General features: G+C 30.4%; 40 protein-coding genes (1 of these 40 only partly in view). 11 read left to right on the top strand and 29 right to left on the bottom strand.

What is annotated here, in order from left to right; all coding sequences use genetic code 11:
* The 5 genes from QZU90_RS05940 to QZU90_RS05960 form a co-directional block, all read right to left on the bottom strand.
* Nucleotides 1–212: the 5' end (the start) of an amidohydrolase family protein gene (locus QZU90_RS05940; RefSeq protein ID WP_296856095.1), read on the bottom strand. The gene continues 1,117 nt to the left of window position 1, outside the view; the window shows 212 of its 1,329 coding nt (coding positions 1–212); it begins with the start codon at nucleotides 210–212; the stop codon falls past the left edge of the window.
* A gap of 206 nt (nucleotides 213–418) precedes the next feature.
* Nucleotides 419–4,333, bottom strand: a complete 3,915-nt coding sequence (locus tag QZU90_RS05945; RefSeq protein ID WP_295608420.1) for a lectin like domain-containing protein — start codon at nucleotides 4,331–4,333, stop codon at nucleotides 419–421.
* Nucleotides 4,334–4,481: 148 nt separating this feature from the next.
* Complete coding sequence (locus tag QZU90_RS05950; protein WP_295608422.1) at nucleotides 4,482–7,343, bottom strand: hypothetical protein; 2,862 nt, start codon at nucleotides 7,341–7,343, stop codon at nucleotides 4,482–4,484.
* A gap of 202 nt (nucleotides 7,344–7,545) precedes the next feature.
* Nucleotides 7,546–14,673 (bottom strand): right-handed parallel beta-helix repeat-containing protein, encoded by a 7,128-nt coding sequence (locus tag QZU90_RS05955; RefSeq protein ID WP_296856097.1) that lies wholly within the window; start codon nucleotides 14,671–14,673, stop codon nucleotides 7,546–7,548.
* Entirely contained in the window at nucleotides 14,651–15,937 is a 1,287-nt protein-coding gene (locus tag QZU90_RS05960; protein WP_296856099.1) for a hypothetical protein, read from the bottom strand. Before QZU90_RS05960 ends, QZU90_RS05955 begins: the two co-directional genes overlap by 23 nt.
* A gap of 880 nt (nucleotides 15,938–16,817) precedes the next feature.
* Between QZU90_RS05960 and QZU90_RS05965 the strand changes: the two genes are divergently transcribed.
* On the top strand, nucleotides 16,818–17,393 hold the full coding sequence (locus QZU90_RS05965; protein WP_296856101.1) for a carboxypeptidase-like regulatory domain-containing protein: 576 nt from the start codon (nucleotides 16,818–16,820) through the stop codon (nucleotides 17,391–17,393).
* Between the two features lie 33 nt (nucleotides 17,394–17,426).
* Here the strand turns inward: QZU90_RS05965 and QZU90_RS05970 are convergent, their stop codons facing one another.
* From QZU90_RS05970 to dcm, 9 genes are all read right to left on the bottom strand, one after another.
* Complete coding sequence (locus tag QZU90_RS05970; RefSeq protein WP_296856103.1) at nucleotides 17,427–18,308, bottom strand: hypothetical protein; 882 nt, start codon at nucleotides 18,306–18,308, stop codon at nucleotides 17,427–17,429.
* 187 nt (nucleotides 18,309–18,495) lie between these two features.
* On the bottom strand, nucleotides 18,496–18,645 hold the full coding sequence (locus tag QZU90_RS05975) for a hypothetical protein (RefSeq protein ID WP_296856105.1): 150 nt from the start codon (nucleotides 18,643–18,645) through the stop codon (nucleotides 18,496–18,498).
* An 810-nt stretch (nucleotides 18,646–19,455) separates the two neighbouring features.
* Nucleotides 19,456–19,878: a hypothetical protein gene (locus tag QZU90_RS05980; RefSeq protein ID WP_296856107.1), complete on the bottom strand. Its 423-nt coding sequence runs from the start codon at nucleotides 19,876–19,878 to the stop codon at nucleotides 19,456–19,458.
* A 13-nt stretch (nucleotides 19,879–19,891) separates the two neighbouring features.
* On the bottom strand, nucleotides 19,892–21,157 hold the full coding sequence (locus QZU90_RS05985) for a cobalamin-dependent protein (RefSeq protein ID WP_296856109.1): 1,266 nt from the start codon (nucleotides 21,155–21,157) through the stop codon (nucleotides 19,892–19,894).
* 1 nt (nucleotide 21,158) lies between these two features.
* Nucleotides 21,159–21,587: a hypothetical protein gene (locus QZU90_RS05990; RefSeq protein WP_296856111.1), complete on the bottom strand. Its 429-nt coding sequence runs from the start codon at nucleotides 21,585–21,587 to the stop codon at nucleotides 21,159–21,161.
* Nucleotides 21,587–23,545 carry an AAA family ATPase gene (locus QZU90_RS05995; RefSeq protein ID WP_296856113.1) on the bottom strand — a complete coding sequence of 653 codons (1,959 nt, stop codon included), beginning with the start codon at nucleotides 23,543–23,545 and terminating at the stop codon, nucleotides 21,587–21,589. The genes QZU90_RS05990 and QZU90_RS05995 overlap by 1 nt, the downstream gene beginning before the upstream one ends.
* Before the next feature lie 4 nt (nucleotides 23,546–23,549).
* Nucleotides 23,550–23,708, bottom strand: coding sequence for a hypothetical protein (locus QZU90_RS06000; protein ID WP_296856115.1), 159 nt, complete (start codon nucleotides 23,706–23,708; stop codon nucleotides 23,550–23,552).
* Between the two features lie 4 nt (nucleotides 23,709–23,712).
* Nucleotides 23,713–25,782 carry a DEAD/DEAH box helicase family protein gene (locus QZU90_RS06005; protein ID WP_296856116.1) on the bottom strand — a complete coding sequence of 690 codons (2,070 nt, stop codon included), beginning with the start codon at nucleotides 25,780–25,782 and terminating at the stop codon, nucleotides 23,713–23,715.
* Nucleotides 25,783–25,960: 178 nt separating this feature from the next.
* On the bottom strand, nucleotides 25,961–27,253 hold the full coding sequence (gene dcm, locus QZU90_RS06010) for a DNA (cytosine-5-)-methyltransferase (RefSeq protein WP_296856118.1): 1,293 nt from the start codon (nucleotides 27,251–27,253) through the stop codon (nucleotides 25,961–25,963).
* Between the two features lie 147 nt (nucleotides 27,254–27,400).
* Between dcm and QZU90_RS06015 the strand changes: the two genes are divergently transcribed.
* Nucleotides 27,401–28,753, top strand: a complete 1,353-nt coding sequence (locus tag QZU90_RS06015) for a Sau3AI family type II restriction endonuclease (protein ID WP_296856120.1) — start codon at nucleotides 27,401–27,403, stop codon at nucleotides 28,751–28,753.
* Nucleotides 28,754–28,771: 18 nt separating this feature from the next.
* Here the strand turns inward: QZU90_RS06015 and QZU90_RS06020 are convergent, their stop codons facing one another.
* The 4 genes from QZU90_RS06020 to QZU90_RS06035 all read right to left on the bottom strand — a co-directional run bounded on the left by QZU90_RS06020 (nucleotide 28,772) and on the right by QZU90_RS06035 (nucleotide 34,187).
* Complete coding sequence (locus QZU90_RS06020) at nucleotides 28,772–30,265, bottom strand: FRG domain-containing protein (protein WP_296856122.1); 1,494 nt, start codon at nucleotides 30,263–30,265, stop codon at nucleotides 28,772–28,774.
* A 152-nt stretch (nucleotides 30,266–30,417) separates the two neighbouring features.
* On the bottom strand, nucleotides 30,418–31,608 hold the full coding sequence (locus QZU90_RS06025; protein ID WP_296856124.1) for a hypothetical protein: 1,191 nt from the start codon (nucleotides 31,606–31,608) through the stop codon (nucleotides 30,418–30,420).
* 135 nt (nucleotides 31,609–31,743) lie between these two features.
* The gene (locus tag QZU90_RS06030; protein ID WP_296856126.1) at nucleotides 31,744–32,196 is read right to left on the bottom strand and encodes a DNA adenine methylase; all 453 of its coding nucleotides are present in this window, start codon (nucleotides 32,194–32,196) and stop codon (nucleotides 31,744–31,746) included.
* A gap of 164 nt (nucleotides 32,197–32,360) precedes the next feature.
* The gene (locus QZU90_RS06035; protein WP_296856128.1) at nucleotides 32,361–34,187 is read right to left on the bottom strand and encodes a hypothetical protein; all 1,827 of its coding nucleotides are present in this window, start codon (nucleotides 34,185–34,187) and stop codon (nucleotides 32,361–32,363) included.
* Between the two features lie 498 nt (nucleotides 34,188–34,685).
* Between QZU90_RS06035 and QZU90_RS06040 the strand changes: the two genes are divergently transcribed.
* The 3 genes from QZU90_RS06040 (at nucleotide 34,686) to QZU90_RS06050 (ending at nucleotide 37,240) form a co-directional block, all read left to right on the top strand.
* Complete coding sequence (locus QZU90_RS06040) at nucleotides 34,686–35,468, top strand: DUF6414 family protein (RefSeq protein WP_296856129.1); 783 nt, start codon at nucleotides 34,686–34,688, stop codon at nucleotides 35,466–35,468.
* A complete protein-coding gene (locus QZU90_RS06045) occupies nucleotides 35,458–36,585 on the top strand; it encodes an AAA family ATPase (protein WP_296856131.1) in 1,128 nt (375 codons plus the stop codon). The genes QZU90_RS06040 and QZU90_RS06045 overlap by 11 nt, the downstream gene beginning before the upstream one ends.
* Nucleotides 36,586–36,691: 106 nt before the next feature.
* Nucleotides 36,692–37,240 carry a hypothetical protein gene (locus tag QZU90_RS06050; protein WP_296856133.1) on the top strand — a complete coding sequence of 183 codons (549 nt, stop codon included), beginning with the start codon at nucleotides 36,692–36,694 and terminating at the stop codon, nucleotides 37,238–37,240.
* A gap of 133 nt (nucleotides 37,241–37,373) precedes the next feature.
* Here QZU90_RS06050 and QZU90_RS06055 read toward each other — a convergent pair whose 3' ends face one another.
* The 4 genes from QZU90_RS06055 to QZU90_RS06070 form a co-directional block, all read right to left on the bottom strand.
* Nucleotides 37,374–38,096, bottom strand: a complete 723-nt coding sequence (locus tag QZU90_RS06055; RefSeq protein ID WP_296856135.1) for a helix-turn-helix domain-containing protein — start codon at nucleotides 38,094–38,096, stop codon at nucleotides 37,374–37,376.
* A 40-nt stretch (nucleotides 38,097–38,136) separates the two neighbouring features.
* The gene (locus QZU90_RS06060; RefSeq protein WP_296856136.1) at nucleotides 38,137–39,030 is read right to left on the bottom strand and encodes an STM4504/CBY_0614 family protein; all 894 of its coding nucleotides are present in this window, start codon (nucleotides 39,028–39,030) and stop codon (nucleotides 38,137–38,139) included.
* 8 nt (nucleotides 39,031–39,038) lie between these two features.
* The gene (locus QZU90_RS06065; RefSeq protein ID WP_296856138.1) at nucleotides 39,039–40,436 is read right to left on the bottom strand and encodes an ATP-binding protein; all 1,398 of its coding nucleotides are present in this window, start codon (nucleotides 40,434–40,436) and stop codon (nucleotides 39,039–39,041) included.
* 565 nt (nucleotides 40,437–41,001) lie between these two features.
* Complete coding sequence (locus QZU90_RS06070) at nucleotides 41,002–41,328, bottom strand: hypothetical protein (RefSeq protein ID WP_296856140.1); 327 nt, start codon at nucleotides 41,326–41,328, stop codon at nucleotides 41,002–41,004.
* Between the two features lie 312 nt (nucleotides 41,329–41,640).
* Between QZU90_RS06070 and QZU90_RS06075 the strand changes: the two genes are divergently transcribed.
* Together QZU90_RS06075 and QZU90_RS06080 are read left to right on the top strand one after the other, a co-directional pair.
* The gene (locus QZU90_RS06075; RefSeq protein ID WP_296856142.1) at nucleotides 41,641–42,210 is read left to right on the top strand and encodes a lipopolysaccharide assembly protein LapB; all 570 of its coding nucleotides are present in this window, start codon (nucleotides 41,641–41,643) and stop codon (nucleotides 42,208–42,210) included.
* Between the two features lie 128 nt (nucleotides 42,211–42,338).
* Entirely contained in the window at nucleotides 42,339–43,391 is a 1,053-nt protein-coding gene (locus tag QZU90_RS06080) for a HEAT repeat domain-containing protein (protein ID WP_296856144.1), read from the top strand.
* A 48-nt stretch (nucleotides 43,392–43,439) separates the two neighbouring features.
* Here QZU90_RS06080 and QZU90_RS06085 read toward each other — a convergent pair whose 3' ends face one another.
* Nucleotides 43,440–43,646 carry a hypothetical protein gene (locus QZU90_RS06085; RefSeq protein ID WP_296856146.1) on the bottom strand — a complete coding sequence of 69 codons (207 nt, stop codon included), beginning with the start codon at nucleotides 43,644–43,646 and terminating at the stop codon, nucleotides 43,440–43,442.
* Between the two features lie 27 nt (nucleotides 43,647–43,673).
* On the opposite strand from QZU90_RS06085, the gene QZU90_RS06090 reads away from it, so the two are divergent.
* Together QZU90_RS06090 and QZU90_RS06095 are read left to right on the top strand one after the other, a co-directional pair.
* A complete protein-coding gene (locus QZU90_RS06090) occupies nucleotides 43,674–44,279 on the top strand; it encodes a zinc ribbon domain-containing protein (protein ID WP_296856147.1) in 606 nt (201 codons plus the stop codon).
* Between the two features lie 221 nt (nucleotides 44,280–44,500).
* Nucleotides 44,501–45,085, top strand: coding sequence for a hypothetical protein (locus QZU90_RS06095; RefSeq protein WP_296856149.1), 585 nt, complete (start codon nucleotides 44,501–44,503; stop codon nucleotides 45,083–45,085).
* 7 nt (nucleotides 45,086–45,092) lie between these two features.
* Here QZU90_RS06095 and QZU90_RS06100 read toward each other — a convergent pair whose 3' ends face one another.
* From QZU90_RS06100 to QZU90_RS06110, 3 genes are all read right to left on the bottom strand, one after another.
* Entirely contained in the window at nucleotides 45,093–47,057 is a 1,965-nt protein-coding gene (locus QZU90_RS06100) for a phage holin family protein (RefSeq protein WP_394350203.1), read from the bottom strand.
* A gap of 349 nt (nucleotides 47,058–47,406) precedes the next feature.
* A complete protein-coding gene (locus tag QZU90_RS06105; protein WP_296856154.1) occupies nucleotides 47,407–47,802 on the bottom strand; it encodes a hypothetical protein in 396 nt (131 codons plus the stop codon).
* 34 nt (nucleotides 47,803–47,836) lie between these two features.
* Entirely contained in the window at nucleotides 47,837–49,339 is a 1,503-nt protein-coding gene (locus tag QZU90_RS06110) for a hypothetical protein (RefSeq protein ID WP_296856156.1), read from the bottom strand.
* Nucleotides 49,340–49,547: 208 nt separating this feature from the next.
* Between QZU90_RS06110 and QZU90_RS06115 the strand changes: the two genes are divergently transcribed.
* On the top strand, nucleotides 49,548–49,985 hold the full coding sequence (locus QZU90_RS06115; RefSeq protein WP_296856157.1) for a very short patch repair endonuclease: 438 nt from the start codon (nucleotides 49,548–49,550) through the stop codon (nucleotides 49,983–49,985).
* A gap of 185 nt (nucleotides 49,986–50,170) precedes the next feature.
* On the opposite strand, the gene QZU90_RS06120 is transcribed toward QZU90_RS06115, so the two are convergent.
* The 3 genes from QZU90_RS06120 to QZU90_RS06130 all read right to left on the bottom strand — a co-directional run bounded on the left by QZU90_RS06120 (nucleotide 50,171) and on the right by QZU90_RS06130 (nucleotide 52,327).
* The gene (locus tag QZU90_RS06120; protein ID WP_296856176.1) at nucleotides 50,171–50,389 is read right to left on the bottom strand and encodes a hypothetical protein; all 219 of its coding nucleotides are present in this window, start codon (nucleotides 50,387–50,389) and stop codon (nucleotides 50,171–50,173) included.
* Nucleotides 50,331–51,305 (bottom strand): DNA cytosine methyltransferase, encoded by a 975-nt coding sequence (locus QZU90_RS06125; protein WP_296856159.1) that lies wholly within the window; start codon nucleotides 51,303–51,305, stop codon nucleotides 50,331–50,333. The genes QZU90_RS06120 and QZU90_RS06125 overlap by 59 nt, the downstream gene beginning before the upstream one ends.
* A gap of 68 nt (nucleotides 51,306–51,373) precedes the next feature.
* On the bottom strand, nucleotides 51,374–52,327 hold the full coding sequence (locus QZU90_RS06130) for a HaeIII family restriction endonuclease (RefSeq protein ID WP_296856161.1): 954 nt from the start codon (nucleotides 52,325–52,327) through the stop codon (nucleotides 51,374–51,376).
* Between the two features lie 243 nt (nucleotides 52,328–52,570).
* Here QZU90_RS06130 and QZU90_RS06135 point away from each other — a divergent pair, with 243 nt between their 5' ends.
* Nucleotides 52,571–53,443, top strand: a complete 873-nt coding sequence (locus tag QZU90_RS06135) for an NgoPII family restriction endonuclease (RefSeq protein WP_296856163.1) — start codon at nucleotides 52,571–52,573, stop codon at nucleotides 53,441–53,443.
* The last annotated feature ends 239 nt before the right edge of the window (nucleotides 53,444–53,682 follow it).

The following is a 53,682-nucleotide window of genomic DNA, read 5'->3' on the forward strand; positions in this document are numbered from 1 at the left end:
GAAATGTGAGTGTGAGTGTTGACAAGACCTGGCATCAATATCTTGTCTGTTGCATCAATTATCTTTTCTGCATTTGATTCGTCGATTGCGTTTCCTATTTCTGCAATCTTATCTTCAACTATCAATACATCCGCATTCTTTTCTTCAGTTTTTCCATTTCCCAATGGATTTATTATAGTTGCATTTTTGATTAATATATTTTGACTTTCCATTAAAACACCTTTTATCGAATAAAAGCAATAATTAGATTTTAATTTATTTTATTTTTTAAAATTTTTAATTAACATGATATTATTTATATCATATTATAAAAAAATATTTTCATTTTGTTAATGTCTAAAATTTAGTTTGAATTATTTTATATATTACGAATTAATGTTCATTTTAAAAAAATAAAATAAGATAAGTTTTAGCTATCTTATTTTATAACTACCTTGGAAGTCCTTTTACTTGCCTTATAATACTTGTCTCCAGCGAATTTTACAGTTACCTTATAGGTTTTCTTCTTGGAAAGCTTTATTTTAACTGTTGCAACACCTTTCTTATTAGTTTTTGCTGTGTACTTTTTCTTATTTATGATGAAAACAATCTTTCTGCCTTTGATTACTTTCTTTCCATTTTTCAAAGTTGCAGTTAGTTTCTTGACTTTTTTCTTAGCCTTGAAAGTCTTCTTAGGAACATACAATTTGGTAGCCTTCTTGACTATCTTCTTAGCTACAGTCCTTTTGATTGTTATCTTTTTAGTCAAGGAACTGTCTTTATAGTAATCGTCACCAAAGACTATCTTCACAATGTAATTTCCATTGCTCAATTTTGAAAGCCCAGTCAATTTGGCTTCACCGTTTGCGTTTGTGGTTGCAGTTTTTGTCAAGACAACCTTATCATTTAGGCTAACGATGAATTTAATTGCCTTATTTGGAAGTGCATTGTAGTTGTCATCTATCAAAACAACCTTGAATTCATCCCCTTTTATCAAGGTCTCTTCAACTATGATATGTGGACTGTTTCTTTTTGTCACATTTACGGTGAATGTTTCATTGGAAGATTTGTAATAGCTGTCTCCAATGAATGAAGCCATGAACATGTAATTTCCTTCCACAAGATTTAAGCTAAATTTAGCGGTTCCATTTTCATCCAAAAGCAATTTTGCAGGAGAGAAACTTAGATTGTTGTCACTTTCAATCAATGAAACTGTAATTTCCTTACCAACTACAGGATTGAGATTTTGATCCAGCAAAGTGATTATCACTCCTTCATTGGATTTGGACAATATTGCCTTATTTTCAATATCCTGGAACTTGGTGTTTCCTTCATAATACAAGTTCAAGACATTTGAATTTGTAATGTTGCTTGGCTTGAATCCTGCATAATCGAAACTGAATGCGATAGGGAGAACCGCTTTTGCCCGATTAAGGGATAAGCTTAACTTAAGCACACTGGACTCACCTTCACCTAAAGAGCCTAAATGCCATACCTTGGTATTCTGATTGAATGAACCCTTAATGATCTGGAAGCTTTTTATGATTATTGAATCATCAAGATCCATGCTGATGTTGAGGTCATTCACCAAGTCACCTTCATTTGATACTGTAATGACAAGGTCAATCAAGTCACCTACCTTGTAAGTGCTGCTGTTTGACTTTATGCTAAGGCAAATATCACTGACCCCTGAAGTGTAGGCCTTTAGACATACATTAGCTTCTTTCAAGTCATAGTCTTGAGCATATTGGTAGAACTTGATTACTTTCAAGCCGTCTTCATAAAGATTCTTGTAGTCCACAAGGTCAATCCAGTTTATTCCATCCATACTGATAAATGATTCATTAGGATTTGCGCTTGCTCCACTGCTATAGCCTTCCCTTTTTGATTCAATAGCTATCGGATAGCATGAATCGGGAGTGGTCAATTTTACGGCTATCTTGAATATATCGTTTTTGGCAAGCTCCACATATTCATCCAATTTGATTGTATGGTATCCTGCACCTTTTATGAGGCCCTCTTGAATATATTTGCTTATTCCATTTACAGTGATGTTTACTAGATATTCACTGTCTCCAAAGGTGTATAATCCAAATGCAGTCAATGGATTGTTGTTTTTAGCCAGGAATTGATTTGCAAGCCAAGCAGTATGGGAGTTGAATCCCAATGACTCAAATGTATTCCCAAGAATGTCATATTGGTAAATGTTCTTGTAGTTTGTAATGTTTTCTACATTTGCAATTGCCATAGCGGAGATTGTATCAAGACCGAATCCTGCAAATGCCTTGTCATAGTAGGATATGTACCAGTAGCCATCATATCCATGGTCTGTTCCCCAACTGTTCTTTATTATGAATGCCCCATCGCCAGGAGGGGTAATTGCAAAATTTTCCTTTTTGTAATTGTCATCCCAACCAATGAGAGTTACTGCATGATTAGAGGTATCAATGACATCATGATAATAGTCCGGTTCGTATTGGAATGAATCGTCTGCCTGCATTGAAGTGTACAATGCCCCATAAGTCATGATAGCATACTTGATTTGGTCCAAATCCTTATAGCTTAGACGCACCGGAATCAAGAGAACATCCTGCACATGCTTTGTAAGGTTCAGTTTGGTTGGAGAGCTTGTATCCCAATCGCTGAATGGATCATCACTCTCTTCTACAGGTCCGCTCCAGCGCAAGAGATATGCAAGGGACATGTATTGGTTTCCGCCGTCTTTCCAATCAGTACCATTCAATCCATAGAGACCCATCAGGTTTTTCATATTGTTTTCAGAGAGGTCATATGAAATGTTTTCATATTTCAATAGATAGGATTCAAGTGCTGCAATTGTTGTAAATGCCCAGCATGAGCCTGAACCTCCTTGGTTACGAATTGGAGTGACCAATCCATAATCCCTTAAGTCATATGATGAAGGAAGGTCAGTGAGCAATCCGTCATCAAATGCTTTTGAGACTATTATTTGATCTTCAAGGCAAAGCAATAGGTCATCTCGCACGGTTTTTACATAATTATTGTTGAAATTCACATTTGCCATGTTTACATTGCCATTCAAATTGAAGAAGGTTCCATTGTCATCGCTTATTCCATTTGCTTGATTGCTTGAGACTGTGACATTATGGATTTCAAGAAGATTTGCCTTGTTGGATATTGCAGAACCGAATGTGTAATCTCCATTGAGCATGTTGCCCTCTATTGTAGAGTTGATTATGAACACGTTGTGGCTTGCCCAATTGCAGATTCCTCCTCCCATGGAGTAGTTTGAATTGACTGTATTGTTTGCTATTGTTGTGTTGTAGACAACAAGGATTCCGCTGTAATCATATATGGCTCCTCCACTACCGTATGTTCCATTGACAGAGTTGTTTATGAAATTGGAATTCAATATTGTCATTTCACCCATATCATTGATGATTGCGCCTGCATAAGCGTCTGCACTTCCATTTGCTGTATTTCCTTCAAATATGGAATTGTAGATTCTGACGAATCCCTTGTCATTGTATATTGCTCCACCGCTTGCAGGATATGTTTTCTGAGCATAGTAATAGATATAATCCTTTACAGAGTTGTTCTTGAATGTGGTATATACAAAGTTTACAGCACTTTGGTTAATGTAAACCGCTCCTCCATAGTAGGAATTGCCTCTTGTGAATGTCAGGTTTACAAAGTTTACAAGAGGACTTACAGCAATATATGCGAGTGGAGGTGTGATGAAGAATATTCCATTGCCGTATCCGTTTCCTTCACCATCAATGATTGTATTCAATGCGCTTTGGCCAATCAGATTAAGATTTTTGCTTATTGTCATCCGTCCTGAAATGGTATATGTTCCATCTGCCAAAAAGATGTTTGATTTGGAGTTAGTGTCATTTATGAAATAATTATAAGCACTGGAAATTGTTTTGAATGGGTTTGATTGGGTTCCTAACTCCTCATCTCCATCATAACTTGAGTTTACGAAAATAGTGTTTGAATCGGATACGTTAAAGTCATATGTAAGCATTTCAGACTTTAGATTGATGTAATCTGAATAGTCTGTGTAGATGTCACCTTGACTCTGGGAATTGCTTTCATCAAGAATCTCATCATCAATACTTCCAAGACTATTCTCATTTGAATCAGAGCCTGAATTTGTTTCTGTATCATCATTTTCATCTATTTCAATTGAATGAAGTGTTTCATCATCAATTGAATCAGAATTTATCTCATTTAGTTCAGTGCTTGTTTGGTAATTAATTTCATTATTCTCATTTAGGATAATTGAATCATCTGCAGCTGCAAAGCTTGCAGGAATCATCAATAAAAGCATGATAATTAATGAAATTAAAATGCAGTGCTTAATTTCCATAATTTAACCCCAATCTTTCTTTAATTAATTTTTAAATTTTAATTTTCAATCCCAATATTCATAATTTATTAAATTAATTTTTAAATTTTAACTTTTCAATCTCAATATTCATAATTTATTAAATTAATTTTTAAAAAATTTCAAAATTCTATTTTATTACAACCTTTCCTTTTTTGCTGATTTTCTTAAATGTATTGTCTCCTGCAAATTTAACTGTAAACTTGTAGGTTTTCCTTTTGGATAACTTGACTTTCACTTTTGCAATCCCTTTCTTATTGGTTTTTGCAGTGTACTTTTTGCCATTTACAGTAAAAGTGAGCTTTTTACCCTTAATGGCCTTCTTATTTGTGGCCTTAAGGGTAGCATACAAGTATTTGATCTTTTTACTTCTCTTGTATGTTTTCTTAGGTATAGTCAATTTGACTTTCTGTGGATTGACCTTTACTTTCGCTACAGCAAAACTACCATTGTACTTTTCATCTCCAAGGAATGAAACTACAACAGGATAGGTTCCTTTCTTGCTTAGAGCGATTTTTACGCTTGCTACACCTTTAGCATTTGTAGTGCGTTTGTAGATCTTGCCATTGAATGAAATCAATACCGCTTTATTTGCTAAAAGATTTCCTTTGCTGTCCTTTAAGCTAATTGAAAATGCTTTTCCTGCTTTCTTGCCATTGATTTTGGTATTTACAGTAGTGGTTTTCATAGCTTTAGCTACAATGCTTGTAGCTACCATAACAGTTGACCCGCCACTAGAACCATTAATATTGATATTTCCACCTTGAGGGATATTGATTCCAGATTCCCCCTCAATTGAAGTGACATTGAATTTAAATTGCTTAAGTCCATCGAATGAAGAGACATTTTCTATATTGATTGGATTGCTGGTTGCCAAGATTCCCCTTTCAGAATTTATCATGAGCAAGTCAACGGTCTCTCCAACAACATTCTCATTAATCTTTTCTACAGCGATTCCACTGATATTGATAGCTGGAACCTCTATTTCCAATGGATTTGTAGAATTCTTAGCATTGACTAAAACTATAGTGTCTCCATTATCCACTATGAACTTGATGTTTGAAATTTCGAATGAATCCACATCAAAACTGTTTTTATCAACAACAAATATTGGATTTCCGCCTGCAGATTTGATTGCTGTTGCATTGTTTCCGATTATTGTCAAATTCTTGTTTATGATTATATTTGAGATGTTTTCACAATTGCAATTGCTTAAATCGATTATGTCGCCATCTTCTGCATTGTCAATGATTTTTTGAAGTTTTTCTGCACTTATATTAGATATGATTGAATTTGTATTGAATTCCAAGCTTTGATTGTCTATTCTTAAACTAATTAGATTTTCCTTTGAGGATGAGCTTAATAAGACACTGGCCATATTATTTTCCAATAATCCATTGGTTTGATTCAATTCTCCATTATTGCTTGCAATCTTAAATTCCTTTTCAAATGGATAATAATTGGCGTTTTCAATTAAGCTTCCATCATTATAATGGTTTAAGAGAACCTTGATGTCATAGTAATTTAATTTCTTATCGAAATTGGCTATATTATAATCATTTGCCAAATTTTCTTCAAGATTGTCCAATAGCTCTACAGACAAGCCCATAACAACCCATCTGTTAATGTTGATCTTATCCAACTTTTGAGGATTGTTTGTTCCCCACCAATTGTCTTCCAAATAGATTTTTCCGCCGTTTGGATAGTAAACTGTTGTATCCTTATAGATTGCCATGCCTTTCTCAGTATCCTTATTGTTGAAGATGAAAGAGTTGCTGATGTTCAAGTCAACATTTCTATCAAGAATAGCTCCTCCTCCACGTGTATTGATAGCGCTGTTGTTTACAAACTGGCTATTTCTAATGATGACATTTCCTACCCTGCCATCTGTTTTTCCAATGAGGTTAATTGCCCCGCCTCCATAATTTGAGACTGTTCCTGTAGCAACGTTCTTAATGAAACTGACATTGTTCATTGGGAAATTGCCCTCAGTGTTTTGCATAAAGATCGCTCCTCCAGAGAGTGCCTTGTTGCCTATGAATACTGTGTTTTCAATTGACTTGAATCCGTCAACATACTGCATATAGATAGCTCCACCACCGAAGGTGTTTCCTTTTGCAGTGTTGTTTATGAATTCACATCCGGAAATGTTCAAGCTTGGAGGATAGGATAAGCTAGTATAATAGCCGTCACAATAGATAACTCCACCGTTTCCTCCACTGTCTGTAGGAATGACCTGATTGTTTGTAAAACTTGAATTGGCTATATTCAAATTCCCTACAGAGTAGATTACTCCACCATTTCCATTCTTTACAATGCATCCTGAAACATCAAGGTTTTCTATGGTCAAATTGCCCATATTTGTAAATGCACCTCCAGATGCCCCTGTATTGACACCATCAATTATCTTCAGGTTTCTTATAGTCAAGTTGGAATTGTAAATGGAGAATATTCCACCTGTATATCCAACACCATCAAAGGTTGTCTTGTCGATTCCAGCGCCTTCTATGGTAAGATATGTGTCATCCAAGTCAATGCCAAAAACCACATATGATCCTTCGCCAACGGAAATCTTATGAGGTCCATTTTCAGACACTGCCAATTGAATAGCCCTTTCTATAGTATTGACTGGATTTTCTTGGGAACCGTCATTGTCATCATTTCCATCTTTGGAAACATATATTGAATCTGAACCTTCCTTAATCAAATCATCATTATTGGAACTTGAATCTGAACCCTCCTTAATCAAATCATCATTATTGGAACTTGAATCTGAAACTTCATTGGATTCAGACAAGCTTTCATCACTAATCATTTCAGAACTTGATTGGGAATCGTCAATAATCTCCAAATCAGAACTGGAACTTAAACTCAAATCAGCGCTGCTATCTTCAACGACATCTGACGAATCAGCTGCACTGACTGAATTGAATCCTAAAATTATCATGAAAAGAAGTGATAATAGGATTAAAAATTTCTTATCTAATTTCAAACTTACACCTCATTAAAGAATTTAACAATTTTCATATCTAATTAAATTTTAAAATTCAAGCATCATTCAATACTAAAATTTTAAAATTCAATCTTAATCATTTAATTAACTTGTCATACTCTCAAAATTACATGTTAAAAAAAATAAAATATAAGAATAGATAAAATAGCTTAAAAACCATTATCTATTCTTTTTCAATTGTTTATTTTATTTTGACTTTTCCTTTTTTGCTGATTTTCTTGAAGGTATTGTCTCCTAAGAATTTTACAGTGAACTTGTAAGTTTTCCTCTTGGATAACTTGACTTTCACTTTTGCAACACCTTTCTTATTGGTTTTTGCAGTGTATTTCTTCTTATTGATAATGAAGACAAGCTTTTTACCTTTAATGGCTTTCTTGTTAGTAGCCTTAAGGGTAGCGTACAAGTATTTGGTTTTCTTGCTTCTTTTGTATGTTTTCTTAGCTACAGTCAATTTGACCTTTTGTGGGTTGACTTTAACTTTAGCTACAACAAAGCTTCCGTTGTATTTTTCATCTCCAAGGAATGAAACTACAACTGGGTAAGTTCCTTTCTTAGTAAGTGCAATCTTAATGGTTGCAACACCTTTAGCATTGGTGGTGCGTTTGTAGATCTTGCCGTTGAAGGAAATCAATACTTGTTTTCCAGCTAAGACATTTCCTTTACTGTCTTTTAAGGTAATTGAGTAGTTCTTACCAGCTTTCTTACCGTTAATCTTGGTATTGACAGTAGTGGTTTTCATAGCTTTTGCTACAATGCTTGTAGCTACCTTAGGAGTTGTTCCTCCACTTGAGCCGTTGGTATTGATGTTTCCGCCTTGTGGAATGTTGATTCCATTTCCATCATTTAATCCTGCTATTTCAAAGTCAAATGCTTTAGCACCTTCTGGTAAATTATTGTCCTTGATGTTTATTGGGTTGGAAGGAGCAAGAACTGCCCTTTCTGATTCAAGTTCGAATAATGTAATTGAAGATGGCACTACATTTTCATTTGCAGGGCTTACAGTATTGTTTGTAAGCTCAATAGCTGGGTTTACAATGGATAAATCATCAGTTCCATTTGTAGAGGTAGCTTTTACAAGCACATCACCATTATTTGCAATGAATTCAACACCACTGATGCTTACATTGCTTACATTGGATGCAATGTTGAATACAGGGTTTCCATCACCAGCAGTTGCAATTGATACATTGTCAGCAACAATAGCAATGTCTTTAGTGATATTGATTCCTGAAATGTCAACAAATTCCATATTGCTTAAGTTCAATACTCCTCCTTCAGGAGTTTCATCAATGAGTTTTTGAAGGTCTTCTGAAGTTTTTGGAGCTTCCTTAACATTGACTTTTACAGTTGCGCTTGCAGGATTATAATTACTGTCTCCAGCAAAGCTGATTTCTGCATTATAGCTTCCTACAGGAACAGAGCTTAAGTCAATGCTTGCAATACCTGACTCATCAGTGATTCCAGTTAAGTTAATTTCATCATTGACCTTTACAGTGATTGTTTTTCCTGCTACAGGAGAACCTTCACTGGTCAAGCTAACATTCAAGACACCTTCACCAAAGTTGACAGTGATTTCATCCTCAAGAGATAAAATGGTATCCTTAGGAGTTAGAGCATTGAATTCAATGCCTACACTTGCATCAGAGGATTTCACGCTAATGCTGTTTTGACCTTCTGCTGCAGTGTAAGTGGATTGAGCCACTAAGCCAACGGTTTCTACAGCAGTCTTATCTAAACTGCCAGTTTCTGATGCGAAATCTACAGTTAATTCCTGTGCCAATTTGGTGTCAAGCTCTTTGATTTCATTAGTAGTGCTGTCAAGATAGTGGTTGAAGTCTACAGCAATAGGAACTTGAGCACCGGTTTGGACATTGGAAGTGTCTGCAACTACATTCATGATAATCCAATTTGATACATCCACTTCAGCGCAATCGATTTCATCATATCCGTAATCGTCTTCGTAGGTACCGGATCCTGTTAAGGATTTAGGATTGTCATTGGTTCCCCACCAGTTGTATTGGGCATTTACGACATTGTCTTCTCCATCGTTGAAGATGAGTTTGCCAGTAGTGTTGGTGAGTAAGATACAGTAGTTTACAGTTGCCTTGTTACCGTTGTAGATTGCATCACCATTATAACTAGTTCCAGCAGAGTTGTTTACAAACATGGATTTTGTGATGGTTGCATCTCCATGGAATCCTATGTAAATAGCTCCACCATCTCTGTATGCATTGTTGTTGATGAATACTGATTCGGTTACATCCAATTTGTTGGAAGCACGAATAGCTCCACCGTAGGATACAGTGTTAGTGTTGTTGATGAATTCAGAGCCTTTTACAGTGATGTTAGCATCAGAACTGCCTATTACAATACCTTGTCTTGCCTTGTTGTTATAGAATTTGGAATTTTCTATAATTACGTTAGCTTTGCCGCTTGAGACATATATGATACCATAATCGGAAGTGGATGCAGTAACTTCATTATCCTTGAATAGAGTGTTGTTTATGATAATGGTTGCATCGCCGGAAGTTTGGATTACATCTCCACCATTATGGCCGGAAACTTCACTGTCCTTAATAGTTAAGTTGCCGTAGGTAGTGATTAAGTCTCCAGCTCCAGGATTGTTTACAATAGTTACATTGTCCAATACTGTTTCTTTTGCAAAGGAGTATACAGCTGCGCCGTATCCATGGTTTGCACCAGTGAGAACCACATTGATAAGTGAGAATTTGCTTGCATCAGAACTTACATTGAATAATCTTCCTTGGCCTTCACCGTCAATTACAACATTGCCTTCACCGGTAATTGTTAAGTCTTTAGTGATTTGATATCCGTTACCTTTGTAGGTTCCTTCCTTAATTACGATTTGACCGGATCCGGTTTCAGCAGTTGCTATTTGAATAGCTTTTGCAATGCTTGCTACAGGAGCTTCTGCAGAACCGTTGTTTCTGTCAGATCCATCAGGAGAAACATAAACGATTCCAGTGTAAGGTTCAGGAATTTCTCCAACAAAGACTATGTCTTTAGTTGCTTGAGCGCATGTTGCAGTTACTTTTGCATTTGCATCACTTGCAGTGAATACTGCATTTCCACTTTCACCATTATTGATTGTTAAGGTTTCAGGAATTACAGTACCGTTTTCTGCAGCAAATGTTACAGTGTATGCTTCCTTAGGAATAACTCCACCAGCCAATTCTTCAATTTCACCAGCAGAGGTCATTACATGATTAAAGTCAACAGTTACTTTTACTTCGTCACCAGGAAGAACATCAGTAGCGTTTGCATCCACATTCATTATTACCCATTTGTCAATGGTAATGTTGGTACCGTTTACTAGACTTGTTGGATCATTGGTTCCCCACCAGTTGTTGTTTGCAATAGCAATACCTTGTCCATATATAGCATCATAACCAGTTGAAGTTTTAGTTTCAAGATTATGCTCATTTACAATGGAAGAATAAGAAACATATAAGGTAGCTTTGTCTACGAAAATAGCTGGTGCTTTACCTTCTGTTCCTTTATTGTTTTCTATAATGGAATTGGTAATGTTTAAAGTAGCTATAGGTTGGTTTGTAACTGATTCAATTTTTATAGCAGTACCTTGTGATTTAGCACTATTATTGACTAATATACAATTATTGATAGTAGCAGTACAATTATACAATTCTAAAACACCAGGACCATTAATTGCTGAGTTATCAGTGAAATTGGAATTTTCTATTGTAATCTTTTCAGCCATTAAGTATCCTGCACCACCATTGTTTGCAACGTTGTTTACAAAGTTAGAATTGTTGATTTTTAAGTTAAGACCGTTTTCATAAGCTGAGTAGGTAATGCCTAAAGCTCCACCCCAACTTCCACCATTGTTGTTGGTGAAAACGGAATTGTTAATAATCAAATTACCTTTGGTGTATTCTGTAAAGATAGCTCCTCCACGACTGCTTGCTACTAAATTATCAAATTTACAGTTATTAATGATTATATTTATTAATAACAAACCTGAGCGAGAACCGCTAGCTTTAATGGCTGAACCATATCTTCCACCATTGTTGTTTGCAAATGCTATGTTATCAAATGATACTACACTGCTTAGAACTGTGAAAATGCAATTTGATTCTAATCCAGTACCATCAATCACTACATTTCCTTCACCAGTGATGGACATTGCTCCAGTGCTATTGATTGTGATGTTGTTTTCATTATAGGTACCTTCCTTGATGATGATTTGACCGGATCCTGCTTGTGCAAGTTCAACTGCTTTTGCAATTGTTGCTACAGGAGCATCTTCTGCACCATTATTGGAATCAGAACCGTCTTTGGATACATAAATTATGCCTTCATAAGCATTGCTTACTACATTGACAGCTATAGGAACGGTTTGTGCTCCAGATTCGACATTCACAATGTCTTCTCCAGCAGCCACACCAGTGTATACAAACTTAGCTTGACCGTTTTCAGTGATAGCTTCAGCCTTATCCAAACTGCCAAGGGTAGCGGTAGCCTTTACATCCACTTCAGGAATGCTTTCAACCAATTCGCTTGTTGTGGTTCCATCAGTGTAATGATTGAAGTCGACAGTGATTTCCACTTCATCACCAAGGTTAATGCTCTCAGCAGTCAAGTTGCTGTTTACACCCATAATTACCCATTTTGATACATCAGGCATAGGGCAGTCTACATCTTCCTCTTCCCAATCGTCATAGTAGGAGTCAGCACCAACTAAGCTTACAGGACTGTTGTTGGTTCCCCACCAGTTATAATTAGCGTTAGGTGCGTTATCTTCGTTGGCATTGAATAGGAGAACTTTTGAACTGCCTTCTTTTGCTAAGATTACTGAGTAATTGATGGTTAATTTACCAGCTGAGGATATGGCATCCCCATTATAATCTGTTTGGTAATTTGCACAAGTGTTGTTTATGAATACAGATTTAGTGATATTTGCATCAGCATTTTTGCTAAGGAAAATTGCTCCACCTTCTCTACCTGCTTTGTTATTGGTGAATACGGAGTTTGCAATATTTACCTTGCCGTCTGAGTGGACCACTCCACCAGCACCAACAGTTGCTACATTATTGTCAAATAATGAATCCTTGATTACAAGATTATTGGTTCTGCTTGAATCATAGATTAAACCTTGTCTATCAATGTTATTGGTAAAGTTAGATGACTCAATTGTAACACTGGAAGTGCCTGTTGCAAATATAAAGCCCATAGTACCGCTATCAGTTAAGTTAGCATTGTTGTTGTCAAACACTGTATTGTTGATTATCAAGCTTGCGCTTGAAATGTAAATCATACCATCAGCACTGTGGTTAGCAATTACGGAATTGTCGATTTCCAAACTTCCGCCATTTGCATAAATAACAGATACTGAAGAGTATCCGCCAGTAGCCTGGTTTTCATATAAGGTTACATTGTCCAACAATATATTTGCACCAGTTGAGTAAATTACTGACCCATAGTTTCTGTTAGCCTTTGTAATGGCTATGTTCCTAAGGGTGAAGTTTTCTGTAGTGCTATTGACAGTGAAGATTCTAGCTTCATTGTTACCGTCAATGATCACATCACCGATACCGATAATTTCAAGATTTTTGATTATTTCAAAATTATTTTCAGTGTATGTGCCTGCATTGACGAATATCTTGCCTGTTCCAGCATCTCCAGTAGCTATTTCAATAGCTTTTGCAATAGTTGCTACAGGAGATTCTTCACTACCATCGTTTTCATCATTTCCATCTTTGGATACATAAACGTCATGAGGAGCAACTGGAGCATTCACTACAATAGCGATAGGTACATTTGCAGCACCGGATGCGATGTTTGCAGTGTCTTCACCAGCAGCTGCAGCAGTGTATGTAAAGCTTGCCTGATTGTTTTCAGTTATTGCTTCAGCCTTATCCAAACTGCCTGTAGTAGCACTTGCAGTTACCTTAAGTTCAGGAATGGAATCTGCCAATTCGCTTACGGTAGTTCCGTCAGTGTAATGTTTAAAGTCAACAGTTATAGGTACAGTATCGCCTATTTCAATGTTTCCTGCACTAGCAGGTTCCACATTCATGATAACCCAATTGTCTACACTAGCATCTGCCATTGCATCGTTAGGGTTGTCATTAGATCCCCACCAGTTGTAGTTTGCGTTAACTGTTTTGACATAATCGCTTGTAGCATTTATGAACTTTAATCCAATTGTTTCATTTACTGCCTTATTGTCATAAAATGCAGAGGATTTAATGTTAGTTATTCCTCTTTGAGCTTGTACCAAAGCATATACAGTATTATCAAAGATTGAAGTTTTTTCAATGCTTATTACAGCATTATCTCCAGCAGTTTGAATTATAGCATAACCATGGGTATCTGAACCAGTTCTAAGAATTGTGTTTCCATAAATATTTGAATTGTTAATATTTACGATACCATTGGATCTGATTACAGAATCAGCAACACCATATACATTTGTGATGTTTACATTGTTTAAAGTTAAGACAGCTGTTGGAACAGAAGCATAGTTATAAATTGCAGCAGAGAAATAAGAATATTCCCCAGTGATTCCTAAAGTTACACCATCAATGACACTGTCAATTACAGTTAATGGACCAGTTGAACTACCGGATAAGTAAATAGCACCCCAACCACCGGAAGAGGATACCTTAATGTCTTTAAAGGTAGTGTTTTTAATATTTGCAGAACCAGAGGAATAGAATTGTACGGTTCCTTTTGTGGAAATATTCTCAAATTTACAATCTGCAATGTCCAAATTACCATTACCACCAATTCTGATAGCAAGGGAGCTTCCTCCGGATGTGAAATCTTTCAATACAAGATTCTTGAATAAGAAGTTGGATGCACCAGATATTTTTGTAAACATGTATGCTGAACTAGCAGTGGTATTGCTTCTTATGATTACATTTCCTTTCTCTTGTCCAACAAAGTCTATAGACTTATCAGTAGGAAGGTTAATTATTCCTTCAGCGTATTCACCGTTTGCAATGTTGATTGTAAACTGCTCACCTTCAGCTGCATTTACGATAGCCACTGCTTTTGCAATGGTTTTGACTGCAGTGGATTCGCTTAATCCATCGTTTTCATCATTTCCATCCGGTTTTACATAAATGACATTTCCACTAGGAGCAGATCCGCCAATTACAGTGATTGGAATGGTAGTTGATACGCTTGCTGCAGTGACAGTTATAGTGTCAGCACCTTCTGCAATACCAGTGTAGGTAACTATAGCCTTGTTGTCTTGGTATAGAATTTCATTTGCTAAACTACCTTTGGTATCATCTGCATTAGTGAATTTTACTTGAGTCATCAGTAGCTACAGTGTCTGCACTTGCACTAGCGGACATGATTACCCAATTGGAAGCAGTTACATTGTCGAGCAATGCACTTGGGTTGTCATTGGTACCATAGAAGTTGTAGTTTGCATTTACAACTGCATTCTTATTGTTACCGATAGCATATTGGCCTTCAGCTAAGTCAAATGCATTGTATTCTACAGTTGTAGGAGCTGCTGAAATCCAAATTGCATATGCTGCAGCATTGTCATGGAATGCATTTCCAGTTATGATGCTGTTTCCTTGAGCGGATGTTTGAGAAATGTAAATTAATCCTTTACAGTTTGAAGCAGTGAAATCGTTATCCTCAAAACTGCAGTTAGACACTGTTAAAAGTCCTGCCTTATTCTCTATGATACCCATTGTGTTTCCACTGATATTATAGAATTTACAATTTGAAACAACCCCTGTTGCAGTAGCTGCATTTACATAAATCACAGACCTTAAATATGATCCATCAGGTATTGCAATATCATGGAAAACTGAATTCTTAACATCCACTACAGAGTTACCTAAAATTGCCAAATATGGTGCAGCACCAGAACTGGTACCAACAAGGCCATAGAATTCACAGCCATCTAATGTTGCTTTTGCATTATAAAACAATTTAATTGCACCATTACCATTTCCAGGAACTGCATCAGTCAATTTACAGTTGTTCATTAACAATACTCCTTCACCACCAATATTTATAATTGGGTTGTTTTGCTTTGTAGGAGCAGTGAAAATCAAATTGTTTAATGTGAATGTTTTAGCATCATCTCCACTATAGGTAAATACATTTGCAGTTCCAGTTCTTGTGATTGTAGTGCCATCAGCACCATTAAAGGTAATTGATTTATCCAAAGTAATTGAACTGGATTGCTCATATGTACCTGCACCAATATTTATTGTAGAACCATCACCAGCAAGTTCATAACCTTTGGCAATAGTTGCTACAGCGTTCTCTTCACTTAATCCATCATTAGAATCATCACCAGTTTTTGAAACGTAAATGGTTGATGCCCCGTCCTTTAATGGAGCGGGTTCTAAGGATTTATCATCGGAATCGTCCACACCCACCTGAATGGAATCAGATATAGAATCATCCGTTTCGAGACTAACCTCATTTATAGCATTATCGTCAATTGCAGCTACATCAGTTGCAATATCATCGCTTGCTGCAGAGACAGATGACACTGCCATACTTGCAACGCAGAATAACACTAGTAAAATAAGAAAAGTTCTTTTCATTTTCAAAGTTTCACCTCAATAAATGCGAAATAAGGAAATGACTAAGAAAAATAGGATTCGTGTTTTAAAATATATGAATAAAAAGACTTTGATTGCTTTAAAACATTCCTTGAAAGGATATAAGGGAATATCCTAAGGAGCATTCTTAAAACTTAGTTTTAAAAGATAAGGATTGGTTAAACAAATTTTAGCTTTTGAAAACATATATTTTTAGGAAAAATAATATTTGTAATTAATAAATTCAGTTCAATAGTTTTAATAAATTTTTTTAATTATATAGTTTTAGGGTAATTTTTAAATCCTAGATTTCTTAGCAGTGCCTTACATAAAGTATATTTGAAAAATAATCCAATGTACTTTATGTTTTATATATATAGTATTAATTATATATAAAATTTGTTAAATGAATTTTATAAATTATAAAATATACTGTATATTTTTAAGAAAAATATTCACTAAAAATTTAAATAAAAGTGGAAAAAAAGCTTATAAAAATAGACATTTGAAAAATTTTATCAAAGTTTTTTAAAGAGCAGCATAAAATGCTGCCCTTAACATGATTTGATAACTAAAGTGATATGTATTCTAATCTCAGATATTAGAAAATATCACAAGATATGATTTATAAAAAGTCATTTAAGTATTTTATGATTAATCGATTGATTAAAAATGGGAAAGAATGGAGAAATCTTCCTCAATAAATAGAAAAGAATAAAATAAAAAAAATCCCCTCTCACTAAAATAGAAAATAAAAAAATAAAAAAATCCACCTATAAAATAGAAAAGAATAAAATAAAAAAATCCACCTATAAAATAGAAAAGAATAAAATAAGAATAAAATAATAATATTAATTAACTAAAATCAAAAATTAATTTGGGGGTTAATATGAATACAAAAGATATCATATACATATGCGCTACAATAATCATTATTCTTGCAATTGGAATGTTTGTACTGTCCCATCCTTTTGGAAGTGCTGAAAAAACTGCAATTCTCACTATGGAAAGCAGCCAAAGCCTTACTGAAGGTGACAGCCTGATACTAAAGCTTTCAGATGAGAACAAAACTCCAATAGCAGGCCAAAGGATTGAGATAAACCTCACTCATGGAAGCAATGGAATCACTGAAAACTTCACTCTCAAGACAAATGAAAATGGAGAGTGCAGATTAGAAGACCTGATTGCAGACAACTTTACATTAAGCGCTAAGTATAATGGAAACAAGAACTACAAGCAAGCTACACTTAGCGGAAACATCTATGTGAAGAAGAAAGCAAGCGCAAGCAACAATGACAAATACAAAACAGACAATAAGGTGGATGATGTCATTGACGGCTGGGATCCAAAAGAGCATGAGGTTTCAAGAGAAGCCCTTGGTGATGGAACATATAGAATAACCTACGATGACGGATACTTTAGAATCGTGGATGAAGATGGAAACATCTTGACTTATGGGTACTGATTTCATTCAGTACTTTACTCTTTTTTTAAATAATTATTTTTCCTTTAAAGAATTTATCTCTTCTATTGACAGGCCAGTAAGTTCGGAAATTACATCAATATCCATACCTCTCATCAACATCCTTTTAGCTACTGAAATAATTCCATCTTTTCTACCTAATTCCACTCCTTCACCAATACCTATAGATTTGCCTTCTTTTCTTCCTTCTTCTATTAAATCTCCACTTGTTCTTTTAACAAAAGATAATAAATGACTTGACTCCATCATAATATCACCAAAATTTTTTAATTCCTCTTTATCTTTTATGAATTTATTCCCTAAAATCAATAGAATGGACTTTACTTGATCTTTAACAAAGTCAGATTCGAATCTTGCCTTATTCGTCAAATCTCCAACTTCAAACAACAATTCCTTTTCATTAAAGTCTGATTTCATGAAAACAATTGAAATCAATGAAACGATATCTTCACCATTAAAGGTTTCCTTGTTCCTTATTTTTGATTTTATACTATTTAAAGCTTTCAATCCGTCCCTATCCTTTAACGATATGATATAAATAGTAAACACATCATTATGATGCCATTTTTCTATTTTACGTCTTTTATCTTCGACTGTACTTATAATAAAGGTTTTTACTGGAAGTTTGAACTTTACAAATAAGGATGATGCATAATCAAATATCCTAATCTCATCCTCTTCGCTTAAGACAGTTGATTGGAATTCAACATTGATGATTTCATAATTTCTAGACAGGCCACAGTAATCCAATCTGCGATTCATGCAATTGGTGGCCATGAGCTCTGTAGGAAGTGGAACTATTATCTCCTCATCAATTCCAATCCCTTTTAAAAAATCATGCATTGCAAAATCAATCAGTATCTTAAAGGACTTATCTTCATGCTGACTTATTAACATGATTCACCTCTTTAACAGTGAAATAAACTCTATTAAAAGAAGTATATAAGTTTTTTCTAAAAAATAAGGTCAATATAAGAGTTAAATTGAAAAATAACAAGTTTAATAAAATATTTATAAAAAATAGTAAAAAATAATTGAGATATAATATTATAACAAGATTAAAACAATTTTTAAATTAAGAAATTTACCAGGATTCTAAATCCTTTAGAAACTCCTCTTTAGATAAAGCTTTCTTATCTGATTTGTCCATACGCTCTAAAGCACGATTGGTTCTATCAATAAAATCATTATCCTCTTTATTTTCATCGGTAGAGGAATTTTTTCTAATCTTCAATGTAAAATCTCCAGAATTAAAAAATAATTAAAAATAAAAAAGCAAATCAATAAAAGATAACCAACCCCTACAATATTAGCTTAAAGGAACTAACATTTTCTAATCAAAGAAAATCACCCTTATCAGATAACCTACTGATTCAACCCCCGATATAACAATTTTTGCATTAATGATCCAATAAAAGAGGAACCTTCAATCAAACCCCTTCAAGATAATCGATGTTCCAATTCCAAGACATTAATAATCATTATATGTTCCTAGAGAATCAGTCAAATCTCATCTAAGGATAACTGTAACCAACCCTTTTATTTTAATAATAGTAACTATTATTACAATTGATATTTTGTAAAAATTAGTATATTAAGTTTTTTATTTTGATTATAAATGCTTAATTGAGTTAAGAATTGATTTTAAGGGAGTTTTTAATCAATTTTAAAAAACGTGTTTGATATACAGGAAGAACAATTCTTCCCGCATATTTACATTTAATGAGGAAATTATGAATAAAAAGAAATTTGTACAATTGGATTCAATTGTACTTACTATTATTTATGTTAGACTCATTTATAAAGATTTTCGAGTGCAAGCACTTGCTTACATGGAAAAATAAGGTGTTTGGGGGTTGTAAAATTAGTTTGTAATATATAGAATAATTTTGATAGATAAGTGATAGATATATGATAGATATTTGATAGGTATTAGATAGATAATTGATAGATATTGTATAGATAAGTGATAGATAAGTGATAGATATCTAATAGAGATATGATATATATTAGATAGATATTGTATAGATATTTAATAGATAAGCTATTCTTCAAAATGATTATCAAGAAGATTATTTATATTTCTAAAATATTCCATGTCAATTGTTTTAGTAGTGTTTCCAAATCGGTCAAAGCCTACATCCTCCTTTATTAAATCATCTTTAGATATAGGCCTAGTTAAAAGATTAATAGAATGTTTATTGAAGATATAATACCCATTATAACCTTTTTCCATGGTATCAATTCTATCTTCCATTATTCCACTGGCTACAATGGAATTATTGTATTGGAATAAAATTAATGTACCTTCAGGATCTGCTACATTGTTTTTATAAAAATGAAATTTACCATCTGAAGGTAATTTGTTTGTAAAAAAGTTTTTCATAGCTTCCTCATCTTCAAAATCAAAATCATCTGAAGAAGTTGGTAATATTCTGATTTGTCTAACTCTTTTTTCAGGATACATATTATCAATTAAATTACATTAATTTTGTTTGTTTACTTATATAAGTTATTTCTGCAGGATTCCAAGCATCAGATAAATATTGTTTTACTTCTTCATAACTCATCTTACGATATTTCATAGAATCTTCTTTAGAAATTTTCTTTCGTTCTGCTTTATTAGAATGATATTTCATATCATGACGAATACAAATATTATGTCTTCTGACATTACGTCTAAATGCTCTAACTTCCTCATCTGTCCAATTATGATTAATATGATAATCCTTATTTGTTTGACCTTTACGTTTAGAAGGATTATAATTATCATCTAATCTATCTAAAGGACGATATCTACAATCAGAAACTTGAACTCCCCAATTATAACAATAAACCCTTTTTTCTTCCATTTCTTTATAATCTAATTCATAATTATAAATCATAAAAACGGATATTTCTTTAGGGTTATAACCTGCATCAACTAAAAGATCAATCTCTTTTTTACGTGCTTTATGGCCTTTAACTGAACCATCCCAAGCAATCTTTGGAGCCTTAAAATTAGCTTCTTTTAGTAATTTTGCTAAATGTGGTCTTTTTTTTAGAACTCGCCCATCAAAACCACTTTGAGACTCACAACTTGTTATAATTTTCTCTTTTCTGAGAGCAATTAATTCATGAAGTAGTTCCTCTACATCAGGGTTTGCTAACAAATTATTATCATAAAAAACTAATTTTTTCCTAATAATTTCATTACGAATAGATTTTTCACAACTAAAATCTGGTTCTATAATATATGTCCCACAAAAACCACATTTCCGTATGCAACCGCGGGAAGAATGAATGATTTGATAATCAATATCTTTCTCATCTTCACCAAGTAATGAATAATCAGGTTTAATATGTTCTGCTTCAGGAATTATTCCTTGTTGAACATAATCACATCCAGTATATTCTCTACATTTTTCAGGCATTAAAGAAGCAAATATCCCTCCTACGACAACATCAACATCAGGTAATAAATTTTTTGAATAATCTACCGCTTCTTTTACTTGTTTAGACCAATAGGTAAATACGGATGTAATCATTACTAAATCTGGATTAAAATTTAAAATTTCTTCTGAAAAATCTTCTCCTTTATTCAGCCTAACTAATTTAGTCTTAACATTGTTATTTTTTAAATATGCTCCTATTTTTAAAAGACCCACAGGCAGTAAATCACTATGATTACGACTTTTATGGGCTAAAGGGAAATTAGGATCTATTAAAAGAACCTTTTCAACATCATATTTATTTAAAAATTGCATATTATTCACTGTTTTTCAGTATTTTGTCAATGTCTTTTTTAACTAATCTTTCAAATTTTATTTGATAATTTTCATAAGAACTATCCTTTTCTAAATCCATGACTATTTGGATTCCTGAATTAGCATATTGTTCAGCTAAATTATAAATATCAGCTACTGAACCTATATCTTTAACATCTTTAAAATGTTTTATAGCAATGGCATAAAAGAGAGATTCTTCTTCTTCATTCATATAAGCTGATCTTGTTAAGTCAACAGGTTTTTTTAGTTCTGTAGGGCTTCCTAATTTAAAACCTAAACTTAAAGCTAATAAAAATTGCTCTTTATGACCTATTTTATTATTATCAGTCCCTAAAATTTTAGAAGTTTTATAGAAATCAACATATTCTTCACTAATATGAAGAATAAGTGGTGCATTATCATCAAACATTAATTATCCTCCTTATTAAAATATGTTTCTTCGATTATATTAGCTGACATTTCTTTTATATCTGAATAAAATTCATTGACTTGGAAAATACCGAACTTTTGAATTTCTTCATCATAAATTAAGTCCCTAACATCTTGAGAAAATTCATCAGGTGTTAAAATTAAAATAGTTTGTTTCTTTTTACTTATTTCTAAAAGGACATTTGTGAAATTTACTCTATGATCACCAGACACTCTGGCTAATGGAGTATCAATTAGTATAGGAGAATCAAAACCTGAAACTGAATGAATTCCTAAAGTAAATGCTAAAGCTAATAACTCCCTTTCTGCAGCACTTGCTGTACCAATACAATTTGCATTTGTTCTAGTATGAATTAATTCTACATTATATGTGTCATCAATAGTTACATCTGAAAAAGTATCTTTTTTCCAAATTAAATTGAAAAATTTATCTTTAGTGAAATCTCCGATTTGTTTTTTTGTAGATACCATAATATCATTTTTTGTTGTTGTTAACAACTCTAATGAATCAGCACATAACTGTTTTTTCTTTTTTATAATACTAGTTTTTTCATTATTTGATAAAATTTTATCTATTTCTTTGTTAATATCTTCAATGTCATTATTTAATTTTTCTATGTTATTGTCGGCAGCACCTGAAAGCAATAAATTTGAATCTCTTGAATTTTCTAGATTTTCTCTTTCTTCAAATTTATTCTTTATAGATTCATCTTTATATCCTGCATACTGTCCATTAACTATATTTAATTCTTTAGAATATCTTTCTAAATTTTCTTCTTGAATTTTAAGATTGTTATTTAAATCTTTTCGGCGTTTAGAATAGACCTCAATATTATTTTCATGCAATTTTAAAGGAGATTTTAAATCTAATAATAATTTAGACTGTTTGGTGGATAATGTGTATTCAGTAAGAGCATTATTAAGATAAGCTAATGATTCCTCATCTAAAGCCCTATTACAAAGTTTACAAACTCCTTCTTTAATAGACTCCCCTACAACATCTTCATCAATTTCAGGAGGTAATTGCTGAGATTTATTTTTTTCATCAATATCATCTAAAGTATATTTAATTGCATCATAAGCAAATACAGAAGGCGCTGTAGAAAGTAATAACTGATTAATTTTTGATTTAATTTGATTACAATTATCTTCTATTTTATCTACTTTTTCTTTCAAACCTTTTCTTTTTTCCTCTAAAACCCTTACATCTGGAATGCCTATTAACTCATCATCTAATTCTTTAATTCTTTTTTTAGCATGATTAATAGAACTATCTAATTTTTCCTTTCTTTCTTGCTCTTGTGAAAGTGCTTTATGTTTTTTTTCTAAATCTATGGTTAAAGGTTCTATATCTTTATTTAATTTTCCTGATTCTCTATTAAACTTCTTAAATTTCTCATTTAAACGCTCAATCATTTGATCTAAAACATCTATATGGGATAAAATAAATATTCTATTTTCAATATTTTTTGTCCTATCGCTTAAAAAATAATTATCTAATTGTTCTCCATCAAAGAAGAAAAATTCTCTAATTGCCGCAGGAACAAAACCTTCTACTTGATAATCGGCTTCAGGGCTCCTATAATAAAATGTTTCCCCATATTTATTTTTTATAGATACATCTAAATCATCATTATATAACTTACCATGAGTTCTTTTAAAAATAATTTTCTGACCATCATCCCCAGAAATTGTTAATTCAACAAATGCAACATCATCTTCACTAGCATCTAAATTTAATATAGGTAATGAAGTCTCTTTATTAAATGCATGTGGTTCATCCCCATATAAACACCAATTAATAGCATTTAAAAAAGTTGTTTTTCCAACACCATTATCTCCTACAATTATCTGAACATCCTTATCATTTTTGGAGAAATCTAATTTAAAATCATGATATAACCGATAATTATGTATGTGAATAGATTCCAACCTCATTCAATCACCTTCTTTTAGAATATTCATCAATTAATTTATCATATTCATTACGCCAACTACGTTCTCCACGTAATTCCTTAAAAAAAATTTCTCTAGTGAATTTAAATACTATTTCATCTTTAGCATTTTCCTCCAAAGTATCTAAAATTTCAAAATCATCCATTTTATCACCAAATATTTTTTGTTTTAGTATAATAGTAAGAATTATTTAAAGCAAGCCTTCCTATTTCATCAGCCCTGATTAATTCTTTTTCATAAATATCTTGTTCTATCTTAAATAAATCTGAATTTTTATTAGAGGGTTTGATAATCATGTCATAAATATCTGACTCAACCTTATCATCATGCCTTCTAATAACTCTACCTACTCTTTGAATAAATTCCCTAGGATTAGTACTATTACACATTAAAATAGCCCTTGTTGCAGAGGGAACATCAACTCCTTCATCCAAACAATGCATAGCCACAAGTGCATTATAATTACCTTTTTCAAAATTTTTAAGAATAAATTCTCTTTCAGAAATCCCACCATATTTTTTTGATGGTTTTGCATCATCTTTACTAGTAAATGTTTTCACATCTAAATCAAATTCATTTCCAAGGATATTGACAACTTCAATTATCTGATTTTCATTACAATAAACTAGCAAATTTCTTTTATCATCCATATCTCGAAGAATTTTCCTCAATGCATCAAATTTATTTGCAGCGTTTTTAATAATGTTTGCTCTTTCGATAATTAAATTTTCCAATCTTTCTTCATTAGGATTATCTTTTCTAGATTCCCATAAAATCTGCTTAGTTTTTTTTCTAAAATTTTTTAATTCTTTATCAGTCATGTCAATAAAATGAGGATAATAGTTATAAGGAGTTAAATATGTTAAATCAGTTCTTGGATTAATTTCTGATAAAGCTTTTTCTAATGAAAAAATGTAAACTTCTTTTTCAAAATAGTTAAATAAAAATTCTGTCCCCTCTTCATCAAAATGACGAATAGGTGTTGCACTCAATCCTAATCTATAATTATATTGTGGACTCAAACCATCTTTTCTTTTATAGGAACCTAACCCATGCATTTCATCCCCTATTAACATAATTGGAACATCAAAATCATCTTCAAAAAAATTATAAAAATTTTCAGAGGATAGAGAATCATGAGTTGTAAGAATTAAAACAGTATCCATTAAGCCCATATCAACTTTATATACAGAATCTTTAAATTGAGTTTTCCCTTTTGGATTACTACTATCAACAACAACAATATCGTTAAAACGATTAGTCAAACCATAAGTATCAACAGAATTCTTCCATTGTTGAACTAAATGCATTTGAGGGGCAGAAATAATGGCTATTAAATTTTTTTCATTATCTAAAACTCTTTCTAAACAACCTAAAGCTGTAAAAGTTTTACCTGTACCTGTAGCCATGGAAAAAATTCCTTTTTTATTATTTTCAAACCATTTATTTATAGCTTCAATTTGATATTCAAATAAAGTTATTTTATTTTGACTTTTTTTATAATAATCCTCAGGAAATTTTAATTTTGTTATATCAGAAGGTGCTCTTTTAGATAATTCTTCAATAGCTTCAGGAACTTCCATTATTTTATAAGAACTAACATTTCCTTCCCAAATATTTTGAAATAGATTAATATGTTTATTTAAACGAGCGAAGTCAGAAGAAACCCATCCTTTAAAAACATCAAAAATCTCATAATTTTTCCCCCAACCGAAAGCTGTTTCATTATTCGATCCGTTAATAGTTATGTAGTTCCCCTCTTTATCTTTTAAGATACCAACTTTTAAATGAAGACCTTCCTTACCAGGGGTTGGATTTCCATCTTCATCAATTTTTAAAGCGACTTTGATTTCCAACAAGTCATTTGCAATCATCCAACCTAATATCTCAACATGATTTTTCTTAATATTATCTTCTAAGCTATCAAGATTTTCGAGGAAATTATGTGTTAAAACCTCTTCAGGTGTTTTCTCTGCAGAAATAATAGATTCAACATCTTCTTCTGAAAGTTGAGTTCCACAAACTATTCTCATTTTACCATTATTCAAAATAAAATTTTTAACTCCTCTAGCTGCATAACTTAAACTTTTTGAATCAAAATATCCTACAGCTCGATAATATTCAGAAGATTCTGATAAAACTGGTACATAAAAATCATTTAGTAAATCATTGCTTTCAGAATCATAAGAATAATCAATATTTAAATCTTTAAAGCTCAAATACACACCCCAATAAAAAAAAGAAAAATACCTTATTTATTAAAATTATTGTTAATATATAGTTTACTATTCATAAATAATAAAGTTTTTTAATATTAATAATAATTAAATATTTGAAAAATAGTGAATGATAGAATTTTAATAGAGTATGAATTGGTAATAGTTTAAAAAAAGTCAATTAGTTCTCTTCTTCAACAATTTCTAATATATAATCTCCAAGAATTTTTACTACCCCTACGACTAAAGCATTACCCATCATAAAGTATCGTCTACGTTCAGTCATTGCTTTAGATTCAATATTAGTCCAATCATCTGGGAACATTTGAATTCTTTCTGCTTCTACTGGAGTTAAAGTTCTTAAATTGCCTGATTGAACATCTTTAACTACATGAGAACTTCTATTTGTAGTGCTTTCACTAGTAAGCATAGTTCTTGCTGGAACATCTAATTTATCAGGAAATGCTATATTGCCCTCTGAAAAATAGTAAGTTTCACCATTAGGTCTTTTTCTAGGAACTTTCTTGGATCCTTTTAAATACTTCCATTTTTCCAATTTTTCATCTAAAAGATAATATTTCTCATCAACTTCTCCTTTTTCAATAATGTCTCCTAAAGTGGTTACATTATCACATTCTACTGGAGATGTCTTAAAGGTGTAAATATTTCCTTTATGCATAAGTCCTGAATTAAAGAAATGGAAATCAAAATCATCACTAATAGCTACAAGATCATCAAAATCTTTCTTTTTGATTGAAGTTTTTCCAAATTCATCAATGGAAAACTCTTTTCCATCTAAATTTGTATTTGAGTTGAATTTAATTGGGAAATTCTTTGCAAAGATTCCTTCCTTGTAAATCAAATCCTCATAATCTACCTTATCCATCTTTTTATAATAGTTGGTAGACTCATGATAAGCAAAAATAAATACTCTTCTTCTCTTTTGTGGGAATCCATATTCTGCTGCATTGATTACTCTCCATTCAACAGAATAGCCATTATCAAGAAGAGTTCTAAGCATTACACCGAAATCGCGACCTCTTTGAGTAGCTGGTGAACGTAATAACCTATCCACATTTTCAAGAAGAACAAATGGAGGTTGTTTTTCCTCTAAAACTTCCGCTATTTGCCACCAAAGCACTCCTTTTTTACCTTCAATACCCTTACCCCCAGAAAGAGATCTAGCAACTGAATAATCCTGGCAAGGGAATCCTCCAACAAGAAGAGTGTGATTAGGAATTGTTTTCTTATCAACAGTAGCTATGTCTTCATTTACATGATTTTCAGATTCTCCGAATCTTTCAACATAACAATCAAATGCAGCTTGTGATTTAGTGGAAGGTTCCCATTGATTAGCCCAAACAAAGTCCCAATTATCCTCTTCTTGGACTTTTCCATTCTTTAGGCTTACATGATTGAATCCACAACGGAATCCACCAACACCTGCAAATAATTCTACTACTGTTTTATCCATAAAAATTCCTCTTATAATATTTTATAAATTTTAATTTATATATTTAATTTAATTTTTAAATAAAAACAATGAACGGGAGTCCATTTGAAAAATAATATTTATGTATAATTAACTATAAAACAAAATATAAGCAAAGGGGATAAAATAATGAAATTCAACACAATTGAGGAATTGCTTCACTACACAGAAGCGATTAAAGGTAGAACATTTAAGGAAATAGATTCAGAACACCTACTTGAAAACACCACAAATCTAAAAGGAAATAAAGGTGTCTTAGGCCAAGTTGTAGAAACCGGTTTCTATAAATATCCTATAAACACTGACCCTAGAGCTGATTTTGATAAAATAGGAGTTGAATTGAAAGTAACAGGTTATAAAAAGAACAAAAAAGGTGAAAAATCAGCGAAAGAAAGAGTTTCCCTAAGTAGAATTGACTTCAATAAAATAGTCAATGAAGAATATGAATACAGCAAATTAATCTATAAAAATAAAAAAATCCTATTCATTTGGTATTTCTATGAAAAAGGAAAGGATATTGGAGATTTCCTAATTACCGATTACCAATTATATGATATGGGCCAAGATGAAGAAACAATTAAAAATGACTTTTACATCATAAAACAAAAGGTAAAAGATGGCCGTGCTCATGAATTGTCTGAAAGTGATACATCATACCTTGGGGCTTGCACTAAAGCTAGAACATCTAAAGACAGAACAACTCAACCTAACTCTACTATACCTGCAAAGCCAAGAGCATATTCACTTAAAAATTCATACATGAGCGGTATCCTAAACAGTATAGGAACAACCATCAGCTTTGATACAAATGAATTTAAAACTGTTGAAGAGTATGTTTTAGCTAAATTACGGCCGTATATTGGAAAAAGCCAACTTGAGATTTTAGAGGAAATAACTGGACGAACATACAAAGAAAAAATACCAAAGAATCTCAATAAAATGATAAGTGATAAAATCATTGGAAAAGACGATGAACTTGCAGAAAAACACGATCTATTCAAGAAAACAAGTTTTATTATAAAAAATTCACCAATAACTCCAAATGGAAAATATAGGGAAAGAATGTCTTTTAGAAACCTAACTTTAAGTGAATTTGAAGACACTTGGGAAGATTCCTATTGGAAACTATTCTTCGATGAAACAACTATATTGAATATTCTATGGAAAGAGCCAAAAACAGGATCTAAAAATGGAGAAAGGATATTAGAAGGAGTTAATAGGATTAGTTTCAATGATGATGATTTGGATTCAATTGAAACAAGTTATAATATGGTAAAGGAAACCATTGAAAAAGAGGATGTGAGCTTATTACCTTATCCTAATTCATTTGAAAATCAAATATTGGAAATAGGGCCTAAAGGCCAAAAAAGTGATGATGCTTATAATAATTTCTTTAAAAAGGATACAACTAAAACTTGCTTCTTTTTGAATAAAGAAGTTTTGTTTGAGAAGAATACTGAAGATAGACATTCTGTTATTTAATTTTGTTAATATAATAAATCATTTAAAATTTAATAAAAACTTTAATTCTTCTCTATTCTCAATATAGCAATAATTACCTGGTTCTTTAAAATTATAAATTTTAATTGGATTTTCAAAAATTCTTAAATCATTGATTTTAATAGCCCATCCCCATCCTTTATACTCAAAATAATCAAAAAGTTCCTTTTCAGTTAAACCTGATTTTTCAGAAAAGTTTTTCCAAAAATAAAATGGAGTATTGGCAAATATTTTATTTCCTCTAAAACAACCTATGACCTCTTTAGACTCTTTTGAGTAAATAAATATATTATCAATCTCTTGTGAGAAGTTATATCTTTTAAATTCATAAGATTTTTCACCATTTTTAATTTTTTCAATTTTTTCTTCACCCATAACTAATAAAACATTCTTTTTATTACAATTAATGTTTTTTAAAAGTAATTTATCTAATTTAACTCTGTTTTCTATAGATTGAGTTACCCCAGAATATCCTGGGAATAAATATTCTTCCGAATAACCTTCAAAATACAATTCATTCAATATTTCAGGTTTTATTTCTTCAGGAATTATAAACTTATAAAAAGCTTTCTCACCCTTAGGAAATTCAACCAATTTCTTTCCATTATACACATCAAATTCATGAATATTAGATAAAATTTCAACTACGAATTCATCGAAAGGTTTTTTAGTAATATGCCTTAAATCATTCATAACAAATGTGAATAAACCTTTTTGAGCATTTAAATTAGGGTTAGAATTATACTCTGGACGATAATGTTTAATAGCAAAAGTATTATTTTCTGATATTAAATAATCCATTTCTAGAGATCTGTAATTAAAAGCCCATAATACTGCATTACTTGGTTTTTCATTACATAAATACTCTTTATTTAAAATATTTTTTACAGCAAAATATAATGAAACTTTATAATCATATGACCAATCTAAAGCACGAGTTGGAACACCATAATGTTGAGCTAATGAAATTAATTCAAAATAATTAGGATTAGGCCAATAAAATCTGGGTTTATCTTCAATTTTATCATTATGATCTAATAATTTTCTAATATCTTGACTCGCAGGAATTTTTAACCCTACCTTATCACCTTTATCAAAAAATTTCATTAAGGCATTAACTTCTTTAAAGTATTGGAATTCTTCAACAGAAGATACATTAGAATAATATCCATCAATGTTATTCCCTTCCTTATCTTTAGAAATAAATGTAATTGCTCCAGGGATATCTCTATTCTCATCAAAACACAAACCATGTTTCACAGCATGATTATAACTAATTTGCAAAGTTTTTTTAAAATCTTCATCAACATAATTATTTAATCTATCATCATCTCTTAATGCTGAAGGAATTAATTTAAAATCTTCATTTTCAACACCTCTAAAAATAAATTTATCTCTGAGATCGTCACATAAATCAGTTTTTCCTTGAATAATTTTGACTAATTCATCATAACTATTAATTTTAATTTCTTCAATATATTCCGTATTTAACAAAAAACCACCTAATGATTAATAAAAAATAAATGAATTTTCATTTTCCTAAATTTTTTTAACTGGAAATTTGATTCATATAAATTATTTAAATAAGTTTAAATTTAATTATTTTAATATGCTAACACATAATAATCATTAATTCTAAAATTTAATTATGAAGGCAAATAAAATAATAAAACTCCCAATTCAATACGTATATCCTTATTATTTTCTGCAGCCATAATAAATCTAAAATAATTTTTATGAGGTTTATTTCTGGAACTAATATAATTCGGATGATCCATTGTAACATCTTCTATTTTATTAAGAATATTTGAAAAATTTTTTCCTTTTACAAAGATTATTAATGCTGATTTAGTATCTTTCCATCTTAAATAACCTAAAAGTTGGGTAATCGCTTCTAAATATTTCTTAGGCCCGCGCCAAATTTTACATTCTGCAATGAATAATATATTTGAATTATGTGTAATTAAAATATCGGTTTTTCCCTTTTTATTAAATGTTTCAGCAGTTACACTATCTACACATAACCCATTTAAATGAGAAACTAATATGCTTCTTAACTCTTCTTCATTATGATTAGAATATACATCAGGAAATTTCTCAAACTCAGAACCAAATAAATAAATCTCATTTAGAATTCTTTCATAATTTGCATTGCCTAAAACTACTTTCTCCTCATCATTGTAATCACTTAAATCATCCCTATATTTAATTTTATCTTTAAATGGTATAAAATATTCTTTAAAATTAGATTTATTTTCCAGTACTTCAACTCCCAAGTTCTCTAATAAATCATTTTCATTATTAAACTTTGATTCATAAAAATCATATAATCTAAAAATTTTCTGTTTAATCTCCAAATTATATTTTTCAATGTCTTTATTTACATTCTCAACCATGAAAAATAAATAATCCTTATTTCTATTAAATACTTCCTTTAATGATGAATCATCATGATATTCAATATCAAAACATAATAACTCATTATTTAAATAATTTGAAAAATAAGCTTCAAAAACATGAAGATTGTATCTAGAAGGTTTTACCCTGAATAAATTTTTATCACCAGAAAACATTACTCCAAAAGTATAAACTGGTTTTTTTATCTCTCTCCCAAAAAAATTTGTAGTGACATGAAACTTATCTTTAGAAAGTAACTTAATTTTCTCATCAACTTCTAAAAAAGAAATTGAAAATTCCTTAAATAATTCCATACAAACAACATCTTTATTCCTATTAAAAAAATTTTGATTTTGATTTTTTGAAAAATATTCTTCAATATCAGCATATATGTCATTTACATAACTGTAAAAATCATCCTCAAAGAATAAATTAAACATTTTTTTACTCCTAATATAAACTAATTAATTATATTTTTTAAAATTAACACGACACCAGTTAAACTTTTGGAAGTATGTTGAATATGTACACATGAATCTTCATTGTTTAATCTAAATAACCCATTAAAGCAAGTTTTATTCATAAAAATGGTATAACCTGCCCCTTTGGATGTATTCTTCATTATAATTTTCAAAATCAAAACAAGGAATAGCTTCATTAAACTTTTGTCTAATGTCTAAATACATTTCCTTTCTTTCATCTTGACCTTTGGGAATATACTCTTCAGAAAGAATTTTAAGCTCTTCAATTAATTCATTAGGATTATTTTTAATAGCTTCATAAGTTAAAATGAGTTCCCTATTGATATCATAAATATAGGCTTCACTAATTGTATAATTAGACATTAAATAGAAAAATAAAGCACCTCCACCTACAAAAGGTTCAAAATATTTCTCTATTTTCCTTGATGATCTTATTTCATCAGGAAATTTAGATTCAATAGTTTCTATTAATTGTTTTTTTCCTCCAGCCCATTTCAAAAAAGGTTTGGCTTCAAAGACTGGATTATTAGAAAGGTCATACTGCATAATAAAAATTCCTAAATATATCTAAATATAATTTATTCAAAATACTTTATAAATATTTAGAGAGCAAATGAAAAATAAGTTTAAATATGTTTTAATATATAAAATATTAGAAAATTTCCTTATAAGAAAAAGAAAAAATAGAATTTTGAAAAAAGTATTTAGAACTACTTTTTATAAAAATCATTAAAAGAATCTATATAAAATTTTCCTATAATAGCTTCACGTGGAGATAAATCTTTGGTTAAACTATCTTCAACAACAATTTTTAAATTGTTTAAGTCTATAAACTCCTCTAAAAATTCATATTTAATATCAATAGATTTTATTTGATTTTTATTAATAGAAGTTACTATATCTGAAAAAAATTCTATGAAAATAAAAATATTTTCCTTTGAAATATTAATAAATTTTTCTTTATTTCCTTCATCAAAACAATTAAAAAGATGAGGTAGAATATTCTCTTTATTATAATTACTAATATCTAATAAAAAATAATTATCTTTTTCAAAAATCTTATTAATATTATGACATCGAGACTTTTTAATAGAATTTATCAAATCATCTAGACGATTAATTTCACTTTCTTTCATGAATGAAACTAATTTATTTAATGCAAATTCATAATCATCAAAATTATTTGTTTTAACATTAGAATTTTCAATTAAATTCAATAAATCATCGACTAAAGAACGATAATTATCATTATTTAATACCTTTTTTAAAACTAATTTGGAATATCTTTCCTTAAACATAAATTCATCATCATTGTTTACAAAAATCTCAAAAAGAATACCTCGAATAAATGAATAAGGAATGTTTAAATCAGTTTCTTTATATAAATAATAGTTTAAAAGATGTCGAGACTCAAATGCACCCTTATTAACCGAATTAAACAAAGCTCTGCCTAAGATTTCAAGTTCATCCTCTTCAAACATTTTTAAGTCTAGTATTTTCATATATTTTGCAATAGAATTTTGAATACCATAATCAAAATCATTTAAATCATTAATAATCTTATTAAATAATAAATTTTTTGGAATGGAACAATTAAAAATTAAATCAGCAGGACTTTGATAAATAAAACCTTCTATTTTTTCTTTAAACTCCTCATTTAGTAAACCTTTAACATATAATACTGAAAACTTATTTAAAAATTCAATTTCAGAAAAAATTTTATATTCAGAATCAAAAGAATAATTAAAAATTTTAAATTTGTTATCCTCATCTAATAAATTCCACAACTCTTCTTCAGAAAATATATTACATGATGTTTTTTTAAAAACGCTTAAAAATTCATCTATATTATTTAAAAGAGAATTATCCTTTATCAATAAAGTCTTAATAAATATTAGACCTACTTTTAAACACTTGTGTTTATTAATATCTATTTCATCAAATAAGTCTTCAATTTGATTAAATAGTAATTCTAAAATAGATTTAAAAAACTTAGAATCTGTTCTATTAAAAAATTCTAAAGCATATTCTTCAATTTGAGTTTCATTTTTATCTCCTAAGTAATAAGGATCTTCCAAAATATGTGTTTCAATCAAATTTTTAACATATGTGTAAGAATACAACGGTGGTTTTGATAAAACATCGTTTATAATAAAATATAAAGAGGCTAAAACATCATTTTTAGAAGGTTCTTCAAAATTAGGATGGGCATAATTATTTCTAGACTCTCTAACTGAATTCAGTTGTGAATATTCTAGATCGTTTATTAAATCATATTTTTTACATAAAGCTAATAAGCCTGCTTCATTCTTATTTTGCATATAATTTCTTAAATCTTGTTTTAAGCGATTGTTTCCATCAGATAAGTCATTAAGTCTTTCTATTAACGATTCAGCACATAAAACCCATATCATTACTGAAGCGGACCTATATGCTTCAATTTCTATACATCTGATAATTTCATCAAATAAAATCTTATCTTCTTCATTATAAATTTCAAATCTCCAATTTTGATAATCATCAAACTCAATAGTCATTTTCCCACCAAAATTCAAATTGATAAATTTGTAAAAAATTAATTAATTTTTCATGTTCAGTTTTTAACAACTCTAAAGTTTTACATTATTAATTCGCCACCTGCCAAAACACTAAACTAAATATTCTGTTCAATTTTTGATATAAAAACTGTTGTATTAAAAAGTATATTCAAATATGTTTTAAGATATATTTAAAATATGATACCAAATTCCACTAATTTGTCTAGATACCCATTCCATCAAAAAAATAGCCATTTAAATACTGATTTGTAAATTTGAAACGACCCTAATTTAAAACTAATTTTAAAAAAATATTACTTACCAATTGCTCTAACAAAAATTGTTTACATATAAATTAAAATAATTATAATAAAGTAAAAAAGGATGAATAAAAACTCAATTAAATCCTATTATTTTAATAAAATATATAAAAATGTGAATTGAAATAAAATGGAACAGTTTTTAGTGAAGATATTAAAAAATTAAAAAAATGATATCATGAATAATAAAAAGAAAAATCCTAAGATGTTAAAAATAGTTTATTTTGATGAAATTTCTGCTGCAGACTATCTAATAATAAAAAATGAAGGAATTAGTGAAGAAATTGAACAACAACTCAAATCTAAAGACCATGAAAGAAGTCTAGATATAGATGGAAATTTATGGGCAAAACTTCCATTATTATTGTTAGGTATTGGTGGTGGTATTAAAGGTGAGGGAAGAATCAAATTCGAAAACAATGAAAGTAATATAATAAAAAAAACAATTTCAAACTCACTATTAACTGATTTTCTCAAAGAAATTGATGAAGATGAAAATATTAAAGAGTTTAAAGGATTTATAGTTAAGCCTCAACCAAATTCAATGACATTTATTAAAATGTTTACACCCTATTTAAAAATGCTTACAACTGAATTCGAAATTGAGGGAACCTCTTTAAACTTTGCAAACATAGATGATGCATTTGAAGATGGAAAAGGATATTACGAGATGATTGCAAGAAAAAAAGATGAAAAAATGATTTATAGATTTAATATCAATTCATTTAGAAACAATTATACGATTGCTGATTTAACAAAAATGAATTTAACTTATTTCGGAATAAAAGTAGGGGAAATTGAAGAAGGAAGCTTAGACATAACCAATGAACTAAATATTAATGAAAACTCCTACAATGTCCAGTTAGAAGATATTGAAGAATCTAAATTTGGAGGAAAATCCATACCGATTCTACAAATTTATGATATAATTTTAGCAGGGGTGGGTGAAGATGGAAATTAATATTTTTAATGGTCCTAAAAAAGAATTTGAAAATATTATTCCTTCTAAAAAAATTACATTACATGAATTCGTATCAAAATATGACACGAAAAAAAATACAGTTCATGTAAAAACCGACCCTGAGAAAGAATACTACGAAGATAATGAAAAAGAACATATTGAATGTTTAGTTGCATTTTCAGAGAATTATGCAGGGATAACTGAAAGTGCAGTACAAACATTTAATAATATATTAAATGAATGTGAAATAGAAAAAATTTATCTGCAAAATCCTCCTAAAAGCATTATAAAATTACTTGAAGAAAATTATAAAAATATTGAATATGAAAACCATGAATATTCCACATTGACCAAAATAGATTTCTTAAAAATTAATGATGACTTTGATAAAAGAATAATAGGTCAAGAAAAAGCAAAAAGAAAAATATTAGTTGCATTATACCCACTTATCAAAAAATATAATAAAGGGAAGCCAATTACTCTAATGTTTTATGGTAATTCTGGTGTAGGAAAAACTGAAACGGCAAAATTTATTAGCGATATATTAGGTGAAAAATTGTTTAGAAAACAATTTTCAATGTTTCAAAATATGAAATTTAGTGAATACTTATTTGGAGGAAGCCATATGCAATCATCCTTTGCAAAAGATTTGCTTGAAAGGGAATCAAATATCATTTTACTTGATGAGTTTGATAAAGCAGCTAATTTGTTTCATGAAGCATTTTATCAATTATTTGATGAAGCAATTTTTGAAGACAACAATTATCAAGTAAAATTAGAAGATTCTATAATCATATGTACATCTAACTACAAAAATATAGAGGAAATACGAAAAAATATTGGAGACCCTTTGTTTTACAGATTTGATAGTATAATAAAATTTGAGGATTTGTCTACAGAATCAATAGAAAGAATAATAGAAAATGTTGTAAATAACAAATATGAAAAATTAGATTTGGATGATAAAAAATTAATAAATAAAACAGAAATAACTAACTTGTTCAAAATTAATGCTTATAAAATACGTAATTCAAGACAGATATCTAATTTAATTGAAGAAAAAATTAATTCTGATATAATCGATTCTTTTATTAAAAATGAAAAAAATGAAAGTTAACTAATTAAACTGATATCTCTATTTGAAAAATCCAAAGTACCCTAACTACTTTTTAGAGAGTTTTATGATAAGAATGCTGAGAGGTATATGAACAAGAAGGTAAACTATGAAAAATGATAATAATGAACTTTTAAACGGCATTAAACAATATAATTTTAATTTTATTAAAAATTATCCTGAAAAATTAGAAACAGAAATCAAAGATATTGAATCAAAAGCTATGAATTTACTTATGATAGATGGTGTGTTCATAACATTAATTATTACAATTGTTTTTTCATCAACCCCCATTTTGATAGATAAAATTCCAAGATTAGCATTGCAAATACTAATTTTTTTAGTTATATGTTATACATTACATTTTATTACGGTTGCAATATTTTCCATTAAATGTTTTAGAGTAAAAAAATACGATTATTTCGATTCAGTTATACTTAAAAATAAAAATCAACTCCCTGAACATATACAGGATTTATCTGAATCAACTATGGAAAAATCTGAATTTAAAATTGCATTAGATATTATTGAAAAGAATAAAATTTCATTAGTAAAAAAACAAGGTTTTGTTGATATAGCATTAAATTCCTTTTTTATTGGAGTTATAATTCTTTCAGTAATATTAATCTTTTGTACAGCTTTTATTTTCACATTTTAATAATTCTTTAAAAATTGTTTTAAATTATTTTGATTTTATATACTCCATTTTAGAGAATATAATTCTATATACTCTTTAGTAGCAAAAATTTTATTATACTTTAAAAACAACTTAAAAAAGAAATGATGTAGAATCAATTTTCATCAAAACCATCAATTCCCAAACCTTTTTCTATTCTTTTTATTTTCTTTTCTTTAAATTGAGATATTATTTTTAAAAAATTAGGATTATTAATAGTATAAAATAGGGTATGTTGAGGTGAAGTACGTTTCATTAAAATTTCTAATTCATTTAACTCATGATCAATATTTAAATATTTTTGGGTAGCAGATATTCTTTTATTAAGAATATTCTGTAAATCATCATATTCACAGCGAGTAGTACTAGAATTTTTTCTACAAAAAATATCAGTTTTTTTATAATCTCTACTATCTTTCATAGGCAAAAATGGAATATTTTCGGGAGTGTATTCTATAGTAATAATTTTGAATGATTTATTTCGTATATCCCCCCACAATTCCTTATCATCAAAATCAATTGGATGAACTTCATAATCTAAATTATATGGCAAATATCTGGATAATTTTTTCTTTAAATCTGTGGAATCACTACTGTCATCAAGACCAATTGGAGTTAAACCATTATCTCCTTCTTTAATACCTAAACATATGACCCCTCCAGATGTATTCGCAATCCCCAAGATATGTTTTGCCAATATATGCTCATCTATCTCTTGTTCTTTAAATTCTAAATCATCATATTCCCCAGTTAAATTATTTAATGCTATTTTAAAAGTTTCTCTATTTGGATCATCAAATAATTTAGCAAATTTTTCTTTTAATCCTTTTTCATCCATTGTAACCACTTCCAATAATTTTATTCTATTGTTTCTTCAATTACAAACCACTTGCTTCAATTACAAATAGTATACATGACCCAGTAATATTTATAGCATATCTTGCCAAATAATCTTCAACAACCTTTTCTTCACCACCGTCACCATGCCCTCCAAAATTATTTCTTACAGGGAGAATTCCACTTTGCAATAAACTATTTAAACTAGTAAACTCTGATTTCATCTCTTGAGGAACTATCTCATTATCAAAGCAAATATTAATAAGTTTGCTACATCTATCTGTTTCATTATATTCCCATCCTTTTTTATCACAGATAATTTTTAAAGTACTTTCAAAAGCCCTTAATAATTTTACTATACAATTTTTGTTATCTCCATTTTGATATTCCTTAATTGCATCAACAAAGTCAACATTTACATTCTCAAACAAATCATTGTAAGTTAAATTAATTGTTGGTTCAATAATTTCTGTAAAAGTAATTTCAGAATCTTTTCTAATTATTTGACAATTTACAATTTCATATCCCATTGAAGATTCTTTAAAACAGGTATTTATAGATTTTTGAACCTCCTCTATAAATTCATTAATCTCTTCCTCCTCATATCCATCCTTCAACATTTGATCAATCTGATACCTTATTGCCAATTCCACCATATCAAATATCAAATTAAAATTATAATTAGGTTTAGTCAATGCTTCTTCTAATGCTTCCTTATCATAATCTCCTAAGGCATATCTTGAACTTAAACTAAGTTTACCATATTTCCTACATAACAATTCATGAATTTTCGCATAATGAGGGTCATAATCGTATAAAATATCTTTAAGAATAAAATAAAATTGAACTCTCAATTTTCTAGGAAGTTCATCAAAAATAACCACTTCATCAACACTTTTAGGTTTATTTCTATCAGAATATAAATTAGAAATCATATTTAACCTCAATCAACTTTTTTATAAACAAACTGTCCACCATCTCTAATTTTATCTACAATTCTCAAATCAACCAGTTCCCTTAAATCCTTGCTTGCAGTATTTCTTACAACACCAAACATATCAATATATCCTTTTATGGTAATCTCTCCAACATCATTTAATCTTAAGAACTGTTTTTGACGCTCATTTAAACCTCTTTGACTTTCATTGGATCTGAATATTACCTTGAAAAACCCTTCTGATTCTATGAATTCAGGCTCTTCTAAATTATTTAATCTCATAGCGTCTTTCATGCGTTTTATGCCTGTACCTACATGTTCCATATATGTTGTTTTAGCAAATATATTGCATATTGTTTCATTCCTGTGAATAGGATCATTATCTTCTAAATCATTAACAGTCAATGGATATACTAAACGCCCAGGGCTTTTTATTTCAATTCGATCATTGTAAATATAAAATGTTATTGGAGCTGTTGAAATTGTATAATCTCTATGTGCCAAGGCATTTACAAGTGCTTCACGTATTGCTTCTAAAGGGTATTCTTGAATGGTTTCTCTTTTAAATCCTTCTATTTGAGACATTCGAGTTATGGTTTTATTAAAGAATAACTCTGCTTCTTTTAATAATTTTAAAAATGACATGTTGAATTCTGCCTTATCAAATGTCTTAACACCTTCATCATCAAAGAATCGGACCATCTTCACTTGATGTGATAAATTAAATTTAGAAATGTCTTTTGCAAAAAATAAAGCTCCTGCAGTATTTAATCTGAATTCCCCATCCACATATTCTCCTGCACGTATTGTGGATAAGACTTTGGTCAATCCTTTTTCATCCCTAATTTGTTCTATTGGCTCATAATCCAAGACATTAAAGAATAGATTTAAAGCATCTAAATCAACATCATCACAAGAGGAATTTAATAGAATTTCAGAATCAAAAGCCCTATAATTTCTTAAATTTTTAGCAATAAAATCACCTAAACTTTCTTTTATTGCATCCATCAATTCATAGCGATTATTAAATCTAGTATAACTGTGATTACTAACTTTTTCAATGAATTTTTTAGTTTCAGCATCTCTAAATTTAACATCTTTAATATAAATTAATGCATCATTATGTGTCTTGTTATAGAGATCATACTCTAATTCTGTTGGAGATATTCCAGATTCAAGAACACTTCCATAATCTGAACCGATTAAACCTATATAAATGTCTGAATTGATAGCTTCTTCAGAATAGACCTCTTTAGGGGAATTTCCTGATGAAGATAATTCTTCAAAAAGAAAAACATCAAAAAATCTATTTAAGATATAATCATTTTCAATTTCCTGCTTGATGAATTTGCGCTCCTTTTCAAATTCCTTTCTAACGCTGCTAATAAAAATTTTATATTTCATAATTTTACCCCCTTTAAATTTCATTCGTGAGTATTTTACAATTGAAATGGTAATACTTCTTTTAAAGTATTATGTAATATAATATTAAATTACAAACTATTTAAAGTTATTGTAAATAAAAAAAATTTAATAATTCTTAAAATAATCAAAAATAAAATATAATAGCTTATTTTATATATTAAACTTAAATTATAAATATTTTAAATGCTCAATAATTTGTTGATAAAATGAAAATATATAAGAAAATTTGATATAATTAATTATACATTTTTCTTTATATAAATTTAGTGAATAATTAAAAATTCAATTAATTAAATTATATTATTCTAATTCACTATCAATAATATTAATCAAAAAACCAATTAAAATATGCTCAAAAAAATATCAAGATGCTCAATGAAAAATTGATAACATTGATTACCCAGCCAATAATTTTACATTTTTCACTAGTTTTATTTTATACTTTTCATCAAATTTATTTTACATTTTTCACCTATTTCATTTTATACTTTTCATATATCAAAATATATTATCTAGTGAAAAAGCATAAAAATTTATACAAAAATCAGATAATGCCCAATTTTTCCTTCAACTCCTCATTTTCACATGCAAGCAAAAAGTTCTGCTTTTCAAGCCTAAGTATCTTATCCAAGTATTCATCAAGCTTGTCTGAATACACTTTTTCTATTCCTTTCCAATATCTAAGATCACGTTTAATCTCATAATCTCTTTTTTCTTCCAAAAGCCTGTTTAATTCTACAATTTGCTCTTCCATAGATTTGTATTTGGATCTTTCCATTTCCACCTTATCATTCAATATCTCTATAAGCAAATCTTTGAATTTGATTTCCTCTTCATAATCTCTTATTTTCTCTATTTTCTCATCATCCATATAATTCCCCCAAATAAACATTTGTTATAATTATATTAAGCATTATATATAAATATTTTTAAAAAATAAGAAATAATTTATCTTTAAATTAAAAATTAAGTATTTATAACTATTTATAAACGAAATAAGTTTAATATATATTACTATCTGTTAAACAGACAATTATCATACAATTTTCCAAAATCTAGAGAACTACTTTCCACAAATTCACCGAACTACTTTTTAAGATTCATTTTAATTTTTTCAAAATCAAAATAAATAAGTATAATCAAAATAATAGAACTTAATTAAATAAAAATAAATGGAGAGATTATGACCACAGAAATTAAAATCTGCCCTCAATGCTATAGACTATACAAAGAAAATCAAGTCTGCTCAAAGTGTAATATGGAACTTAAATCACTAGATGAATTTGCACAAACGCTAGACAAGCTGCTGGAGTATAGAAGAGGAGTTCACACAGATTACACAGATCCATCATATGCTGAAGAGGCTAAGAGACAAACAATTGACAATTACTTCAAGGCATACATGACCTTGCTTAGGGCAGACCCTCTAAACAGGGAAAGGTATCTATATGGATTGGTAAAGGTCTATGACATATTCGATAAGGGACACAACTATCTAAGGAAGCTTGACCTTGAGGTCGTCTTTAAAATACTCGACCGCCTTTTGGAATACGATCCAGACAATGAAGATTACCTCTACATAAAGCTCCGTTACCTATTCTACAAGGAAAGGGAATATAAGGAGGCATTGAAAATTGCCAATAGGCTACTCGAAATGGACAGTGAAAATGAAGACTACATTTCCTTCAAGGAAGCTGCATTGGAAGAGATAGGAGAGGAACCAGATGAGAAATACTTTAAGCTAATGTTTTAACTCGGTGCAGAACTAACAGAACCTAAATGTGGAATTAATCAATATAAAAATCAAATAGACATATATAAATACATTCATAAACAAACTCCCTTTAAGTAGTTAATGCTAAAAAAGAATTAGGTGATAGGATGGGCTTATTTGGCAAACTAAGAAAAAACAAGTGGGAAGATGAAGATCCACAAGTAAGAATGGAAGGCATTGAAGAACTTCTAAGCAGCAATAAAAAGGATAATGAGAAACAAAAAATTCTAACAGGAATTGCAAAAAATGATCCAGAGAGTGACATTAGGATAATGGCTTTACAAAATCTGGATGTGCCACGGCTATTTGAAGAGATTATCTTGAATGATCCTGACTGGAAAGTCAGAATGGCTGCAGTTGAAAGACTAAAAAAGGATATAATTTACTTTAAAGAAAATTTTGAAGACCATTACGATATCAATGAGGAATATATAGATTTCCTTGAGGAAGTAGGAGAAAACGATGCAAGCAGTGAAGTGAGGGATGCTGCAAATGCGATTGCAAATGACCCGAACTACAGCAAAAAGGCATTGGATAAAGGCCTCCGAAAGGGTGGCATCAAGAAAATCTACTACACTGTCGTTGACGTTGCCAATAACACTGAAAAGAATATTGTCTTGACTCAAAATGACAATTCTGAATACACATATGAAGCAAAATCCGTCAAGGAACTATTGGATTGCTGCTTTGGTGGTGACATAATCACAATCACCTATGACAACTCCAGCGAAATCAACAATGAGAATTATATGATTGTAGACTACAATATCCTGGACAAGCAAGTTCCTGTTCCTAATAAAATACCTATAGAGGGATCCAATTTCGACAGAATGATAACTTATGAGAACATAGACACTCAAAACTTTACAAACAGCTCCCTCCTATCCGATAGTGACAAGGACTACAATCAGATGATGATAAGTCTTGTAAAGGCATGCGTCTACAATAAGAACAGAATGCTTTCAGTCGAGCTTGGTGATGTGATAAGATTCACAGAAGAAGATTTAGAAAGGATAAGCATTGAAGGAGGAGTTCCAGACCTATCCAAAGCCAGGGCAGATCTGACACAGGATTTCGAATTCAAAGTCAAGAGAATCGAATTCATATGCAGAAAGGTAAATGAGCTCCCTATGACAGAAAACATGACTCTCTATAGGTAATAAAAAAATCTTAAATTTTTATCTTATCACTAAAAAAAAGTATAAACACTACCAACCATAATTCTCAAAATCTTCATCTAAACCTCTAATCAATTCCTTCAAAGAATAGTCTAATAAAAATATGCAAACAGGAAATGCAAGATTCACCCATGTAGCATACCATTCAAGAATAATAATAATAATAATAATAATATCACCACCAATCAAAAAACAGCTTACATTTAATAAGTGGGAATAATATATAAAGATTATCATTCCAAATAATATTTGAGGGGATAAATCATGAACTACTGTTTCAACTGTGGAGCCAAGCTAATAGAAAAAGATCAAAAGTTCTGCATAAAGTGCGGGACCAAATTAGTTGAGCACGAAGATAAATACAAAGACTATCTAAAGGAATCCCACAGCAAATACAATCAAAGGGAAGGGGAATCCTATAACGATTACCTTGAAAGAATCAACTCACCAGTGAAAAATAAAATAGCTACTGAAGAGAAAGAAGAAGATTACATTGACTATGACCCTCTCAAAACATATAAGGAAAACAATCCTCAAATAAACTATCCTAAATCAGAAAGAGAAGATGATGATTCATATGAGACAATAGCTGATGAAAATAGAAAAGAAGTCATCGTAGAGGGCATGTTCGGAAAGCCATCAGTGTCCACAGAAGGAAACTTTATAGTTGAAGGAATGTACGGCCGACCTAAATACTACATCGATGGAGATATAATCAGGGAAAACAATCAATTCGGAAGGCCAGCATATAGAATAGACGGCAACTATATCAGAGAAGGAATGTACGGTAGGCCTAAGTACTATATTGATGGCGATCTTATACGTGAAAACAATCAGTTTGGTAGAGTGGTTGGTAGAAGAAAGAAATAAAAATCACCACAACAATTTTTTAATTTAATAAACAAGTTTACCATATAAAACTATACATAAATTTTCTCCTCTAATTTTGCTTATTTTTTACTAAATCATTATAATTTTTCATTATAATTAAAATATTGACTTTTAAATTTAGAAAATCTTTATATAATACCATATACAAAGTATTTTTAAAAATAAAGAAAAAATAAAAAAGCAAAAAGAGGTGAGAATATATGAGAAAAATAGATGAATTCAGAATGGAAATGGAAGAACCTAAAAAGATATACACAGAAGAACTGAAAAGATTTATCAAAAAATACGATTTCCTAGGTGAACCAATACTAATAGAAGATCCTGATATAGACACAGTGGATTACATATACTATTTGAATAAGCTAAATGGAACACCCGAGGATGTGTTGGACTCAGCGCTTAATGAAATATATGCCCATATGGTGAATTTTTCCATATCCAATGGAATAGATGAATTCAGTGAAAATGCATATGTTTTTTATGCCAGCGCCAGAATACCAAACAGGTTAGAGCAATTCAAGCTAGAAATGGAAGGGCCAAAAAGGATATACACAGAAGAATTAAAAAGATTTGTAAAAAAATATGATTTCCTGGGTGAAATGACACTGGTGGAGGAACAGGACATAGAAACTTTAGACTATCTCTACTATTTCAACAAGCTAAATGGGAGTGAAAAGGAAATTCTGGACTCAGCACTTTCAGAAATTTATGAGCATATGGGTGAATTTTCAAGGAAATCCAAAATTGATGAATACTGCAGAAATGCAGTCATCCTGTTTAGGTGATATTAAATTATGATTTCAATTTAAGCAAATTCTCTTTCAATAGCTCATATATGCTTTCTGCACCAATAATCTCATCATCACTGACATTCCAGCTTGAAGGATACAATATGAATGGCTTGGATTGGTCTCCACCAACACCACCATGGCTTCCAACCAATTCCTCAAATGCACATACCTCATCTGACTTCTCATCATAAAAGCTGTTGACCAGAATATCCGGTGTATGTTCAAATGAGCTTGTTCTTTTCAAATGACTAACGATATTGTCACCAAATCCAAGAAGAGGATTTTCACCATCAATCTTGTCGCTATCCAGGTAGTAGGTTCCATTCTTTCCAATGGCCAAGTCCCCATTCTCTTTGGAATTGACTAAAATGAAACCGACATACTCATTGTTTATTATGCCTGGAATCAGTTCAGGGAAATAGCTGTTAAGTTCCTCATAAGTCAATCTTTGGCTCCATTGTGTCAAATAGATCATTGCAAGGTTTCCTGAAGCCAATACGATGACTTCAGAGTCGCTTAATTCCTGAGCTTCCTTTTCCTCTTTGGCTATTTTCTTTTCCTTTCTAGCAAATGGAGTATAGTCACCTACAAAATGGTCATCGTTGGAAGTCATTTTTGCAAACATAGACATGTCTTCCGGAAGCAATGACTTGACAAAGTCCTCAAAGCTTTCACCATACCTTTGGGTAAATGTGGCACCGTTTGTTTGGCCGTGATCTGATTGGATAACGAATTGATAGTCTCTAGGGGAATACTTGTTTGCATCGATCAAGTGCTTGATCTGCCTGTCCATCTGCCTTAAGGCAATCCATGCATCACTGTCCCTTACTCCAGAGTGGTGAGCTATCTCATCATAACCAAGGTATGTTGAGTATGCAACATCAATATCTCCAATCATCATGTCTCCGATTAATGTTGAAGTGTTGATTTCTCTCATGAACACGTTTGTTGCAGCTCTTGTTGGAATGTAGACTATTCCACGGTTTATTCTTGGCTTGACATCCCTTAATGAATGTGTGATTTGAGACCAGATCTCACGTACCATATCCCCAAGGAACAATGCGATGATACGTGCAAAATTGCTCGGATTGGAAAATACGGAATACCATGCCTTATTGTAGAGTTTCTTGAAGTCCATTATCTTGCTGAATGTGAATATCACATTGTCAGTGTCTCCTGAAAATAGGTTTGATCTGCTTGCTCCATTATCCACAAGCAAACCATCTCCATTTGAAATTCTCTCTTCAAGTTCAGGGACCTTAGTGATTCCAGAGCATTGCATCATCTGATTGCCATTGGCCTTTTCTATCCATCTGAATGCAACGATACCTTCATTGTTTCCATGAAGGATTCCGGCCTGACTTGCACCTGTTTGGGAAGACAAGTCTGTTTCCCACATTCTAAGATTGTACTCATTGCTCTCAATCATTTCCTTAACTGTAGGCATCTCTCCCCTTTCGACAGCTTCACGGAGAACTTCATAAGCAAGCCCATCGATTTCAACGATTATCAATCCAGGATAATCCTTGACTTCAGCTTTCCTTTTCTTTTTAGCAGCATTAAAAACAGCCCGGTAATAGGAGCTGTCATCATCAATTGTTATGAGGGAAGACAGTATGGTTGTAACTGCAGCCATCCCTAATGGGGCAAGAATTATTGCAGGACCTTCGATTTCTATAAAAAACAATGGTGCGAGAAACTCAAGAAGAATTCCGTTTAGTATCAATGTTCCAAATCCAAAGGTCAAAACTAGAAATGGCATTGCTATTCTTGTTAGAATAGGCCATAAAATTGCATTTAATAAACCGATGAATAGAACTAAAAGTAGTATGTCATCAAATGAACTGAGTTTGATTCCCAATCCTAAAAAACCTATTAAGTAAATTCCCAGGACGTTTCCAATGAATACTATTAGACTTCTCCTAAAACTTCTTCTTGGGGTTGGTTTTTGGTTGATAATTTCCATATTAATCCGGCCAGACATTGTTTTAAAATTTTTTCATTTTGAAAATAAGTTATATAAGAATATATTGGGTGAGAAAAGTATTTAAAATATAAGGAATTCTTATTGAAAATTATTTGAATTATTTACAATAGCTATATAGACATGAAAAAGAAGAATAAATCATAATAACAGAAGGAAACTATATAAGGAAAGGAATGTATGGAAGACCTAAGATTATATTGATGGAATCTGATACGTAAAACAATCAGTTTGTAGAGTGGTTGGTAGAAAAAGGAAGTTTTAAGTAAATATTTCATAATTAGGAATTAATTACATTATAAAATTAATCATAAAAGCACTTAATTCCATTTTAAAAATTGGGATTGTGAATTTTTGAAAAAAATTCCTCTTTGTCAACATATGTATAAGATTGGGGAGCTCTAAAATCATCTAAACAATTTACATCAATAAAATCGTCTAAAATGTTTAATTCACCTACTTTCAAAGCAAATCCCTCATCTTTACCTTTAAAATAATCAAAGAAATCTTTTTTACAAATTCCTGCTTTATTTGAAAAATTATTCCATAAATTGGAAGGAGTATCCCTAATAATGTCCTCTAATTCAAATGAACCTATAATCTTTTTCTCAGGAGCAGTGGCATAAATAATTACATTGGTTACATCCCTTTTGAAAACAGATCTACGAAACTCGTAAGTTTTTTCTTTTGAAATAATTTTCTCAACATACTGTGGTTTGATTGACATCAAAACATCCATAAGACCAACTCTATATAATATTTTAGTAAGTATTACGCTTAAATATATCTCTAATAATTAAATATTTATCATGACTTAAACTTTGTGTGGATTGAATAGGTCCATTAATAATTCCAGATTCTACTAATTCATCATAGGAAATCTTATAATCATATGTCTTTGAATGAATAAATAACATTACAGAAACTTCATTTTCTATAAGCTCTTCCAATTCCTCCAATGAAAAAACAGAGCGCTTACTAATTAACTGATGGAGATCATTTAAATTATCTACTCTATAGAAAGATTCCACTACTCCAATATCGGCAATTCCTTTCTTATCAGTTTCATAAAACAATACTAAATCCCCTTCCTTTAGATTGGTATTAGCATGAGATATATAAGCTTTTTTTATAGTGTTTGTAGCAATTAAATTTGAAGGATATTCACCAAAACCTTCCTCTAAAAAAGATTCTAATCTAGTTTGCACTATTTGCTTTAAGAATAATTTTTCATGGAATTCTGGTTTTATAGGCACTATAAATTTTCTAACATTTTCATTATCACAGAAATAAGGATAATATTTCTTTGCAATATCTGAAAAAGAATCCTCATTCACATTAATTTCTTCTAAAATTTTATCTTTATTGATATTTTTAATATAAACGGCTTCGGATCTAACATTATCACCCACATATTTGAATCCATATTCTTCTATAAGATAAACTAAATCGTCATTTTCTTTAATGAAATGTGTCAAATAAACCTCTTCAAATCCCAAACTAATTGCATAATTAATTATCCAGTATAAGAACAATTCGCCTATTTTATTTCCTGTGCTTGATACTTTCATTGTTGCTATTTTTATTCTAGGTTTAGGAATTAAAGTTTTATTAACCAAAGCAATATTTTCATTTTCAAGCTTATATACTAATAAAGCCCCTAATTTTCCATTTTCAGTATAAATTAGACAATTTCTCTCTTCTTTAGAAATTTTTTCAAACCAATGATTAAATTCCGGGTAATCCTCTTTTAATGAATCAAAAAATGGGTCATTAACATCCACATTATCGACAGTTGTTTTTTTAATTGTCTCAGGTTTAAAAGGCAGCCGAATGTCTAAATATTTTAATGCTTCATCGATGGTTAATACTTGTTCTTCTAAGTCAAATTTCTTTGCTCTTTTATGAATTCCCAAGTCTTCTGTAATTAAAAAATCTACTTTTTTGGTATACAACGAATATAATAATAAAGCGTCATTATAGTCATTTGATTTGTCAATTTTGATTTTTCCTTTAAAATCTTCATCACCTTCAAAACTTGGAGGATTTTTTAACTCTTCGTAACTATTTAATTTTGATAAAGTGATTTTTCTTCTATTTTCATCAGTATCATTTTTGACATCATCATATGTTGCAGGATGGATATATACTTTGAAAAAGTCTTTTGCCATTAATCTTAAAAATTTTTGTAAAGATTTTGACAAAGGTTCATTATCTTCTCGTTGAATTAAAATATTTGTGTCTAATAAAATTTTTGTTATCATAATACCCCTTTAGAAATGAATTTTAAAAAATGATGTAACAATAACACCCAACCCCTATGTAATAATACAGTTGATGGTTATATATAAAATTAACCGTTTTAAGCCCCCCATTTTGCAATATACTAATGTCCAAGTTTTAAATTGATAACTATTTGTTGTTCAACACGAATAATATTATACATTTTAAAATTTTATGTTTAACAAAAATATGAAATATTTTAAGATTATTATCCATGTCAGAGTTGACTTTCATGGCAGACAAATTCAGAGGGAGAAAAGAAGCTACATAATATCAAGAATCAGAAGCAATGACACCAAGCCTGAGATTCTTGTAAGAAGCTATCTCTTCAGAAGGGGACTCAGGTTAAGAAAGAATGACAGGAGATATCCTGGAAGTCCTGATGTTGTGCTGCCTAAATACAGAACCATAGTCTTTGTCCGTGGCTGCTTCTGGTATCTCCATGAAGGATGCAAGTATTACAAGATTCCAAATTCGAATGTTGAATATTGGGAAAACAAGCTCTACAGAAACAGGGAACGAGAGGAACAAAACAAGAAAGAGCTTGAAGATATGGGTTGGACAATCATCACAGTTTGGGAGTGCCAACTTAAAAAGGACAAACGTGAGGAGACTCTCAAGAAATAGTATAATCAGATAGTTTCTCAGGAATAGATGAAGTTTTGTAAAAAAAGTGATTGTAATGTGTATATTGTAGATGAAAAATATTATTTTCATGTCTTGATTTGAGTAAGTTGAATACAGACCCTACTAAAATATATTTAATAAAACATTCATTATTTTATTTAATTATAAATTTAATTTAAATGCCATTATTTTTTTATTATTTTTCTTTTGAAAATATAAGTCTCATCATAATACTCTTCCATTAATTTAACCATATCTTCTTCTGTCGCTGCTGCAATATATGCAACACGTTTTCCTTCTGAATCAAATACTTCCCAACGTTCATCATCTCTAACCATATTATCACTAAAGAACCTTTTTAATTTGTATTGCAATATTTTCTGCCAATTTGACTGGTACAGCATTACCAATCATTTTATATCCATCATTTATGCTTTTATAATAGAAAATAAAATCATCTGGGAAGGTTTGTATCCTTGCACATTCTCTTACAGATAATCTTCTATATGGATTTGGTGATTCTGGATCAAATATTCTTTTATCTTTTTCAACTTTAATCATTGGATTAGCTTGAGGATGACAAGGGGCGTGTCTTCCACCAGCTTGAATAGTGAAGGAGGGTTCATCCCATTTTCTTACCCGATTTCTAGACATATAAATAGTTGAAAAATCACCAGTCATATATTCGTGATTTGGTATATCTAATTTACTAAATGGGTTAGCCTTATTCTTACCATAAGCCGGCAATGGTTCTGATAAATCACCAATTGCATCTTTAAGTGTTAATTTTGGAGTAATAGGTTCAGGAAATTGAAATTCTTTATTTAAACTCTCATGTAAACCAACTAAAAATACCCTTTTCCTGTCTTGTGGAACTTCATAATCATTGGCATTTAACACTTGAAATGAAACATTATATCCTATATCTTTTAAAGCTTCCTTAAATTTTTCAAATTCATCTAAATGAGTTTTACAAACCATTCCAGGAACATTCTCTGCTAAGAAAAATTTAGGTTCTTTTGATTCTATTAATCTAACATAATCATATAAAAGTTGCCCACGAGAATCCTTAATTCCTTTCATAGCTCCTGCTAAAGACCAACTTTGACATGGCGGACCACCTATAAACCCTACTACATTAGGAATATCCTCTCCTTTAACATCTTCGATAGAACGCCTATCCACTTTTAAATGATGGTTTTTCTCATAAGTTTCCCAACAGCCTTTCCAATTATCATTAGCATAAACTATTTCAAAACCTGCATTTTCAAAGCCTAAATCTAATCCTCCAGCCCCTGAAAAAAATGATGCTACTCTCATAACTTATCAATCCTCATAAAAAAATTCCATAATTCTGATGGGTTTAAAAATATTTTTCAAATAATTTATTATTCATTCCACTTACAATTGATTTGAACTATTGTATCTGGTCTTTTAATAGGTTTTATATCAAATTTCAGACTTGTTTCGACTTTCGAAGAGGCATTATGTATTCTAAAGCTAAACTGCCACCCTTCATCCATAAACATTTCAATTGTATTTTTCTTTCCAGCCTTAAAATCAATATTAATAATCTTTGTTGGTAAATTTACTATAGGTATTGGATTTTTTGAATGATTGTTATTACCTTGATTTAAAGTCCCTTTTAAATTATATGTTGATATTTCTGTAATCTTTTTTCTATCCCAACTAGTGACTTTATAGAAATCATAATCGCCTACTAAATATTCAATCATCCTTCTTGGAACTTCTGGATTAGAATTACTACTTCTTATCACTTCATCCTTAAAGGCATTCAATAATGGAACGTAAACATCATTCTCTTTATCTGGTAAATCACGCCATTTTGATCTCTTAGACTTCTCCTCTTCTAAATATTTGAAAATCGGCCCAATATCTTTCCAATATTGTTCTGAACAAGGTATACCAAACCATTTTTCTCCAAAGTCAAGATCCTTTGCTAACCGACTATGTTTTACTGCAGAGTGATTATGTTTAAGACTTAATCCTACTTCCCATGATATATCTCTTCTAACTAAAAGAATATCCCGAACATCCCCTTTTTCTCCTTGACTGTCCGGTTGAATCAATAACTCAAGAACATCCCCACTATCCTCACAAATCATTGGTTCTGATTCAAAAATAATATCAATAGGTGCCTTTGATGCCTTTTTTAAATCTGATTGGAGAGTTAAATCTATTTGATTCCATGCTCTTTTAGTAGCAAAAAAACTACTATCCTCTTTAATAACGACATCTCTGACTTTGCTTATTTCTTCTTTGAGTGTAATTAAAGTGATGTATTCAAACGCTCTACCTTGATTGTTGCTGTTAATAGTCATTTAAACCACCTGCTATTATTTTAAAATTTTTATCAGCCTAATAATTTACTTATATTTTTTATATAATTTAATTTGTTTTTGAAGTTTATAAATCTTAAGAGAGCATGTGAAAATAACATTTGTAAATAGTTTACTATGCTTAAAAATCAATAGAAATAAATATAATTTGTTAAACATCTATTATATAATAATCACGTTCTTTAAGTATTAATATTTTAAAAAATTAAGTATTGATGTGATTCTATGGGTACAAATGTTTTAAAGGCAATGATAAATATTAAAAATTTAAGTAATTATAAAATAAGTGATGATGGTGAAACTGTAAACAACCGTATTAATCAAAAAGGAGTAGCTTTAGAAACTTTTGTTAAAGATGCGTTTTCAAACAGCTTTAATGAAACTGATAAAGAATTAAAAAAGAATGAGTACGACAAGTATTTTTCATATTTAGGAAGTAAAAATAACCCTCCTGATTTAATAATTAAAAATGGTGATGCTATAGAGGTTAAAAAACGTGAAAATTTAGGTGATATCCAATTAAACAGCTCATATCCAAAAAATAAGTTATTTTCTAACGATTCTCGTATAAATCAAAAATGTAGGGAATGTGAAGAATGGGAGGAAAAAGATCTATTATATGTTATTGGACTTGCACAAAAGGATGAAGAGGAAGAAGAAAGATGGGCATTGATAACTTTTATATATGGAGATTGTTTTGCTGCTGATAAAGAAGTATATATTAATGTTAAAAACCGAGCATCAAATAAATTAAATGAACTTCCTGAAGCAAACTTAGAAACAAATGAAATTGCAAGATTGAATAATGTTGATCCATTAAGTGTAACACACTTAAGAGTCAGACCCATGTGGATTTTAGACAACCCAATAAAAAAAATCTTCAAAGATATCTTTAATTTTGAACTGAATGAAACTCAATTCTCAATGATATGTTTGATGAGGAAAGAAAAATTTGAATCATTCCCCGAAGAGGATAAACAAGCAATTAAAAATGATGATGATATAACTTTTGATGAAGATGTACAAATATCAGACCCCAATAACTCAGATAATTTGATAGATTCTGTGTGTATTAGGTTCGATGTTCATGGTGAGTGAGAAACCTTTTTTATCATGTATTGAAACTGTTTTAATTAGTGATACTTAATTACAATTCATATCCTCATAAAAAAATAAAAAGAGAATAAGAATTAACTTATTCCAATGAATCAACAACTAATCTTGCAGGATTATCATCTACAGTCAAAGGATCTTCAGTTGATGGTCCTGAACTTGCAACTAAAATAGGAGTTCCTTTTCCATCATCACAGATGTAGAAAAATCCTTGAGCGTCTAAG

Source organism: uncultured Methanobrevibacter sp., from assembly GCF_902784195.1.
Taxonomy (GTDB): Archaea; Methanobacteriota; Methanobacteria; order Methanobacteriales; family Methanobacteriaceae; genus Methanobrevibacter.

Coding starts and splice junctions, on each gene's coding strand:
- QZU90_RS05945 (WP_295608420.1), bottom strand. CDS start 4,333: ATGGAAATTAAGCACTGCATTTTAATTTCATTAATTATCATGCTTTTA.
- QZU90_RS05955 (WP_296856097.1), bottom strand. CDS start 14,673: ATGACTCAAGTAAAATTCACTAATGCAGATGATACCAAAGGTAGTTTA.
- QZU90_RS05965 (WP_296856101.1), top strand. CDS start 16,818: ATGAATACAAAAGATATCATATACATATGCGCTACAATAATCATTATT.
- QZU90_RS05970 (WP_296856103.1), bottom strand. CDS start 18,308: ATGTTAATAAGTCAGCATGAAGATAAGTCCTTTAAGATACTGATTGAT.
- QZU90_RS05980 (WP_296856107.1), bottom strand. CDS start 19,878: ATGTATCCTGAAAAAAGAGTTAGACAAATCAGAATATTACCAACTTCT.
- QZU90_RS05985 (WP_296856109.1), bottom strand. CDS start 21,157: ATGCAATTTTTAAATAAATATGATGTTGAAAAGGTTCTTTTAATAGAT.
- QZU90_RS05990 (WP_296856111.1), bottom strand. CDS start 21,587: ATGTTTGATGATAATGCACCACTTATTCTTCATATTAGTGAAGAATAT.
- QZU90_RS05995 (WP_296856113.1), bottom strand. CDS start 23,545: ATGAGGTTGGAATCTATTCACATACATAATTATCGGTTATATCATGAT.
- QZU90_RS06000 (WP_296856115.1), bottom strand. CDS start 23,708: ATGGATGATTTTGAAATTTTAGATACTTTGGAGGAAAATGCTAAAGAT.
- dcm (WP_296856118.1), bottom strand. CDS start 27,253: ATGGATAAAACAGTAGTAGAATTATTTGCAGGTGTTGGTGGATTCCGT.
- QZU90_RS06015 (WP_296856120.1), top strand. CDS start 27,401: ATGAAATTCAACACAATTGAGGAATTGCTTCACTACACAGAAGCGATT.
- QZU90_RS06025 (WP_296856124.1), bottom strand. CDS start 31,608: ATGTTTAATTTATTCTTTGAGGATGATTTTTACAGTTATGTAAATGAC.
- QZU90_RS06030 (WP_296856126.1), bottom strand. CDS start 32,196: ATGCAGTATGACCTTTCTAATAATCCAGTCTTTGAAGCCAAACCTTTT.
- QZU90_RS06035 (WP_296856128.1), bottom strand. CDS start 34,187: ATGACTATTGAGTTTGATGATTATCAAAATTGGAGATTTGAAATTTAT.
- QZU90_RS06040 (WP_296856129.1), top strand. CDS start 34,686: ATGAATAATAAAAAGAAAAATCCTAAGATGTTAAAAATAGTTTATTTT.
- QZU90_RS06045 (WP_296856131.1), top strand. CDS start 35,458: ATGGAAATTAATATTTTTAATGGTCCTAAAAAAGAATTTGAAAATATT.
- QZU90_RS06050 (WP_296856133.1), top strand. CDS start 36,692: ATGAAAAATGATAATAATGAACTTTTAAACGGCATTAAACAATATAAT.
- QZU90_RS06055 (WP_296856135.1), bottom strand. CDS start 38,096: ATGGATGAAAAAGGATTAAAAGAAAAATTTGCTAAATTATTTGATGAT.
- QZU90_RS06060 (WP_296856136.1), bottom strand. CDS start 39,030: ATGATTTCTAATTTATATTCTGATAGAAATAAACCTAAAAGTGTTGAT.
- QZU90_RS06065 (WP_296856138.1), bottom strand. CDS start 40,436: ATGAAATATAAAATTTTTATTAGCAGCGTTAGAAAGGAATTTGAAAAG.
- QZU90_RS06070 (WP_296856140.1), bottom strand. CDS start 41,328: ATGGATGATGAGAAAATAGAGAAAATAAGAGATTATGAAGAGGAAATC.
- QZU90_RS06075 (WP_296856142.1), top strand. CDS start 41,641: ATGACCACAGAAATTAAAATCTGCCCTCAATGCTATAGACTATACAAA.
- QZU90_RS06080 (WP_296856144.1), top strand. CDS start 42,339: ATGGGCTTATTTGGCAAACTAAGAAAAAACAAGTGGGAAGATGAAGAT.
- QZU90_RS06085 (WP_296856146.1), bottom strand. CDS start 43,646: ATGATAATCTTTATATATTATTCCCACTTATTAAATGTAAGCTGTTTT.
- QZU90_RS06090 (WP_296856147.1), top strand. CDS start 43,674: ATGAACTACTGTTTCAACTGTGGAGCCAAGCTAATAGAAAAAGATCAA.
- QZU90_RS06095 (WP_296856149.1), top strand. CDS start 44,501: ATGAGAAAAATAGATGAATTCAGAATGGAAATGGAAGAACCTAAAAAG.
- QZU90_RS06100 (WP_394350203.1), bottom strand. CDS start 47,057: ATGGAAATTATCAACCAAAAACCAACCCCAAGAAGAAGTTTTAGGAGA.
- QZU90_RS06105 (WP_296856154.1), bottom strand. CDS start 47,802: ATGTCAATCAAACCACAGTATGTTGAGAAAATTATTTCAAAAGAAAAA.
- QZU90_RS06110 (WP_296856156.1), bottom strand. CDS start 49,339: ATGATAACAAAAATTTTATTAGACACAAATATTTTAATTCAACGAGAA.
- QZU90_RS06115 (WP_296856157.1), top strand. CDS start 49,548: ATGAAATATTTTAAGATTATTATCCATGTCAGAGTTGACTTTCATGGC.
- QZU90_RS06120 (WP_296856176.1), bottom strand. CDS start 50,389: ATGCTGTACCAGTCAAATTGGCAGAAAATATTGCAATACAAATTAAAA.
- QZU90_RS06125 (WP_296856159.1), bottom strand. CDS start 51,305: ATGAGAGTAGCATCATTTTTTTCAGGGGCTGGAGGATTAGATTTAGGC.
- QZU90_RS06130 (WP_296856161.1), bottom strand. CDS start 52,327: ATGACTATTAACAGCAACAATCAAGGTAGAGCGTTTGAATACATCACT.
- QZU90_RS06135 (WP_296856163.1), top strand. CDS start 52,571: ATGGGTACAAATGTTTTAAAGGCAATGATAAATATTAAAAATTTAAGT.